50 protein-coding genes (1 of these 50 running past the window's edge) are annotated in these 57,671 nt (G+C 61.9%); 26 read left to right on the top strand and 24 right to left on the bottom strand.

The window, feature by feature from the left end; genetic code table 11:
- The 4 genes from tsaB to J2D73_RS01935 form a co-directional block, all read right to left on the bottom strand.
- Window positions 1-278, bottom strand: partial view of a tRNA (adenosine(37)-N6)-threonylcarbamoyltransferase complex dimerization subunit type 1 TsaB gene (tsaB, locus tag J2D73_RS01950; protein WP_207878888.1) — the 5' end (the start) only. It extends 439 nt beyond the left edge of the window; 278 of the gene's 717 nt are visible here — the first part of the coding sequence; it begins with the start codon at window positions 276-278; its stop codon lies beyond the left edge, outside the window.
- Window positions 275-856, bottom strand: coding sequence for a malonic semialdehyde reductase (locus tag J2D73_RS01945; protein WP_207878885.1), 582 nt, complete (start codon window positions 854-856; stop codon window positions 275-277). Before J2D73_RS01945 ends, tsaB begins: the two co-directional genes overlap by 4 nt.
- Before the next feature lie 113 nt (window positions 857-969).
- Window positions 970-1,533, bottom strand: a complete 564-nt coding sequence (locus J2D73_RS01940) for a NifU family protein (RefSeq protein ID WP_026397425.1) — start codon at window positions 1,531-1,533, stop codon at window positions 970-972.
- Between the two features lie 196 nt (window positions 1,534-1,729).
- Window positions 1,730-1,972 carry a hypothetical protein gene (locus J2D73_RS01935; protein ID WP_158093369.1) on the bottom strand — a complete coding sequence of 81 codons (243 nt, stop codon included), beginning with the start codon at window positions 1,970-1,972 and terminating at the stop codon, window positions 1,730-1,732.
- Between the two features lie 502 nt (window positions 1,973-2,474).
- Between J2D73_RS01935 and J2D73_RS01930 the strand changes: the two genes are divergently transcribed.
- The 3 genes from J2D73_RS01930 to J2D73_RS01920 all read left to right on the top strand — a co-directional run bounded on the left by J2D73_RS01930 (window position 2,475) and on the right by J2D73_RS01920 (window position 6,738).
- A complete protein-coding gene (locus tag J2D73_RS01930; protein ID WP_207878883.1) occupies window positions 2,475-3,920 on the top strand; it encodes a sodium:solute symporter in 1,446 nt (481 codons plus the stop codon).
- A gap of 110 nt (window positions 3,921-4,030) precedes the next feature.
- Window positions 4,031-4,297: a GNAT family N-acetyltransferase gene (locus J2D73_RS01925; protein ID WP_207878881.1), complete on the top strand. Its 267-nt coding sequence runs from the start codon at window positions 4,031-4,033 to the stop codon at window positions 4,295-4,297.
- A gap of 296 nt (window positions 4,298-4,593) precedes the next feature.
- Window positions 4,594-6,738, top strand: coding sequence for a phosphocholine-specific phospholipase C (locus tag J2D73_RS01920; protein ID WP_207878879.1), 2,145 nt, complete (start codon window positions 4,594-4,596; stop codon window positions 6,736-6,738).
- A 101-nt stretch (window positions 6,739-6,839) separates the two neighbouring features.
- On the opposite strand, the gene J2D73_RS01915 is transcribed toward J2D73_RS01920, so the two are convergent.
- The 4 genes from J2D73_RS01915 to J2D73_RS01900 all read right to left on the bottom strand — a co-directional run bounded on the left by J2D73_RS01915 (window position 6,840) and on the right by J2D73_RS01900 (window position 11,192).
- On the bottom strand, window positions 6,840-7,544 hold the full coding sequence (locus J2D73_RS01915) for a hypothetical protein (protein WP_207878877.1): 705 nt from the start codon (window positions 7,542-7,544) through the stop codon (window positions 6,840-6,842).
- 236 nt (window positions 7,545-7,780) lie between these two features.
- Window positions 7,781-9,673, bottom strand: coding sequence for an adenylyl-sulfate kinase (gene cysC, locus J2D73_RS01910; protein ID WP_207878875.1), 1,893 nt, complete (start codon window positions 9,671-9,673; stop codon window positions 7,781-7,783).
- A gap of 16 nt (window positions 9,674-9,689) precedes the next feature.
- Complete coding sequence (gene cysD / locus J2D73_RS01905) at window positions 9,690-10,484, bottom strand: sulfate adenylyltransferase subunit CysD (RefSeq protein ID WP_026397419.1); 795 nt, start codon at window positions 10,482-10,484, stop codon at window positions 9,690-9,692.
- An 18-nt stretch (window positions 10,485-10,502) separates the two neighbouring features.
- The gene (locus J2D73_RS01900; protein ID WP_207878873.1) at window positions 10,503-11,192 is read right to left on the bottom strand and encodes a phosphoadenylyl-sulfate reductase; all 690 of its coding nucleotides are present in this window, start codon (window positions 11,190-11,192) and stop codon (window positions 10,503-10,505) included.
- A 315-nt stretch (window positions 11,193-11,507) separates the two neighbouring features.
- Here J2D73_RS01900 and J2D73_RS01895 point away from each other — a divergent pair, with 315 nt between their 5' ends.
- On the top strand, window positions 11,508-11,768 hold the full coding sequence (locus J2D73_RS01895; protein ID WP_207878871.1) for a hypothetical protein: 261 nt from the start codon (window positions 11,508-11,510) through the stop codon (window positions 11,766-11,768).
- An 18-nt stretch (window positions 11,769-11,786) separates the two neighbouring features.
- Here the strand turns inward: J2D73_RS01895 and J2D73_RS01890 are convergent, their stop codons facing one another.
- Entirely contained in the window at window positions 11,787-13,073 is a 1,287-nt protein-coding gene (locus J2D73_RS01890) for an MFS transporter (protein WP_207878869.1), read from the bottom strand.
- 102 nt (window positions 13,074-13,175) lie between these two features.
- On the opposite strand from J2D73_RS01890, the gene J2D73_RS01885 reads away from it, so the two are divergent.
- A complete protein-coding gene (locus tag J2D73_RS01885; RefSeq protein WP_207878867.1) occupies window positions 13,176-13,874 on the top strand; it encodes an SDR family NAD(P)-dependent oxidoreductase in 699 nt (232 codons plus the stop codon).
- Here the strand turns inward: J2D73_RS01885 and J2D73_RS01880 are convergent.
- From J2D73_RS01880 to J2D73_RS01845, 8 genes are read right to left on the bottom strand one after another with little or no spacing between them, the layout of a single operon-like run.
- On the bottom strand, window positions 13,868-15,490 hold the full coding sequence (locus J2D73_RS01880; RefSeq protein WP_207878865.1) for a peptide ABC transporter substrate-binding protein: 1,623 nt from the start codon (window positions 15,488-15,490) through the stop codon (window positions 13,868-13,870). The genes J2D73_RS01885 and J2D73_RS01880 overlap by 7 nt on opposite strands.
- 4 nt (window positions 15,491-15,494) lie before the next feature.
- Complete coding sequence (locus J2D73_RS01875) at window positions 15,495-16,820, bottom strand: NAD(P)/FAD-dependent oxidoreductase (RefSeq protein ID WP_207878863.1); 1,326 nt, start codon at window positions 16,818-16,820, stop codon at window positions 15,495-15,497.
- A gap of 21 nt (window positions 16,821-16,841) precedes the next feature.
- Window positions 16,842-17,813, bottom strand: coding sequence for an oligopeptide/dipeptide ABC transporter ATP-binding protein (locus J2D73_RS01870; RefSeq protein WP_243429563.1), 972 nt, complete (start codon window positions 17,811-17,813; stop codon window positions 16,842-16,844).
- A complete protein-coding gene (locus J2D73_RS01865; RefSeq protein ID WP_207878859.1) occupies window positions 17,810-18,799 on the bottom strand; it encodes an ABC transporter ATP-binding protein in 990 nt (329 codons plus the stop codon). Before J2D73_RS01865 ends, J2D73_RS01870 begins: the two co-directional genes overlap by 4 nt.
- The gene (locus tag J2D73_RS01860; RefSeq protein ID WP_207878857.1) at window positions 18,796-19,665 is read right to left on the bottom strand and encodes an ABC transporter permease; all 870 of its coding nucleotides are present in this window, start codon (window positions 19,663-19,665) and stop codon (window positions 18,796-18,798) included. Before J2D73_RS01860 ends, J2D73_RS01865 begins: the two co-directional genes overlap by 4 nt.
- Entirely contained in the window at window positions 19,662-20,621 is a 960-nt protein-coding gene (locus J2D73_RS01855; RefSeq protein ID WP_243429562.1) for an ABC transporter permease, read from the bottom strand. Before J2D73_RS01855 ends, J2D73_RS01860 begins: the two co-directional genes overlap by 4 nt.
- Window positions 20,614-21,789 carry an NAD(P)/FAD-dependent oxidoreductase gene (locus J2D73_RS01850; protein WP_207878855.1) on the bottom strand — a complete coding sequence of 392 codons (1,176 nt, stop codon included), beginning with the start codon at window positions 21,787-21,789 and terminating at the stop codon, window positions 20,614-20,616. Before J2D73_RS01850 ends, J2D73_RS01855 begins: the two co-directional genes overlap by 8 nt.
- A 26-nt stretch (window positions 21,790-21,815) precedes the next feature.
- Window positions 21,816-24,341, bottom strand: a complete 2,526-nt coding sequence (locus J2D73_RS01845) for a TonB-dependent receptor plug domain-containing protein (protein ID WP_207878853.1) — start codon at window positions 24,339-24,341, stop codon at window positions 21,816-21,818.
- Between J2D73_RS01845 and J2D73_RS01840 the strand changes: the two genes are divergently transcribed.
- The gene (locus J2D73_RS01840) at window positions 24,318-25,241 is read left to right on the top strand and encodes an IclR family transcriptional regulator (protein WP_207878851.1); all 924 of its coding nucleotides are present in this window, start codon (window positions 24,318-24,320) and stop codon (window positions 25,239-25,241) included. The genes J2D73_RS01845 and J2D73_RS01840 overlap by 24 nt on opposite strands.
- Here J2D73_RS01840 and J2D73_RS01835 read toward each other — a convergent pair.
- The gene (locus tag J2D73_RS01835) at window positions 25,227-25,460 is read right to left on the bottom strand and encodes a hypothetical protein (protein ID WP_207878849.1); all 234 of its coding nucleotides are present in this window, start codon (window positions 25,458-25,460) and stop codon (window positions 25,227-25,229) included. The genes J2D73_RS01840 and J2D73_RS01835 overlap by 15 nt on opposite strands.
- 469 nt (window positions 25,461-25,929) lie before the next feature.
- Here J2D73_RS01835 and J2D73_RS01830 point away from each other — a divergent pair, with 469 nt between their 5' ends.
- The 17 genes from J2D73_RS01830 to J2D73_RS01750 all read left to right on the top strand — a co-directional run bounded on the left by J2D73_RS01830 (window position 25,930) and on the right by J2D73_RS01750 (window position 43,655).
- Window positions 25,930-26,556: a GNAT family N-acetyltransferase gene (locus tag J2D73_RS01830; RefSeq protein ID WP_207878847.1), complete on the top strand. Its 627-nt coding sequence runs from the start codon at window positions 25,930-25,932 to the stop codon at window positions 26,554-26,556.
- Between the two features lie 103 nt (window positions 26,557-26,659).
- Window positions 26,660-27,205 carry a crossover junction endodeoxyribonuclease RuvC gene (gene ruvC, locus J2D73_RS01825; protein ID WP_207878845.1) on the top strand — a complete coding sequence of 182 codons (546 nt, stop codon included), beginning with the start codon at window positions 26,660-26,662 and terminating at the stop codon, window positions 27,203-27,205.
- Complete coding sequence (ruvA, locus tag J2D73_RS01820) at window positions 27,202-27,819, top strand: Holliday junction branch migration protein RuvA (RefSeq protein WP_207878843.1); 618 nt, start codon at window positions 27,202-27,204, stop codon at window positions 27,817-27,819. Before ruvC ends, ruvA begins: the two co-directional genes overlap by 4 nt.
- Complete coding sequence (ruvB, locus tag J2D73_RS01815) at window positions 27,816-28,886, top strand: Holliday junction branch migration DNA helicase RuvB (protein ID WP_207878841.1); 1,071 nt, start codon at window positions 27,816-27,818, stop codon at window positions 28,884-28,886. Before ruvA ends, ruvB begins: the two co-directional genes overlap by 4 nt.
- A gap of 8 nt (window positions 28,887-28,894) precedes the next feature.
- On the top strand, window positions 28,895-29,311 hold the full coding sequence (locus J2D73_RS01810; RefSeq protein ID WP_243429561.1) for a YbgC/FadM family acyl-CoA thioesterase: 417 nt from the start codon (window positions 28,895-28,897) through the stop codon (window positions 29,309-29,311).
- A 138-nt stretch (window positions 29,312-29,449) separates the two neighbouring features.
- Window positions 29,450-30,169, top strand: a complete 720-nt coding sequence (tolQ, locus tag J2D73_RS01805; RefSeq protein ID WP_026397403.1) for a protein TolQ — start codon at window positions 29,450-29,452, stop codon at window positions 30,167-30,169.
- A 4-nt stretch (window positions 30,170-30,173) separates the two neighbouring features.
- On the top strand, window positions 30,174-30,611 hold the full coding sequence (gene tolR / locus J2D73_RS01800) for a protein TolR (protein ID WP_026397402.1): 438 nt from the start codon (window positions 30,174-30,176) through the stop codon (window positions 30,609-30,611).
- 131 nt (window positions 30,612-30,742) lie between these two features.
- Window positions 30,743-31,738 carry an energy transducer TonB gene (locus J2D73_RS01795; protein ID WP_207878839.1) on the top strand — a complete coding sequence of 332 codons (996 nt, stop codon included), beginning with the start codon at window positions 30,743-30,745 and terminating at the stop codon, window positions 31,736-31,738.
- A gap of 26 nt (window positions 31,739-31,764) precedes the next feature.
- Complete coding sequence (gene tolB, locus J2D73_RS01790; protein ID WP_207878837.1) at window positions 31,765-33,147, top strand: Tol-Pal system protein TolB; 1,383 nt, start codon at window positions 31,765-31,767, stop codon at window positions 33,145-33,147.
- A 247-nt stretch (window positions 33,148-33,394) separates the two neighbouring features.
- On the top strand, window positions 33,395-33,874 hold the full coding sequence (gene pal / locus J2D73_RS01785) for a peptidoglycan-associated lipoprotein Pal (RefSeq protein ID WP_026397399.1): 480 nt from the start codon (window positions 33,395-33,397) through the stop codon (window positions 33,872-33,874).
- A 285-nt stretch (window positions 33,875-34,159) separates the two neighbouring features.
- Window positions 34,160-35,071, top strand: coding sequence for a tol-pal system YbgF family protein (locus J2D73_RS01780; protein ID WP_243429560.1), 912 nt, complete (start codon window positions 34,160-34,162; stop codon window positions 35,069-35,071).
- Window positions 35,072-35,104: 33 nt separating this feature from the next.
- Window positions 35,105-36,406, top strand: a complete 1,302-nt coding sequence (gene tilS / locus J2D73_RS01775) for a tRNA lysidine(34) synthetase TilS (protein WP_341535002.1) — start codon at window positions 35,105-35,107, stop codon at window positions 36,404-36,406.
- Between the two features lie 431 nt (window positions 36,407-36,837).
- Window positions 36,838-38,775, top strand: coding sequence for an ATP-dependent zinc metalloprotease FtsH (gene ftsH, locus J2D73_RS01770; RefSeq protein WP_207879211.1), 1,938 nt, complete (start codon window positions 36,838-36,840; stop codon window positions 38,773-38,775).
- A 142-nt stretch (window positions 38,776-38,917) separates the two neighbouring features.
- Window positions 38,918-39,988, top strand: a complete 1,071-nt coding sequence (gene folP, locus J2D73_RS01765) for a dihydropteroate synthase (RefSeq protein ID WP_243429559.1) — start codon at window positions 38,918-38,920, stop codon at window positions 39,986-39,988.
- A 92-nt stretch (window positions 39,989-40,080) separates the two neighbouring features.
- Window positions 40,081-40,947 carry a LysR family transcriptional regulator gene (locus J2D73_RS01760; protein ID WP_207878835.1) on the top strand — a complete coding sequence of 289 codons (867 nt, stop codon included), beginning with the start codon at window positions 40,081-40,083 and terminating at the stop codon, window positions 40,945-40,947.
- Between the two features lie 304 nt (window positions 40,948-41,251).
- Complete coding sequence (gene aldA / locus J2D73_RS01755) at window positions 41,252-42,700, top strand: aldehyde dehydrogenase (RefSeq protein ID WP_207878833.1); 1,449 nt, start codon at window positions 41,252-41,254, stop codon at window positions 42,698-42,700.
- Between the two features lies 1 nt (window position 42,701).
- Complete coding sequence (locus J2D73_RS01750; protein WP_207878831.1) at window positions 42,702-43,655, top strand: AEC family transporter; 954 nt, start codon at window positions 42,702-42,704, stop codon at window positions 43,653-43,655.
- A gap of 109 nt (window positions 43,656-43,764) precedes the next feature.
- Here the strand turns inward: J2D73_RS01750 and J2D73_RS01745 are convergent, their stop codons facing one another.
- Genes J2D73_RS01745 through J2D73_RS01735 form a run of 3 tightly spaced genes read right to left on the bottom strand, consistent with a single transcriptional unit; the run spans window position 43,765 to window position 49,652 of the window.
- A complete protein-coding gene (locus tag J2D73_RS01745; RefSeq protein ID WP_408736816.1) occupies window positions 43,765-45,348 on the bottom strand; it encodes an efflux transporter outer membrane subunit in 1,584 nt (527 codons plus the stop codon).
- Complete coding sequence (locus J2D73_RS01740; RefSeq protein ID WP_207878829.1) at window positions 45,345-48,497, bottom strand: efflux RND transporter permease subunit; 3,153 nt, start codon at window positions 48,495-48,497, stop codon at window positions 45,345-45,347. The genes J2D73_RS01745 and J2D73_RS01740 overlap by 4 nt, the downstream gene beginning before the upstream one ends.
- A gap of 6 nt (window positions 48,498-48,503) precedes the next feature.
- Window positions 48,504-49,652: an efflux RND transporter periplasmic adaptor subunit gene (locus J2D73_RS01735; protein ID WP_207878827.1), complete on the bottom strand. Its 1,149-nt coding sequence runs from the start codon at window positions 49,650-49,652 to the stop codon at window positions 48,504-48,506.
- A 409-nt stretch (window positions 49,653-50,061) separates the two neighbouring features.
- On the opposite strand from J2D73_RS01735, the gene J2D73_RS01730 reads away from it, so the two are divergent.
- Entirely contained in the window at window positions 50,062-50,685 is a 624-nt protein-coding gene (locus J2D73_RS01730) for a TetR/AcrR family transcriptional regulator (protein ID WP_233140559.1), read from the top strand.
- Between the two features lie 18 nt (window positions 50,686-50,703).
- Here J2D73_RS01730 and cysE read toward each other — a convergent pair whose 3' ends face one another.
- Window positions 50,704-51,465: a serine O-acetyltransferase gene (cysE, locus tag J2D73_RS01725; protein ID WP_233140558.1), complete on the bottom strand. Its 762-nt coding sequence runs from the start codon at window positions 51,463-51,465 to the stop codon at window positions 50,704-50,706.
- Between the two features lie 353 nt (window positions 51,466-51,818).
- Here cysE and J2D73_RS01720 point away from each other — a divergent pair, with 353 nt between their 5' ends.
- Window positions 51,819-54,221 carry a glucose/quinate/shikimate family membrane-bound PQQ-dependent dehydrogenase gene (locus tag J2D73_RS01720; RefSeq protein WP_207878823.1) on the top strand — a complete coding sequence of 801 codons (2,403 nt, stop codon included), beginning with the start codon at window positions 51,819-51,821 and terminating at the stop codon, window positions 54,219-54,221.
- A 107-nt stretch (window positions 54,222-54,328) separates the two neighbouring features.
- Here J2D73_RS01720 and J2D73_RS01715 read toward each other — a convergent pair whose 3' ends face one another.
- Together J2D73_RS01715 and J2D73_RS01710 are read right to left on the bottom strand one after the other, a co-directional pair.
- The gene (locus J2D73_RS01715) at window positions 54,329-54,706 is read right to left on the bottom strand and encodes a hypothetical protein (protein WP_207878821.1); all 378 of its coding nucleotides are present in this window, start codon (window positions 54,704-54,706) and stop codon (window positions 54,329-54,331) included.
- Between the two features lie 249 nt (window positions 54,707-54,955).
- Window positions 54,956-55,666 (bottom strand): TetR/AcrR family transcriptional regulator, encoded by a 711-nt coding sequence (locus J2D73_RS01710; protein WP_207878819.1) that lies wholly within the window; start codon window positions 55,664-55,666, stop codon window positions 54,956-54,958.
- A 242-nt stretch (window positions 55,667-55,908) separates the two neighbouring features.
- Between J2D73_RS01710 and J2D73_RS01705 the strand changes: the two genes are divergently transcribed.
- The gene (locus tag J2D73_RS01705) at window positions 55,909-57,471 is read left to right on the top strand and encodes an efflux transporter outer membrane subunit (RefSeq protein WP_341535001.1); all 1,563 of its coding nucleotides are present in this window, start codon (window positions 55,909-55,911) and stop codon (window positions 57,469-57,471) included.
- Window positions 57,472-57,671 lie beyond the last annotated feature (200 nt).

Genomic DNA, 57,671 nt, shown 5'->3' with positions numbered 1-57,671 from the left:
CCCGACGCCAATGCGCAGGATGTCCGCAAGCCAGTGAAGGAGCCGGGACCGACACACACGGCGATCAGGTCGGGAGCGTGCGGCTCCACTGCGCGAAGACATGTCCGTAGCATGTCGGCCATGGCGGCAATTCCGTCGTGACCGGCTCGGGCCTCGTCGTGAAGGGGCGTCGCCTCACGGTTATCGGCGATTCGCACTGCGGCCACGCGTGCGCCGACCAGCGCGCCCGCTGGAGAGGCGTCTAGGACAATGACGGTTAGAGCGGCAGGGGCGGTCACAGCAGGCGACAGGCCTCGTCGAACTGCAGGCGCGCCGCGCGGGACGTGTCCAGCGGTTCGCCGTGACCGAGGCAGATAAGGAAATTGGCGCGCCAACCGTCACTTGCAAGAAATGTGTCTTCGACCAGCGCCCCGTCAAAGCCCGACATGGGCAGTGCGTCGAGGCCGAGCGCGCGCGCAGCGAGGATGAGATAGGCGCCCTGCAGCGATCCGTTGCGGAAGGCGGTTTCTTCAGAAAGGCCGACATCGGCTGCGAACCAGCTCCGCAGGTCCGGCTCCGGGTTCAGGTAGGATAACTGATCGAAGAATAACGGGTCGTGCGCGACGATGACGACCACGGGCGCCGCGAGGGCTTTCTCGACATTGCCTTCGGAAAGTGCCGGACGCAGGCGCTCTTTCGCGTCTTGAGTCGTAAGGAAGACGAAGCGCCCCGGCGAGCAGTTGCCCGAGGTCGGGGCCATCTTCAGCAGGTCGTAAAGCGTCCGTAGCGTCTCTTCGCTGACGGGTTCTCCGGTCCAGCGCGCAGGCGTTCTGGCGTCCCGGAAGAGGAGATCGAGAGCGCTGTCATCCACTGGCATAAGGCTGTCCCTGGCGATCGGGGCCGCGCCGGATGAGGCGGCCTGCGGAACGCTCAATACCCCCGCAGGAAAGCGCGTGCCAGAGGGCGCTTTCCAGGGCGAGGCGTGATAGGTCAGCCCATGACCTGTTCGACGGAGACGATTTCCGGGACGTAATGGCGCAGCATGTTTTCCACGCCGTGCTTCAGGGTCGCGCCCGAGGACGGGCAGCCCGAACAGGCGCCCTGCATGCTGAGCCGCACGACGCCATCACGATAGCCGCGGAACACGATGTCGCCGCCGTCGCTGGCGACCGCCGGCCGGACGCGCGTGTCGAGCAGTTCCTTGATCTGCTGCACGATCTCCTCGTCGCCGGGCGCGATCGGGTCCTCAATCGTCGCGGCGTCGTTTTCGACGGCCGGGCGCCCGGACACGAAATGATCGACCAGCGCGGTCAGGACCAGCGGCTTCAGTGTGCTCCAGTCTTCATCGTCGCTCTTCGTGACCGATACGAAATCCGAACCCATGAACACGCGGGAGACGCCGGGAAGCGCGAACAGGGCTTCGGCGAGGGGCGAGCGGCCCGAAACAGCATCAGCGTCAATGAAATCGACGGTTCCCGCGTCGCCGGTGACGTCGCGTCCCGGGAGGAATTTCAGGGTGGCGGGATTGGGCGTGCCTTCGGTCTCGATGAACATTGATGGCTCCTGTGTCGACCCGTGCGCCTCGGTCAGAACGGCTGGAACGTCAGGGTCGGTAAAGTCCGGGTCGTTTAATTGAGGACGGAAACAGTCCTGTATGGCTTTCCAGATGTGGCGCCCGGTCGCCGAAGGCAAGGCCCAGCGTCGGAATATCAGCGTCGCGGCGCCGTGATGCGGGTCGTGGACGGGGGGCTCAGCGGCCCCGAATGACGAGCCGGGGCGGCGGGATGACGACCGGCGTCGGCTCGACCAAAGTCACGGCGATTGGCGGGGGCGGCGGGAAGGTTTTGTGTGTCTTCACGACATCGACGGGAATGTCGACGATCGACATGACGGTCTTCCGCGCCGGCCGGTGGCTGAGCGCCCAGATGCCGACGACGTAGACAACGGCGAGCACTGCCATCACAGCAAGCTTCATTCCCTTGGGCTTGCGCATTTTTGGCAGGTCGGGAGGTGGTTGAAAACGCCGGATGGGTGGCATGGTCTCGCAGACTGTGTTTGGCGGCGGCGTGGGCCGTCGGCGCCATGTTCGATTTCGGCAGAGCGCACGAGATGACTGGCTCGCGATTTCGCAGCTGCCTCACCCGGCGCGCCTGATCACGCACGCGTGGCCGCTTCCGTGCGATTTCTAAGATGAATCGTATTGAGCCGCAAACTTGATGGGCTGACCGCAGCGAGAGCTTGTGCCGATTCGCTATCGCAAGGATTTGCCTTTGGCCCCCGACCGAGGCCAAGTATGCGCCGCGTAACCGGTTTCGCGCTCATTGCGCCGGACGGTGAAGTCTAAAATCACAACAACCGGACAGAGCGGATTCATTGAACGGACAAGAGGCGGCGCCACCGCGCGCGGCGAAAATACGCCGGATTGACGGAGAGCCGTCGGCCGGTCACCCCAGAAAAGAGTGCGACTGCTTTTTGGTAGCGCTTGGGCGGCGCGCATGACGGGACTGCTCGATCCCGTGGTGATCCTCGCCTGGCTTGCCGCCCTGACTGCAGGCTCGCTGTGGATGTCGCGCGCTTCACGGACCGGGGCGGATCTCGTCGAGGCGCATCACGATCTTCCCGCCTGGGCGATCTGTCTGTCGATTGTCGCCACCGAAACTTCGACGCTGACGGTGATCAGCATCCCCGGCATCGCCTATGGGCACGGTTTCGTCTTCGTCGGGCTGGGTGCGGGATACCTGCTCGGTCGTTTCGCTGTCGCGCGCGTGATGCTGCCGCTTTATATGCGCGGAGATCTGGCGAGCGCGTATGATTACCTGGGGCTGCGTTTTGGTCCCGCCATGCAGCGTCTGGCCTCGGTCACGTTTCTTCTCACCCGGCTTCTCGCCGAAGGCGTCCGGCTTTTCGCCGCCACTCTGCCGGTTTGCGCGCTTCTTGCTGCACGCGGGCTCCCCCTTTCGCCACTTACGGTGCTGGTCGGTATGACGGCGTTAACGGCCGTGTACACCGCCATCGGCGGGTTGCGCGCGGTGGTCTGGTCGGACACGGCGCAGTTCACGCTCTATGCGTTCGGCGCAGCGATATCGGCGTGGCTGTTGTGGAGCAGGCTGGATGCAACGCAGCAGGGAGCGATCTGGACGTCAGGGCGACTCGCGGTTTTCGGGTTTCATGACGCCGTGCTGACCAGCCCTTACGCACCGGTCACGGCCATCGTTGGCGGAGCGCTGCTGGCTATGGCCTCGCACGGAGCGGATCAACTTATGGTGCAACGCGCGATGGCGGCGCGGTCGCTGCGCGACGCACAGCGGGCGATGGTCGCCAGTGCGGTCGTCGTGACCGTGCTGTTCGCGCTGCTGTCGCTCTGCGGCGTGTTGTTGTGGGCGCGTGAGGGTGGGCGCGCCTTGGCCGATATGGGCTTCCGGTCGCCGGACGAACTGTTTCCGCGCTTCATCGTGCAGGATTTGCCGCCGGGACTGTCGGGTCTGCTGGTCGCGGGCGTCATCAGCGCGACGATGGGGTCGCTGTCGTCGGCGCTCAACGCCATGACAGGCTCTACTCTGTCGGACCTGCTGGGGCGTCGCGACGAAAGTCGGCTTCTTGCGCGCGCCGTGACGGCGTTCTGGGCGGTGGCGCTGATCGCGGCGGCTCTGGCGTTCGCCGGATCGTCGCATTCGGCGCTGGTGTTCGGATTGCAGATCGCCGGGTATTCTTACGGGGCGTTGCTGGGCGCGTTTCTTCTGGGGCTGGTCGTGCGCGGCGCGCAGGAGCGAGCGGCGATGGCGGCGTTTCTTGCGACGATCGTCGCGATGGCGATGATCATCGGGTTTGTGCGCCCCGGGGGCGCGACCATAGCGTTCCCGTGGTTGGTTCCGCTCGGCGTTTGTGTCACCTTTCTCGTAGGCGTTCCATTGACGATGTTGAATCGGCGTGGGCGCGCCTAGGGCGTCCTCTTGTCGGTAGATGTCGACTGATTGGACAGGCCCTTTACTTGAGCGCGGACGCGAGCGGATCAGGTTCGTGTCGCAGGGCCCGGCTGGGAAGGTGAGCTTCGATGACGATCGTCGATAATGTAAGCCAGAATCGTTTCGAAACGATCATGGAAGGCCATCTGGCCACGCTGATTTATGAGCGTAGCGGCGACGCGCTGGTCATCCAGCATACGTTGGTGCCCGACGCGCTTGGCGGCCGAGGCGTGGGCTCCGCTTTGGTGAGCGCCGCCGTGGACGCTGCTCGTGCGGAAAAACGTTCGATCGTTTCACATTGTTCTTTTGCGACGGTGTGGCTGAAGCGTCACGGAATCGAAACCCGCCCGGGGTGAGGCGGTGCGATAGTTTCTGGTTGGAAGTTTTTCCTGAAATATAGGGCGTTTTTTTGCGAGCGTAGTTGGGCCTGTAATGGCGTTGCCCCTGTTGGGCATAGAGAAATCTCTCAGATCATGTCAGGAGACGCTATTCGTCTCGAAATTCACGTGTTGTGTTTTTTAGGGGCGTCCAAGTTTAGAGTCTTTGGATTGCCTCCCGACATTTCATAGGATATTCACAAATCTGTCACCAATGGTAATAATCCCGTTGATATGTTGCGCGCGTTTTTAACGAGAAGTGAAAATACGCCCCAATGAACCAGACGGATCGTCGAAATTTCCTGAAACTTCTCGGTTCCGGCGCCATGGCCGGGTCCATGCAGGCGAGCATTGGCAAGGCGATGGCTTTGCCGGCCAACAACCGCACGCGTTCTATTGACGATGTCGAGCATGTCATTTTCCTGATGCAGGAAAACAGATCTTTCGATCACTATTTTGGAATGCTTCAGGGCGTACGTGGTTATAACGATCCACGCGCCGTGCGTCTGCCCTCAGGAGACAGCGTCTGGAAGCAGCCCCACGGCAGTTCCGTGGTGATGCCTTTCCATCCGGACGCGCCCGATATGGGTATGCAGTTCCTCGCCGACCTGCCGCATGACTGGAAAACGACGCACGAGGCGTGGAACGACGGAAAATGGGACGGCTGGATCGCGGCGAAGTCCACGACATGCATGGCCCATATGACGCGTGACGACGTTCCGTTTCACTATGCTCTGGCCGACGCATTTACGATTTGCGACGCGTATCATTGCTCCATCATGGGAGCCACCGATCCTAACCGCTATTACATGTGGTCGGGCTGGGTAGGAAATGACGGCAGCGGCGGTGGCCCAGTCGTCGATAACGCTGAAGCCGGGTACGGCTGGTCCACATATCCGGAACGACTGGAAAAAGCAGGTGTGTCCTGGAAAGTGTATCAGGACATTGGCACGGGGCTGACGGCCGCCGGATCCTGGGGATGGACCAGTAATCCCTATATCGGAAACTACGGCGATTCTTCTCTGCTGTATTTCAACCAGTACCGAAACGCGCCTTCATCGTCTCCGTTGGCGCTTAAGGCGCGGACCGGCACGAACGTTGCTGAGTCGGGCGGATTTTTTGACATCCTGCGCGCCGACGTGAAGTCAGGAAATCTCCCCCAAGTTTCATGGGTCGTAGCTCCGGAGGCTTATTCCGAGCACCCGAATTGGCCTGCGAATTACGGAGCATGGTATGTTTCGCAGGTTCTCGACATTCTGACGGAAGATCCTGAGGTCTGGAGCAAAACTGCCCTGTTCGTCATGTTCGACGAAAATGACGGCTTCTTTGACCATATTGTGCCCCCTTCTCCGCCGACCGACGACCGTCATGGAAAGTCCACGGTTTCCATTGAGAACGAATTGTTTCCCGGGAGTGGCAGCTACGCAGCTGGCCCGTATGGATTTGGCCCGCGTGTCCCGATGGTCGTGGTTTCGCCATGGAGCCGGGGAGGGTGGGTCAATTCCGAGGTTTTTGACCACACCTCCTTGATACGTTTCCTCGAAACGCGTTTTGCGCCGCATTACCCGGGTCTGATCGAAAGCAACATCACTCCGTGGCGCCGCGCGGTTTCCGGCGATCTGACATCCGCCTTTGATTTCAGCAATCCGAACGGAAGGCTGGAAGCGCTTCCAGCGACCAGCAGCTACGCGCCAAAGGATTCCAAACGACACAGCAGCTATGTGCCGGCGGTTCCTTCTGAGCAGGCGACGCCTGTTCAGGAAACGGGAATCCGTCGTGCCCGTGCTCTGCCGTATAATCTGCACGTCCATATGACGCCGCATCATGAGTCAGGAAAGCTCGTCCTCGGTTTCCGTAACTCGGGCGACGCGGGCGCAGTGCTCCATGTGCGTGACGCGACCGCGACGTCGGAGATGCGTTATTACACGGTTGAGGCGCGCAAGCGGTTGAGCGACGTGTGGGACGCCTCCACGGCGGGTGCGTATGACCTGAGCGTTTATGGACCGAACGGATTTTTCCGCTCCTGCAAGGGGAATTTTGAATCGGCGAACGCCACGCGATTGGGGATGGACACGCGGGTCGACCATGGAGAGCAGATTCTTCATGTTGATCTGATCAATCACGGTTTCAATAGCGTGAGACTGTTGCTCACGGACGCCTATACCGGGCAGAAGCTGTCGGGGCACTGGTTACGCCCGATGGAATCTCACATGTTGCGTCTGGAGGCTGGCGCCTGTGGCGGCTGGTATGATCTGACCGTGGAAATTGAGGGCGACAGCAACTTCCGCATGCAGTTGGCCGGACACATTGAGAATGGGCGCGACAGCATTACTGACCCGCTGATGGGCGGCGTGGCTGACCATCTGCCTGAGCCTGGTCATCCTCACGGCCATCATCATAATTCAGATTATCCAGCCTGAATTTTAAGTGCCGCGAGCCTGCGGTAAAAGGCCGCAGGCTCGCGGTCGTCGTTTTATCGCCGCGTGCGTCCTTCAGCAGGGACACGCCGCGATGCGGTCTGTTATCGTTGTATCTCAGGATGCGGCGCAGCGTGGTCGGTGCGCGCCCAAAGTACCGGCGTCGCATCAAGATCCAGTTCATGCCACCGCGCCAGAGTCGTGAGCGCCGCTCCTCCGATAAAGCTTTGAGGGCGGGCGTCGCGGGCGGCGGTCGTGTCTTCTCCCTTTTTTTCGGCCATGGCGCGACGCGTTTCAAGGCGTATGACGCGTGCGGATATGGTGGACTCCGTATCTGCCTGCTGCGCGACGACGGTTTCGGAAGGAAGCCCCGTGCGTGCAGAGCGGGGCAGCCAATGTCCGGCTCCGGCCATGCAGGCCCCAAGAAGTGTAATGGCCGTGACGATTGGTCCCAGCACTGCATGATGGGGGAACAGGGGGCGCAGAATGTCCCGCGCGCGCGTCCGTTCGCCATTCTGCGCGGCGGAGGTCGCCGCGAGGAAGCGCGCTTCGGTTTGCGTCACGCCTTCCGCCGCCGGCAATCCGATATCGCCGAGGCGCATGTTACGTCGGGCAAGACGAGAGGCGGCGCGGCGGAAAGCTGCGGATACGGCTTCGAAGTCCTGACGGAAACAGGGCATCGCCAGCGTTGTGCGGTGTCGGAGAGATGGCTGGAGCGGCCTGTTAAGTCGGCGCACAGTCCATATCGTCAGGCGCTCGCTGGTGGAGAGGTCGTTCAGGGCGAGGGAGCAGGTCATGGTCGCATTCATGGGCAAATCCGACGCCGCCGCGCCGGCCTCCAATGTGGTGCGCTCACTCTAATTGCGATCCAGTCGCATTTGCAATATCTATCTGCGAATGAAATGCAAATGGAATTGCCGCCGCTGACGGGCGCCAGCCGGAGCGGGCACGCGCTGCCCATAGCCGCCCATCATTCGCGCAGGCCAGAACAAACAAAAAACGCGGACCGAAGCCCGCGTTTTTCTGAAAGATCGAAAGACCGGCGTTAGCCGCGCCCGATTTTCCCGAGAACGAACTCAGTCAGTTCGCGCGCATGTGTTTCGGCGGACCCTGCGTCGGCGGCGATGCGCAATTCCGGCTTCTCCGGCGCCTCGTATGGCGCGCTGACGCCAGTAAAGTTCGCGATCTTGCCTTCGCGCGCCGCTGCGTAGAGCCCTTTGGAGTCCCGGCCTTCGCAAACGCTCAGGCTGGTGTCGACGAACACCTCATCAAAGCTGTCGCCAATGATGCGGCGCGCAAGGGCGCGGTCTGCGGCCAGAGGAGAGATAAGCGCGACGACGACGACCTGTCCGGTCTCGGCGAGGATACGCGCCACTTCGGCTGCGCGGCGGACGTTCTCATGGCGGTCGGCCTCGCTGAAGCCAAGATCGCTGCACAAGCCCATCCGCAATGTGTCGCCGTCCAGAACTGACACGTCGACGCCCTGCGAGAACAGAAGCTGCTCCGCATGACGCGCGATGGTGCTCTTGCCCGCGCCAGACAGGCCGGTGAGCCAGACCACGCGCGCGCCGTGACCCTTGACGCGTCGACGCTGCGCCGCGTCGACGGCGCCGCCGGACGGGTGGATCGCGTTGTGCTCGGCGCTGACCTCAGCGGGTCCCAGAAGAGGCGCGCCGCCGACGATGCGCTGGTTGCGATCGACGAGCACGCCGCGACCGTCGGCCGTGCCCGGCGTGAACGGATCGAACTGGATCGCCTCGGCGGCGGCCAGGGTGATTTCGGCGAATCCTTCCGGTGGGACTTCGCTTGCGGCCTGTTCGGTCAGATCGTCGAGACGCACGACCGAATCAATCGACGCCACCGTCACCTGATGTTCGGCGGTGGCGAGGCGCAGGCGGAAACTTTCGCCAACACGCAGAGGCTCCTGTCGCAGCCAGAACAGGCGTGCGCGGATGCGCGCCGCCTTCAGGGGCTTTGCGGAAGGGGGGAACAGCAGGTCGCCGCGATCGGGAATGACGTCCGGTTCAAGCGTGATGGCGACGGATTCGCCCGCCAGCGCGAAATCGCGCTGCGGAGCCTGCCAGCGCTCGATGGAGGCGACGCGCGCGACGCTGCCTTGGGCGCCGATCGTCAGGGAGTCGCCGACGCGGATTTCGCCGCGCTCGATACGACCCGCCACGTAGCGCTTGTCGTCAAAGCGGTAGACGTCCTGCACCGGCAGGCGCAGGGGCAGCCCGGCGCGGGAGTCGGCGCCGGGGACGGCGGCCAGCGCCTCGGTCAGGATCGGCCCCGTGTACCAGGGGGACCGGTCGGAACGGCTGGCGATGTTGTCGCCGTCGCGTGCCGAGGCAGGGACAAAGAGAGCAGGCTCAAGCCCGAGCTGACCGAGCAGGTCGGTGACCGAGCGGCGGACGGCGGCCACGCGCTGCTCGTCGAAGTCAAGCAGGTCGACCTTGTTCAGCAGCACGATGATGTGGCGGATGCCGATCAGGCGCAGCAGCATCGCGTGGCGGCGGGTCTGCTCCTGCGCACCCTCGTTGGCGTCCACGACCAGCACGGCGGCGTCGGCATCAGCGGCGCCGGTGATCATGTTGCGCAGGAATTGCCGGTGGCCGGGGGCGTCGACGATGACGAACTGCCGGTCGCCCAGACGGAAGGGCAGGCGAGTGGAATCGACCGTAACGCCCTGATCGCGTTCGATCTGCAGGCTGTCGAGCAGGAAGCTCCACTCGATGGCCAGACCGCGCTTCTTCGAGGATTCGATGATCTGCGCGACCTTGCCGTCTTCAAGGTTGTCGGTGTCGTAGAGCAGACGCCCGATGAGGGTGGACTTGCCGTGATCGACATGGCCGACGATGACGATCGGCGTTGCGGCTTCGAGGGCGACGTCGCGATCGATCGGGTCGATGACGGTCGTGGCGGTCAGTGTCTCGCTCATGTTTATGCTCCGCCGCTCACAGATAGCCCGCGACGCGCAGTCGCTCGAACGCATCTTCCGACTCATGATCCATGGCGCGTCCTGCGCGCTCGGAGGTCCGGGTCGTCTCAAGCTCGGCGATGACTTCGGCGAGCGTCGAGGCGTTGCTCTCGATGGGGTTGGTGATGTCCTTGTCGCCCAGCGAGCGATAACGCTTGCCGTTCTTGGCGAAATAGAGGTCCACGAGCGGAATGCCTTCACGCTCGATGTAGCGCCAGATGTCGATTTCCCGCCACGCGAGCAGCGGGTGGACGCGGATATGCATCCCTTCCTCGTGCGGCGTCGCGTACTGGTCCCAGAACTCCGGCGGCTGGTTGCGGATGTCCCATTTGTGCGAGGCGCCGCGTGGGCTGAACACACGCTCCTTGGCGCGGGTGCCCTGTTCGTCGCGACGGATGCCCGCGATGACGCCCTGCAGCTTGTGCGTCTCGATCATGTTGGCGAGGCCAGCCGTCTTGCGCGCTGCAGAACGGGCGGCAGGCGGCAGCGTGGGGTCCATTTCCTCGACCGGCGGGCAGTAGCCCAGCAGGAGGTCCAGATTCCACTTCTTCGTGTATTCGTCTCGGAACTGGTACATCTCCGGAAATTTCTTTTCCGTGTCGACATGCATCACCGGGAACGGCACGCGGCCGAGGAAAGCCTTGCGCGCCAGCCAGACCATGACGTTCGAGTCCTTGCCCAGCGACCAGAGCATCGCCAGCGGCTTCAGCTTCCGGTACGCCTCGCGCAGAATGAAGACGCTCTGGGCTTCCAGTTGGTCGAGGTGATCCATGATCGGGGTAACCTTCTCTTATAAAGCCGGGCGATGAATGCCGCATTCGGTCTTGTCGAGCCCCGCCCAACGTCCGGCGCGCGGGTCTTCGTCCTCGCCCACCGCTCGCGTGCAGGGCGCGCAACCGATGGAGGGGTAGCCGTGGAGGCTCAGCGGATGGCGGGGTAGCGAACGCCGATCGATCTCTTCGTCGAGGTCGGCGGCGGACCACGTCGCCAGCGGGTTGATCTTGATACGGCCTTCGCCGTTGGGTTCGACGATTTCCATGCGTTGCCGCGTGCTCGCCTGCGACCGTTTGCGCCCGGTGATCAGCGCGTGAAATGGCAATGTCGCCAGATCGAGGGGCTCGACCTTGCGTAGCTGGCAGCAGGCGTCCGGATCGAACGCCCAGAGCTGTCCTTCCGGGTCGCGGTTTCTCAGTGCGTCCGGGTTCGGTCGGATGTCGCGTACGTCGGTCAGACCCAACTGCGTCGCCAATGCCCGGCGATAGGCCAGGGTCTCCGGGAAGTGCTGTCCCGTCTCCAGAAACAGGATCGGCGTCGCGGGCGCGATGTCTGCGACCAGAGACAGCAACGCCGCCGATTCCGCACCAAAGGACGAAAGCACGGCGACGTCGCCGTGCAGCGTTTCCAGCGCGCTGCGCAAGACCGCTCTGGCGTCGTCGCCGGCCCGTTCGATGGTCGATATCTTGTCGGAAGTCAGGGACATTATCGCGGTAAGTCCGTGTTGCACGAATTGTGGTCGTAATTTGTGGCTTCCATTTAGTGGGGGGGACGCTTGATATCAAGTGATAAACCCCGGTCGCTCTTGATGGAGGAAATCACTATTTTTAATGGTGTAAATTGAACGTCGGCGACAACACACCGCTATCCACGAGATCAACGGTCCGGCCCGGCGCAACTGTAGCCTGTTACTTTTCGCTACACGTTCGCCGTATTCGCTACAGGCAATGCAGCTATTGGTTGGGCGTGACGCTGCGCCGAAGGGCGTGGTGCGGTGGTGGTGAGCGCTTGAGGAGACGGCATGAAAACCATTGTTCTGACGCTTCTTGCGCTTTCGGCTCTCGCTGTCGCAGGGCTGGATGCACGCGCGCAACTGACGAGCTGGCGTCCGTGGGACGAGGCCCGATCACCTGTAATGGAGCGGGCGCTTCCGGCGGTCGGCCCGACGCTCTCGCCTCGTGCTGCGGCGCAGCGGCCAACCGGCAAAGCGATTGGCGTGGCGTTTTCGCCGAGGGCTTCTGCGGTTGTCCCGCCTTCAAAGTTGTTACAGGTTCACCGCTGACGCATCACAGGGGCGCTCTTATGTAATATGGGCGTCGCGCGTTTCCTGCAGGGTCGCTGCGCAAATCGCGGCTCCGACAGCAAGGACGAGTCCGAGTCCAGCGATCACCCGCTGCATGCCATAGGTTGTCACCAACTGCGGGAAGATAAACGTCGCGACTGTCGCCAGCGCCCGGCTGGCTGCGACCGTCAGGCCGATGCCCAGAGCGCGTAATGCGGTGGGGAAACATTCTGGCGGATAGGCGTAGGTAAGACTGTCTGCGGACGCCAGCACCGCGCCGAACAGGGCGAGCAGGATCAGCGTAATCTGGGGCGACGTGGAGCAGGCGATCACGCCGAAAAGCAGGGCAGCCTGAATGCAGAGGCTGCCAATCGCGAGCGTTCTGCGCCCCACAACGTCAATCAGTTTCAGGCCGACCAATGCGCCCGCCAGGATCAGGGCGTCGTAGAGAATGCCCGCAGTGAACGGATTCCGCACGCCGACTCCCGCCAGAACGCCGGGCAGGAAGGTGTTCAGTACGAGATAAGGAACGTTGTGCAACGAATAGAACGCAACAACGCCAAAGGTGACGCGATGTTGCGGAGGTCTGACGAGGGCTTTCCAGCCGGACGAATGTGGAACCGGGGAAGCTGCGGCGGTAGTTGGCGTCCAGTGCGCCCCGAAGCAGCGTCTGCCGACAGCCAGCGCCGCTTTTATTCGTCCGTGATGGGCGAGCCATGGCGCGGTTTCGGGGAGATTTCTACGAAAGGCGATGGCGACGAGTACAGGGACGCTGGCGCTGGCGAAAATCAGTCGCCAGTCGTTGGCGCCAAAAATTTGTCGGAGCCCGGAGCCTGCGACGAACGCAGTGGTGTATCCGGCGATCCACGAAACGCTGAGCCAGCTCATCATCACGCCACGACGTTCGTTCGCGACGCATTCCGAAACATAAACCTTGCCTGCGACGTAATCGACGCCGAGCAGCAGTCCGGTCAGAAAGCGAAGGGCGACGAGATCCGCCAGTCCATGGACGAAAACATGTCCGATGGCGAAGAGAAGGAACAGCCACATGTCCCACACGAACGGAATGCGTCGACCGTAGCGGTCGATCACGGGGCCTCCGAACAGGCTGCCCAGCAGGAGCCCGAGAAATGGCGCAGCAGCGACGGCTCCTGCGCCAGTCGATCCCAGCCCGAGCGTGGCGATGGCGCCCGGCAACGCCGGGCTGATCGAGCCGAGCATATAGCCGTCCGTAAAAAGACCGCTTGCGCCGGCGAAAAGAACACGACGTTGAAACTTCTTTACAGATATGGACGAAATCGTCATGGAGCGGTCGTCATGAGAAATTCCATTTCGTGACATCGTGGTTTATGGTGCGCAAATCGCCTCGGGCGATTTCTTTTCTGTAACGTATTGAAGGAAGCGGCCATGAACAACCTGCATACGCGTCGCGTCGCCATGATTTCTGGAGCAAACAGAGGAATCGGCCGCACGATTTCGGAGCATCTGCAGTCTTCAGGGTGGTCCATTAGTGCGGGTGTGCGCGATCCCGCAACTTTGGAGGCGTCCCCCACGCTGCATACGCACGCGTTCGACGCCAGTGCAGGAGGGGAAGAGGACTGGGTGTCGTCGACGGTCACTGCGTTCGGACGTATCGATGCGGTTATCGCCAATGCCGGGATCATGATTCCGAAATCGATCCTCACGATTGAAAACGACGAGATGGACGCAATGCTGGACGTCAATCTCAAATCACCGATTCGTCTTGTTCGCGCGGCGTGGCCGCATCTAAGGGAATGTGGAAAGGGGCGCGTGATCATCGTCGCTTCGCTTTCAGGAAAGCGCGTCAAATCTGCCGATTCCGGTCCCTATGCAATCACGAAGCATGCAGCCGTTGCTCTTACGCACAGCATCAAGCGTACGGGCTGGAACGACGGAATTCGCGCCACCGCCATATGTCCCGGGTTCGTTGCGACCGACATGGCGCGCAGCATCACCTCGCGTGAAGATGCGGAGATGACGCAACCTGCTGACCTGGCGCGTATGGTTGGCATGGTGCTTGACCTGCCGAACACGGCGAACGTCGCCGAGCTGGCGGTGAGTTGCTCGGAAGAAGACCTTTACTGAGCCGAAGAAGTCCAACGCCAGCGTGCGAGATTCCATAGGTTGGAACGCACGTTGACGTTGCTTTCAAATCCGGTGAGGCCCGTGCGTACGCCTTCGACATTGCTTTGTTGATATAACGGCAGAAACGGCAAATCGGCGCGCACAAGGCTCTGGATCGTCCGATAATAAGACAGACGCGTTTCGTGATCGAAGCTGGCGTTCGCTTTCAAAAACAGGGAGTCTATCCGGCTGTCAGCAAGCTGAAACACGTTCTGCCCTGCGCCGCCCCGTGCAGGCGATGCGTCGGATGTGAAATAGCTTGAGGCGTCGGGGTCCGATCCTGTCATGAAGTCGACGGACACCAGCGCCGTGTCGAAGCGCGATTGTGACCAGTATCCCCCCCACATCACGGCGGCAGGCCGGTTCTCAATGCGCATGATGATGCCGATATCGGCAAGGTTTTGCTGAATGACTTCCTGCACCTGCTGGCGTAATGCGTTGCCGGAAGTCGTGGCGTTTACGAATTCCAGCTTGACGCCGTCGCGGGCGCGCACGCCGCCAAGCCTGCGGCGCCACCCGGCCCGATCGAGGCTTTCGGCGGCGGCTTGCGGATCGAATTTCTGCTTTGGTAGATCCGGGTTGTAGTAGGACGATTGCGATGGCAGGAAGGATTCCGTATCGGATTCTATATTTTCAAAAAGAGTCTCCAGTATGCCTTGCTTGTCAATCGCTGTGTAGATTGCTTGCCTTACCACAATGTCGTGGAATTGAGGCCGGGCCAGATTGATGGCTATGCTTTCGACAAATGGCTGCGGGGCTCGAAAGACCTGCCGTCCTGGCAACGTCAGCGCCTGACGATATCTGTTGGGCGGAATGCCCGGCATGCCGAGGTAGTCGATTTCTCCCGTTTCGAACTGTGTGAACATGACTGTCACGTCGGGAATGTAGCGAATTATTGCGTAATCGACGCCGGCTCGCCCCAAATGCCAATGTGGGTTGGCGCGCAGGCGTATGTGGTCGGAAGGAACGCGCTCGTCCCACATAAAGGGACCGCTTCCCACAGGTTTGGATGTAAAAGCCGTTGTGTCAGAAACGCCTTTGAGAAGATGCGCCGGGACGATCATGGCGCTGGCCAGAATGGCGTGAAACGGCGCATACGGCTTGCGCATGCGCCAGGTCAGTTCAAGAGGACCGGTCTGTTCGACATTCTCGATAAACTCGAAACCTTTCCTGCTGTAAGCGGGGAAGGATGGATCGAGAAGCGTTTGAAATGTGAAGACAACGTCTGCGGCTGTGACCGGGCGTCCGTCGTGCCAGAACGCATTGCCCCGTAACTTCACGCGCCATGTCAGCCCGTCTGCGCTCACACCGCCATTGTCCTGGTCGGGCACATTTTCAGCCAGATCTGGTACGAACGCACCCTTGGCGTCGATGGACCAGAGGGGGCTGAACAGGTTCATATGAACGCCGTCATCGACCTCGATATGCGGCAACAGCGGATGAAAAACGGTCGGCTCCTGCGCCAGGCCGACGATGATCTGGCTTGGCGCGTCAGCGGAGGCGGGCCATCGGGGTGCGGCGACTGCGACACAGCCAGCCGCCCCGATGAAATTTCGCCGTGACAGGGGGGGCGTCAAAGCCTCAAAATCCGCCGATCAGTCGCATAGGCGTGCCGTCAGTGAAGCGCGACAGACGGAAGGGCGAGGGATCGACGCAGGGCGTCTTGCCGGTCGCAAGGTCGGCGGTCAGGACGCCCGCGCCCGGACCGATGCCAAATCCATGACCGGAATAGCCGGTGGAAATGGTCAGGCCGGGTATCTTCGCCACAGTGTCGATGACCGGCACGGCGTCCGGCATGACGTCGATAAGACCACCCCAGTGCTGAAGAATGTGGATTGGTCCTGCCGCAGGAAACAGTTTTTGCAGATCAGCGACTTTGCTGCGCGTCAGCGCGATGTTGGGCTTGGGATCGAGAACGCGCGTCTTTTCGAAAACGGTCGGCATATCGAGATCCCAACTGCGCGGGGTAAGCAGTTCCGTCAGGAAGCGGCTATCGAGGCGTGGTTTTACAGATTTTCGCTCCGCCATGAACGCCGGCAGATACATGCGCGCAAGCCGGAGCATATCCGGGACGATGGGCACGTTCAGGCCAACGCTCGGCGCGATGTTATAGCCACCGTCATCGCGCTTGCGGTAAGCAACGCCGCCGAAATATGCGGATGTTTCGGGAAGCCCGCTCAGCGGCGCGGTGCGGCAGACGGAAGACAGCACTTTCATTTGCGGCAGGTCGACGCCAAGGTTGCCGCAAAAGAGGCGCGACCAGGCGCCGCCTGCAACCACGACCTGACTCGTACGGATATAGCCCAGTTCAGTCACGACGCCGCAGATACGACCGCCCTGCAACTCCACGCCACGCACGGCGCAGTGCTGCACGATTTCCGCGCCCAGGTCCCTGGCGGCGAGAGCTACGGCCGGTGCTGCGCGTTGCGGTTCCGCGCGGGCGTCGGTCGGGTTATAGAGAGCGGAGCGCCCGTCTCCTGCGTATCCGGGCAGTATTTCCCTGATCTCGTTCGATGTGATGACACGGCTGCCGATCTGGAAAGCACGTGCATCCTCAACAAACTGTTCGTGTCGGGCGCGGTCGGCGTCGGTTTTCGCGATCGAGACGACGCCGCAGACGGTAAATCCGGTGTCGAGCTTCTTCGAAGCAAAATCGTTCCACGCCCTGAAGCTCTCCATCATGAGCGGGAGTTCGCGCGGATCGCGGCCGTTGCGTCTCACCCAGCCCCAGTTTCGGCTCGATTGTTCGCCTGCGATATGGCCCTTCTCGCACAGAATGACCGATACGCCCCGCTGCGCCAGCGTGTACGCCGTGCTTACCCCGACGATGCCGCCGCCGATGACAACGACGTCGGCGCTTGCGGACGGCTTGGCGTCGGTTTGTATCGCTTTGACCTCAGGACCCATGATGTCTTCCTCTGCTTCTTTTCAACAGTGCGTCGGGCGAAGGTCGAGATCGGCGCGCCGACAGGCCGTCCAGTGATCCGGCGCGGTTTCGCGCATGACGGGTCTGGTCGTTCTGCATTCGGTGATTGCGTGTGAACAAAGCGCCGCGAAGGCGCAACCCTCGGTCGACGTGGGAAAAAGGCGCCCCGCATCGACTTCGGCGTGCGGCGTAAGTTTGCCGCCCTGACGCGGGGCGGCGGCAAGCAGGCGCGCGGTGTAGGGGTGGCGGGGGCGCTCGAACAGTTCGCGGGAGGGGGCGATTTCGACCAGGCTTCCGCGAAACATGACGCCGACACGGTCGGATATCAGCCCGACGACGCCGAGATCATGGCCGATGAACAGGATCGACAGGCCGAACTGATCGCGCAGATCCAGAAGAAGATTGACCACCTGCGCCTGAACGCAGACGTCGAGAGCCGACACGGCTTCGTCTGCGACGATGATGTCCGGGTTCATCAGAAGCGCCCGCGCGATGCTCAGGCGCTGTCGTTGCCCACCGGAAAACATGGCGGGCGTACGGTCCAGCGCTTCTGCGCCCATGCCGATAATCGCCAGCATACGCACAATTTCCGCATCGTCCGTAATTCCGCGCAGTCGAAGCGGCGTTCTGAGGATTTGCCGAATGGTCTGGCGCGGGTTGAGCGACGCCGAGGGATCCTGAAAGATCAGTTGTATCCGCCGGCGCATCGGCCGTAATGCCGCGCCGGACAATGCGGTGACGTCCTGCCCGGCCAGATGAATTTCGCCCTCGCTCGGTTCGACAAGACGCATGGCGATACGCCCCACCGTGGTCTTTCCGGAGCCGGACTCGCCCACTAATCCCAGGATTTCGCCTGCGCGCAGGTCGAACGAGACATCTCGCAGGGCGTAGGTTCGGGACGCTCGGCCGAATAGCCCTGCGCGTTGCGTGTAGGTCTTGGACACGCCCTGCACACTCAGAACCGGCGCGGTCATCGGGCGAGTTCCTCCCATCGACCGCAACGTACGGCGTGAACTTCGTTTTCGCCATCGGCGATGGTCAGAAGATCAGGCATCTGTGTCTGGCAAGGCGTCGGACGCATGGCGTCGCAGCGCGGGGCGAAGCGGCACCCAACGCCGCGTTCGCCGGGCGCGGGAACCTGCCCGCGAAGTGTGGGCAGGCGCCGCGCGCCAAACACGCTGTCGATCCCCGGCGCGGCCCCGAGAAGGGCTTTGCTGTATGGCATGGCGGGCGCGGCGAAGAACGCGTCGGCTGGAGCGTCCTCCACGACCTGTCCGGCGTAGAGGACGATCACTCGATCTGCGATGGAGGAGGCGACGGCGAGGTTATGCGTGATGAATATCATCCCCATGCCGGAACGGGCGCGGAGTGAGAGCAGCAGGCGCAATACCTGCGCCTGCACTGTTACGTCCAGCGCCGTGGTAGGCTCGTCGGCCAACAGCAATTCGGGCTCGCCGGCGATCGCCATGGCTATCAGCACGCGCTGCCGCATTCCACCGGACAGACGCTGCGGGATCAGCTTCAGGCAGGCCTGTGGATCGACGATCCCGACTTCATGCAATAATTCGATTGCGCGTGCCTGGGCTTTTCCGCCTCGCAGACCGCAATGCAGCGACAGAACTTCGCGCATCTGTGCGCCGATTGTCTGGATCGGATCGAGGCTGCTCAACGGGTCCTGAAAAATCATGGAGACATGCCGACCAAGCACGCCGCGTCGCTCGCGCGGACCTATCCGCACGAGGTCGGTCTCACGTCCGTCATTCAGGCGCAGCATGGCGGAGCCAGTAATGTTTCCCCGTCCCAAAAGTCCCATCAGGGCGAGCGAGGCGACGCTCTTGCCCGAACCGCTTTCTCCGACAAGCGCTACGATTTCTCCTTTTTTCATCGAGAAAGAAACACCGTCAACGATCAGCGGACCGCCAAAATCGACGCCTAGATCGCGAACGGACAGCAGCGTCATGACCTGCGCCCCTTCGCCTGGATGGAGGGATCGATGGCGTCTTGCAAGGATTCACCCAGCAGGTTGAACATCGTCACGGTCAGCGCAATGGCGACGCCGGGAATGATGGCGAGCCAAGGATCGGATTCAAGATATTCCTGCGCATTGTTGAGAAGATTTCCCCAGCTGGCGTCCGGCGGCTGCACGCCGTAACCAAGATAGCTCACATACGATTCCAGAAGGATCGCCCGGGCGATGGTAAGCGTTGCGCTGACGATCACCGCGGGCGCGACGTTGGGCAGAACTTCGCGCATCAGCACATAACGGTCAGTCGCCCCCATGGCGACAACTGCAGTCACATAGTCCATCTTTCGGATCACGCGCGTTTGCGCCTGCACGACGCGGGCGGCCTCCATCCAGCTGACCAGCGTCACGATGCCGATGATCGTCCCTACGCCGGGGCTGAGCACGGCGGCGAGCGTCAGCATCAGGAATACGACCGGAAAACATAATGTGGCGTCGATGATTGTTGTAATAAGGAATCTGGCGGCCCCACTGTTGTAACCAGCAACGAGGCCGAGCGTCGTGCCGATCACGGTGCTCAGAATGGTGGACGCCAGTCCTACCAGCAGAGAGACGCGCCCGCCCATCAGCACGCGCGTCAGCAGATCGCGTCCGATTTCGTCAGTGCCGAGTGGATGCCCGGCGCTGATCGGAGAGAGAAAGCGATGATGCAGATCGATATGCGCGTGGCCGTATGGCAGAACCCACGGACCTGCGACGCATGCGATGACGACGAAAACGATGTAGTAAGCAGCAACCCGGCCGCGCGGACGCAGACTGCGCAGATGCGCCCAGATTGACAGGATGATCTCGGCGCTCTTCATGTGCGCAGTCTCGGGTCCGCGGCGTGGTGCAACAATTCCGCTGCAAGGCTGCACATCAGCACGAGCACTGCGCTGAACATCAGAACGCCGAGAGCCACCGGGTAGTCGCGGTACTGCAGACTGTCGAGAAACAGGCGTCCGACGCCGGGCCAGGTGAAGACAGTCTCCGTAACGAGCGCTCCACTCAGCAAGGTCGGGAGATAGACGCCAGCTATCGGAATCAGGGGAAGCAGGGCGGCAGGCAGGACGCGTCGAAGAACGATCCGCCAGCCGGGAACGCCCAGCGCCCGTGCTGTGCGGATGTGGTCCTGGTTCAGCGTGTCTCCCGCGAAAGAACGTATGTATGCTCCCCAGACCGGTATGGACACCAGACCAAGAGTCATTGCTGGAAGCGCAAGGTGACGCAGGCGATCGGTCGCTGAAGCGTGGCCCGGCGACATCAGCCCGCCCGCCGGAAACCATCCCGTGCGAACAGACAGGAAGTAGATGAAGACAAGGCCAAGCCAAAAAGTGGGAAGCGAAAGCAGGATGACGCCGACAAGGGAACAAAGCGCGTCGATAGCCTCCCCAGCCCGCAACGCGCCGATCAACCCCATCGCCAGTCCGCCGAGGAAGGAAATCACCAGCGAAGCAAGGCCAAGTTCGACCGTAGCGCCAAGATGGGAAATGATGATCGAAAGCACCGGGGCATGATCACGATAGGAATGACCCCAATCGCCTTTCAGCAAGCCCCCGAGCCACTTCACATATTGCAGCCATAAGGGCTGATCCAGCCCCATGGAGTGGGCGATCTGGTTCAGGCGTTCACTGGTCATGCCCGGCGACAGGGAAAATTGGGCGAGCGGGCCGCCGGGCGTCGCATGAAGAAGCATAAAGCCAGTCAGCGAGACTAGCAGCAACAGCAACGCGTTGACGCCAGCCCGGCGCGCCGCGAAGGCCAGCATGCCTTCAGCCATGCAGTGTGACCGGCTCAAAAGCGCTCGCACCTGTTTTTGCAAAACGGGACAATGAAAAAGCGGAAATATCGACAGGCGGCTTCTCATCCCTCACGAGGGCCGCCATAATTTTTCCGGTGATGGGACCAAGACAGAAACCGTGTCCCGAAAAACCGCGAGCGACAAAAAGCCCTTTGGCGGCTTCGACACGATCGAGCACGGGAAGGGAGTCCGGCGTCTGGTCGATCAGACCACACCAGTAGGCGTCGATCTCGGCGTCCAACGCTGCGGGCACGACGGCGCCGAAACTTTCGATTGTTTCCGCCAGCGCGCGAATAGGCGGCGCGATCGTAGGGCGCCCGTTTTGTTCGAGCATGGCGCCGCTCCAAGGCTCGATGCCGCTGGTGAAGCGAAAAGCTCCGTCCAGTTGTTGCCGCCCTGCACAGGCGGCTTCTGCGTTGCTGACGTCGGCGACGGAGATAACCTGTTTGAGAGTAGAAGCTATCGGCTTCGTACGCACGACGGTGACGTATTTGACGTCAAGCGGCACTTCGGCGCCGAACGGTGCGAGTAGGTCGTCACCCATGACGCCGCTGGCCAGCACGACAGCGCCCGTCGCGATGCGATGTGACGCAGTTCGCACAGCCATGACTTTACCGGAAGAGGTTTCGATAGCGATGACGGGCTCGCCAAACAGGGTCGTCGCCCCGGCCCGGCGCGCGGCGGCGATGTAGGCGTTGACGGTGGCGTCAGGGTCGGCATGCCCGTCTGTCGAACAGAAGGTCGCACCCGCGATAATGGGCGCGATCGCGGGTGCGATGTCCCGGACGGAGGCCGCACCGTCCAGAAAGGAAATGGGCAACCCGTAGGCGGCGCCTGTTTCGGCGATGCCTTTCAGCGCGGGAAGATCGCCCGCGCCCATGCCAATTCGAAGATTTCCGTCCTGTGTGTAGCCGGTTGGCGCGTCCAACGTTTCAGCGAGGTTTTCCCACAGTTTCACAGCGGCGATCGCCAGAGGAATTTCGGCAGGATCGCGGCCGGACTGGCGAACCCCGGCAAGTGTCCAGCCGCTGGCCATAGCCGCAGGGCCGTAGCGGTCGACAATGGTGACCGACAGGCCCGAACGAGCCAGTTCCCAGGCAGTTGCGGCCCCGCTGACGCCACATCCGATGACGACGACATCCGTCATGGTTTTTCTCCGTTCCGGCTCAGGCGCTACCTGCGGTAATTGATCTGGAAGTAGTAGTATCCTCCGTTGAAGCCGATCTGCTGCACGTCGAAGTTATAGCGCTGCACGCCAAGGTAGTTCGTGCTGTATGGCACCCTGCGCTGTTTGGAGTTGAACAGGTTGTTTGCTCCCAGCCCGACCCGCCACGATGGCGTTATCTGATACGACACCAGAATGTTTGTAGCCTCTTTCGGACGGTTGTTGAAGGGCAGATAGACCGTATTCGAATAGGCGTAGGGTCCGGTGACATATTGTTGTTGCGACGTCACTTTCCCGTAGCGAATTTCATGCACGCCGACAGACCAGGCGCCCTTGCTCCATGTGAAGCCGACAATCTCCTTGTTTTTTGGCGTGTAAGTCGTGAGGAAGCCGCGATACAGGGCGTTGAGCAGCGGTTGTCCGTTCTGGTCATCATCGACGTGAGTGATGGTGGTCTTGTTGAGATTGATAGCCAGATCCCAGGCGACGTCGCCGAACTTTCCGAAATGGGTCAGATAGTTCGCGGTGATGTCCATGCCGCGTGTGCGGGTGTTGGATGTGTTGGCGAAATATTGCGCGGTCACATCTTCGGCGATCAGGCCGCTTGGCAGCCCAAACCCGCCTGCCTGCAACGCGTCGATCGCCTGGTCGCCATTATAAATGCCGCCCAGAGTGATGCGGTGTTTCAGGGAAATTTGATAAACATCTATGGAAATATGTAGCGGGTCGATAGGGTTGAGGACGATGCCTGCAGAGTAGTTCATCGAGCGCTCAGGGCGCAGAGGTTTTGAACCGAGCAGAACAGCCGACTTCGAATCTACGGGAAGAATTCCGGAAGCCCCGGTCGGAGACACGCTGAGGTTGGAATAATGTTCTTCCGCAAGGGTAGGCGCGCGAAAACCATTGCTGATGGTGCCGCGAACGCCGACACGTTTGTTGAAGTCGTAGCGCATCGAGGCTTTGCCGGTCTCGGTGTTGCCTGCGTCAGTGTAATGTTCGAAGCGGCCAGCCAGATCGATCTGCCAGTTTTTGAGAAGATGAGTCGAGACGTCGAGGTATCCCGCTGTTACGTCGCGGTAGTTTTTCGACGCCGACATTGGCGAAAGTCCGTCGTCTGCGGATGGTCCGCCCCCGTAATAGGATGCGGGTTCGCCGGCGCCGACCTGATATGTGTCATACCGATATTGCGCGCCCAGCGCAAAATTGAGCGGTCCTGCCAGAACAGGCACGTCGAAACTGCGCCTTACTCCCGCGTCGGTCGTCCATTGCGTATCATTGAACGTCATCATTGGAGAAAAACGTGTGGGCGTGTGTCCTGTCGCCGCGTAAAGGTCGGGGTTCACGGTATCGAACATGCCCACGTCTGCGACGTTGCCGCCATAAGTCGTGCTGAGATCCCAGTCCCATCCGAATTTCTTGCCCCTGAATCCCGCTGTGAAACTGTAGTCATTTTGTGAAACGGAGATTTGTGGCGAAAATCCCTGAGGATAAACTTGGGGAAGGACCGAAGGCAGGCGGTAGTTCTGGTAGCTTTCGCCATTCACGTGGCCGTAGGATGCGAAGGAGTAGAACTCGATCGCGTCCGTAATCCGGTAACCCATATTGTAGGAAATCGTCTCCCGCTGGATGCGCGGATTTCCCATGATATGGTTGTCATATTGCCCGGTGCGGTTATCAATGCCGCCCCGGTCGGTGTGGTCCATGTATTTGTATTCTGCGCTCAGATCGAAGAAGCCACGCCCGCCGAGATCGGTCCCCCAGTTTACAGACTCGCCCGACGTGAAGCCGTCTCCGGCGTAGTAGCCGCCGTTGACCGCCTGCATCGTCAATTCGTTGGCTGAATGTTTGAGAATGATGTTGATGACGCCAGCAATCGCGTCGGACCCGTACTGAGCAGCCGCGCCGTCCTGCAGAATTTCCACGTGATCCACGGCGGACACCGGGATCATGTCGATGTCGACGGGAATGGAGCCTTGTTGCGGGCCGGTATAGTCGGTCATGACGGAGGTAGTATGACGACGTTTTCCGTTGACCAGAACAAGGGTCTGGTTCGGCGTCAGACCGCGCAGCTGCAACGCGTCGGTCATGTTGGAATTGCCGATGTTCATCGTCGATCGCGTCAATGACGGCGCAAGCTGGGTCAGCGCGTCGCGCAGGTCGGCCTGCCCGGTTTGTTGCAACTGGCGTGACGAGACGACGAGAACGGGGCTGGTGCTCTTGCGCGCGGTCTGGTGGGGGTCGCGCGTGCCGGTGACGATCACCTGCTCGTCGTCCTGCTGCAACGCCTGAGCGGTCTGTCGCTTGCTGGGCGTTGCGGCAATCGCAGGAGCGACTGTCGTTCGCGTCGCCGGACGAGACGCGTGCGCGCCCGCTGTGGCGACCTGTTTGCTGTCTTGTTGCAAGGTGGAACTGCTTCCGGTCGCTGGCGCGGCGAGTGCGACCGTCGACTGCAGCAGGGGAAGCAACAGGGCGGCATGACCGACCTTGACGCCACGATGGCGTCTGGATGCATGTCTGCGCGCATAAAGCTCCATACGTCGCTCCTGGGAATGGCTCTGGACGGCGGCGTGGCCGCTGTTGCGCCGGGAATTTGTGGCGGTATCGTTACGAACCGTGTTAGAGCGGGAGCGTCAGGTCAATACGGGATCGAACTGGTATCCGGAGAATTCCATATGGTGGAACGCGGGGCGGAGGGGGGCGGGACGGCGAATGCGGTGCGCAAGGCTGCGCGGCTTCTCGCGGCGCTGTCAGACGCCGGACCGCAGGGTATGGAGTTGAAAGATATAGGGCAGGCTTGCGGGTTGCCGAAATCCACCACTCACCGACTGTTGGGCGCGCTGTGTGACGAAGGGCTGGCGGCGCGCGTGCCGAGAACGCGACGGTACAGCCATGTCTGGCGCGCGCCGCGTCACGAGACGATAGGCGCCTTTCATCCGGCGGAACGTCTGGCTCAAAGCCGATGGTGGCGTTCGGCGGTCGCGTCGCTTCCGGTTCGCGAACACGACGCGTTTTTCCTGCTTGTTCATGCGGACGATCGTGCGCTTTGCGTCGACGCATGCTTCGGCCGTAGGGTGATTCCGTCGCTGACCCGCGGCATTGGAGGCCATGTGCCTTTAGGCGTCGGGTCCGGCGCCACGATATTGCTGTCGTTGTGCGAGGATCAGGCGGTGGAGGCCATCGTGTCGCGCAATTTCAATGCGCCGGCTCGGGGAGCCGTCAGGCGCGAGGTCGAGACGGCGCGTCGCGACGGTTACGTGATGGACATGGGAACCTGGATCGCGGGGGTCGGCGGCGTCGCCGTCTCGGTGCCGACCGGAACGCCGGGTTTTGGTCTTGCTCTGGGGGCGGCGTTTTACACCAACGAACACAGCATCGGTTCGGTCGAGGCGCTCGGCGTCAGGATGCGGGAGGTTGCGTCCTCAGTCGTTTTCTGACGGAGGGGGCTTCGGCTTTTCTCGCCCGTTTGATACGACTTTCAGCGCTCGCGTATCCTGACAAAGAATGCGCAGTGTGGCGACCCAGAGTTCCGCCGCAGGGACGTTGCTGACATGCAGTTCATGACGCGCCTGCCGTTCCGCGATATCGGGGGCGGAAAGGCCGTGTTTGCGTAACAGTGTTTCGGCCAGAGTATTGGCGTCAGGGCTGTCTTTCAAGGCTGCTCCCGTCAACAGAGATGTTCTTGTGGATTGAGGAAGACACGGGCCGGAGCGCGCGCTTTCGGCGCTGCGGAGGCGCTCGGCGGGGCAAGATCGATACACTTCATTATATGAAAATTCCGTTGTCGATATTTCTCCGCGAATGCGGAGTGCTACAGCATGAAAAGCCATGCCCCCACAGCAGTGGTCGAGTTTCTGACTGCCGATCCAGTGGGCGTGCCCATTCTCGCCAAAGCGCGATCCTGCCGACTCCTCTGGTCGAATACGCTTGAACGGCGCAGTAACTAAGGTTGCCGACAGGTTATGGAGCCCTTGCCGCTGGGTGCAAGGGCTGCGGTATAGTGGCTCCCTGACTTGGAGGGGGCGCACTGCGGGGAAGGTGATGCGTGTTCGGGATTGGTCTCACATCACGGGTCGTGTCGGTCGGGATTTTTGTCGGGGCGTCGCTTTGGGGAGGCGGCGCGGCGTGACAATCTCCAGCCAGTCGTCGCTCGCCGCCATCGACCAACCCATCGCGGCATCGTCTTCCGCAATCTATGCGATCTCCGACGTGCGACTTGAGGGATTGGGACCGGAGCATGCGGAGATCATGTTCGAAGGGCTCTCCGACCCGGCGGCTTACCGCTACATCAGGGAAGACCCTCCCGTTTCGGTCGAGGCGTTGCGGGCGCATTACATTCGCCAGATCGAGGAAGCGCCCGTCGGCGAGGGCGAGGCGTGGATCAACTGGATCGTCCGGCGCGCGTCAGACGGCGCCCCGCTCGGTTACGCGCAGGCGACGGTGGGCGGGGGCGAGGCGTTGTTGGGCTACCACGTCTTTCCTCGATACTGGCGGAGGGGCGTGGGGAAGGCGGCGCTCACTCTGGCGCTCGCCCGCTCTTTCGAAGACTCCGCCATTCACTGCGCGCGTGTGGCTATCTGCACGCGCAATATTGCGTCTCTGGAACTGGCCAGAAGCGTAGGTTTCGTTTTCGACCGGCTCGTCGAACATGCCGACTTCTTCAAGGGGGAGTGGAGCGACGAATACGAACTGGTTTTTCCACGTCCCGCTTCTGCGGCATCCCGTTTCGAGGGAGCGGATTCTACCGTCTGACCGGGGCTGCCCGACCAGAGCGGGCATGCGCCGCTCTGGCGGCAGGCTGAGCTGAGTGGTGCACGCTCTGGCATCCATGGCCCGCGCCAGCTAAGAACGAAACATGATCACGCGCACCCGACTCATTGGCATAGATCCCGGCCTGCGCTTCACCGGCTGGGGCGTTATCGACGTGGAGGGCAATCGTCTGATGCACGTTGCCGACGGCGTTATCGCCACTGACGGGGACGAGGCCGTGCCGGACCGTCTGCGCGCTCTGTACGACGCGCTGACCGCGTTGATCCAGACGCACAAGCCGCAGGAGGCGGCGGTCGAGGAGACTTACGTGAACCGCAACGGCTCATCGACCCTGAAGCTCGGTTATGCGCGCGGCGTCGCCCTGCTTGCTCCGGCGCTGGAGGGACTCAGCGTGTCGGAATACGGCGCGATGACAGTCAAGCGAGCCGTCGTGGGGACGGGGGCCGCCAGCAAGGATCAGGTCGAGATGATGGTGCGTCGCCTGTTGCCCACCGCGAAAATCAGCCGGGCCGACGCGTCTGACGCTCTGGCTGTCGCCATTTGCCACGCGCATCTGCGCGCGAGCGCCCAGCGGGTGGCGGTGGGGCGGGCGTCGGCTGAGAAGCGCGCGGCGTCGGGCGTCGGGCGATGATCGCTTCACTCGCGGGTCTGCTCGCGCAGGTCGATGCGGATCGCTGCGTGATCGACGTCAACGGCGTCGGCTATCTGGTCTTCGCCTCGACGCGCACGCTCTCCGCCCTGCCGCAGCCGCCGGAGCGGGCCCGCGTGCTGGTGGAGACCGTGGTGCGCGAAGACGCGATCCTGCTTTACGGATTCGCCGACGCCTCCGAGCGCGACTGGTTTCGCGTGCTGACCGCCATCCAGGGCGTCGGCGCCAAAGTCGCGCTCGGGCTGCTGTCCACCATGTCGCCGTCCGAGCTGATCGCCGCGATCAGCAGCGCGGACAAGGCGAGCCTGACACGCGCGCCGGGCGTCGGCGGCAAGCTCGCGGAGCGGTTGTTGACGGAATTGCGCGACAAGACGCCGAAAATGCCCGGCGGCGGCTCCGGCACGGCGACAGCCTCGATCGTCGCGCAGCGGGGGGCTGAAAACACGATCGAGAGCGATGCGCTGCTTGCGCTGGCGGGGCTAGGGTTCCGCCGGGCGGAGGCATGGCCTGTCGTCGGCAAGCTGATCGCGGAAGCAGGCGACAGCGCAGCTCTGGACGCTATCATTCGTGACGCGCTGAAGGAGCTGGCGCGATGAAGGGACGCCCTGAAACCGAGCGTGCGGTCGATCCTGCGCGCGGCGAGGAGGATCTGGGCGAAGGGTCGCTGCGCCCGCAGACGCTGGCGGATTTCACGGGGCAGAAGGCCAGTCGCGAGAACCTCGCTATCTTCATCGAGGCCGCCCGCGCCCGAGACGAAGCTCTGGACCATGTGCTGCTCCACGGCCCCCCGGGCCTTGGCAAGACCACACTGGCGCAGATCGTGTCGCGGGAGCTTGGCGTCGGTTTTCGCGCGACGTCAGGGCCGGTCATCCAGCGGGCGGGCGATCTGGCGGCGATCCTGACAAACCTGCAGCCGCGCGACGTGCTGTTCATCGACGAAATTCATCGTCTGCAGCCGGCGATCGAGGAAATTCTCTACCCCGCGATGGAGGATTTTCAGCTCGATCTGATCATCGGCGAAGGTCCGGCGGCGCGTTCCGTGCGAATTGATCTGGCGCCGTTCACGCTGGTCGCCGCGACGACCCGCGCCGGGTTGCTGGCGACGCCGCTGCGTGACCGGTTCGGAATTCCGCTGCGTCTGGTGTTCTACACCCCTGAAGAATTGCAACTTATTGTAAGCCGAGGCGCCAGAAAGCTGGGTTTCGCGCTGACGCGTGAAGGCGCTGCGGAAATCGCCCGTCGGTCGCGCGGCACGCCGCGAATCGCCGGGCGTCTGTTGCGCCGTGTGCGTGATTTTGCGTCTGTCGGAGCGGCGTCCGGCGTCGAGGCGGGGGAGTCGGTCGGCGCGGAGGTCGCGGATGCGGCGCTGACCCGGCTGGAGGTGGACAGTCTCGGCCTGGACGGCATGGACCGGCGGTATCTGCGGCGCATCGCCGAGCACCATCACGGCGGCCCGGTCGGCGTCGAGACGCTGGCAGCGGCTCTGGCCGAAGCGCGCGATACGTTGGAAGATGTGGTGGAGCCCTACCTGATTCAGGAAGGGCTCGTGCTGCGCACCAGCCGAGGCCGGGTTCTCGGAGAGCGCGGCTGGCGGCATCTCGGGCTGACGCCGCCGGCGTCGGCAGGGCAGTTCGACCTGCTGGCGGATGACGGGATCGGATAGGAGGCGTCATGACGACCCACAGCATCGATTTCCGGATTTACTACGAAGACACGGATGCGGGCGGAGTGGTCTATCACGCCCGCTACCTTGCGTTCGCCGAGCGCGCGCGGACGGAGGCGATTCGCGCCCAGGGCATGGCCGCGATCGATTTGCTGCGGGATTACGGTCTGGCTTTCGTGATTCGTTCGGCGTCCCTCGACTATCTCATGCCGCTTCGGCTTGACGACGTCACGACAGTCAGGACGCGCCTGCTTGAGCAAGGGGCTGCGAGCTGTCGGCTGGAGCAGATTTTTTTTCGTGGCGCGGACGTTTGCGCGCAACTCGATGTGCGGCTGGCCTGCATTCGCGTCGCCGACGCTCGGGCTGCCCGATTTCCGCCGTCTTGGCGTGCTTTGTTGCTGAAACTGGCCGACACTGGTCAGTGAGGCGCCTTCTGCTTTGCGCGGGAAGTCAGTAAGGATCGCGGCGAGGTTCGGCGTTCCGCCGAGTCGCTGCGGGTTCGGCGCGCGTCATGACGGCGCGCCCGCCCGGGTCACCTAGAGCCGAAAGGGCAGGAGGCGTTTTTGGATCATGCGGTAGACGCGGCAAATCTCGGCGTGGCTGCGGCCGGGGATCTGTCGCTTTGGGGCCTGTTCATGCAGGCCTCGCTCGTCGTCAAACTGGTGATGATCGGGTTGATCGTCTGCAGTGTCTGGGTCTGGGCCATCGTGTTCGACAAGATCGTGACGCTTCGTCGGATCAACCAGCAGGCGACGACGTTCGAAGACAAGTTCTGGTCTGGCGGCAGTCTCGACGATCTTTACGAGGCGGAGGGCGCGAAGCCTGCTCATCCTCTGGCCGCCGTTTTCGGCGCCGCGATGGGGGAATGGCGGCGTTCGGCGCGCATTCCCGGGGTCGATCTGCTTCGTGGCGGTGTGCAGGAGCGCGTCGATAGGGCGATGTCGATCACCATTACGCGCGAGATGGAACGTCTTGAGCGCTGGATGATCTTCCTCGCCACCATTGGTCCGGTGGCGCCGTTCATCGGTCTGTTCGGCACGGTGTGGGGCATCATGCACTCGTTCAGCTCGATCGCGGCGATGCACAACACCAATCTGAGCGTTGTCGCGCCGGGCATCTCCGAAGCCTTGTTCGCCACGGCTATCGGCCTCGTGACGGCCATCCCGGCGGTGATCGCCTATAACGTGATCAGCAATTCGCTGTCCCATTTCCAGGACCGCATGGAAGGATTCGGCACGGAGTTCGCCGCAATTCTCTCACGCCAGTCCGAAGAGAGGGCCTGACCTCATGGGCATGTCGGTCGGAGGTAGCGGGCGCGGTCCACGCAGGAAGCGGCGCCCGATGTCGGACATCAACGTCACGCCGCTGGTCGACGTGATGCTGGTGCTGCTCATCATCTTCATGGTGACGTCGCCGATGATGACCAGCGGCGTGAACGTCGATCTGCCCAAGACCGACGCCAAACCGGTGAACAGCGACACGAAGCCGATCACCGTCTCTATCAAGTCCGATGGAACGATCTATCTGGGCGATAACCCGGTCTCCAGCGATCAGTTGATCGATCAGCTGAAAGCGGCGTCTGAAAATGACCCCACGCATCGTATTTTCGTGCGTGGCGACGCCCATATCGACTACGGCAAGGTCATGCAGGTGATGGGACAGATCACGGCTGGCGGCTTTACGCATGTGGCGCTGCTAGCGCAGCAGCCCGCAGGCGGACACTGAGGGGCCCGCGCCGTGGATAGCCACTCACCCGCCTCGCTTCTGTCGTTCGGCCTCGCATGCGCGGGCGAGGGCGTTTCACGCGCTTTCGTGTCCCGCCCTGCGTTCGCCTGAAGAGGGGAGCTGAAACCCTCATGGTTCGGCCTCGCCGTTCCGAAACGGTCCTGATGCGACGCTCGGCCGTCATGTCGGGCTTGCTGCATCTGGCCATCCTGCTCGCGGCTGTGCTGTCTCTGCCGACGCCCAAGCCGCCGGAGCCTGAAGAGCCTCCGCCAGTCGAGATGCAGTTCGAAGGCGCTTCCGGCGGCGGCGCCCCTGCGCGCGCCGCGAAACCGGCGCCGCAGCCCGCACCGGCCCCTGCGCCCATACCGTCGCCGGAGCCTCCGACCCCGACGCCGCCCAAGCCGCAGCCGACGGAGGAAACGCCTCCGCCGCCTCCGCCCCCGCCGCCGGTTCCTCCGCCGCCACAGCAGGAGACGCCGCCGCTGCCGGATACGCCGCTGCCGCCGAAGGCGGAGGAGCCGACGCCGGACGCCGTGAAAACGCCGCCGTCGCCGCCCGCGCCGCCGCAGCCGACGCACGCGGTCGCCCCGCCGTCTCCGCAGACGCAGCCGACGGATGCTCTGCCGGATACTGCGATTCCGTCGCATATCACGCAGCCGAACAAGGCGAAAAAGGCGGAAGCCGACACGCATTCCCTGCTTGAGACGCTGGATTCATTCAGATCCGACACGAAGCAGACGCATGCGCCGAAGGCGAAACCGAATCCCGCGCAGGGCGGCGCGCCAAATGGCGGCGGCACGCCCGATGGCGATATCACTGGCGCGATGAGCGCGGGCGATCAGCGTGCGATCGGCGGGGAAGTGCGGCGCTGCTACGCCGAGGATACGGCTGCGAAGGATTACGCGAGCTTCGTCGCGCATCTGATCGTCACGGTCGACGCTACCGGTGAAGCGCGGCTTGTCGCATTTGCGCCAGAAACGCAGGCGAAAATGAACGCTGACCCGTCGTACCGCGCTTTAGCGGAGCGCGCTCGGGCGGCGGTGCTCAGTCCGACCTGTTCGAAGCTGCCGATACCGAAAAACCTGCTGGGTCAAACCCGGCAACTGAAGTTCGTCTTCCGGCCCTGACCCGGAAGAGCAAGGAGACACTGACCATGGGTTCGACTGAACGCGGCTATCTGTCCGACCGGGAGGCGGAAGCCTTCGCCGAACTGTTTTCGGCGCAGCGCGCCGGGTTCGGCGGCGAGGGACTGGGACGTCGCGCCCTGCTGGGCGGGGGCGCCCTTCTCGGCGCAGGCCTGATGGCGACGCCGCTCGCCGCGCGGGCGGCTGAACAGCCTGCGGCGGAGATCACCGTCGATCAGGCGCGGACGGCGCCGATCCCCATCGTTATCCCTTCTTTTGGCGCTGGCGTCGGCGACCAGATCACCGGCGTCCTGACAGAGGACCTGTCGAACACAGGGCTTTTCAAGGTCATCTCGGGCTCCACCGGAACGGGTACGCCGGATTTCGGCCCTTACAAGGCCATGGGCGCGCGCGCGGCTGTGACTGGCGCCGTGACGGGCGCGGGCTCGTTGCGCGTTGAGTTCCGCCTGTGGGACGTTCTGACCGGCCAGCAGATCCAGGGTACGGCCTACACGACCAGCGCCGCCAACTGGCGCCGCATCGCGCACATCATCGGCGACGTGATCTACCAGCGGATGCTGGGCGAGAAGGGCTATTTCGATACGCGCATTGGTTTCGTGTCCCGCTCAGGCGGCAGTCGCAACCCGCGCATGCGCCTGGCGATCATGGATCAGGACGGCGCCAACTACCGCGTGTTGAGCAGCGGTCAGACCAAACTGCCGGCCTTCAACCCTGTTCGCGATCAGATCGCCTTCCTGTCGTATGCGACGGCGACGCCCCGCGTCTACGTGTTCGACCTGTCGACGGGGCGCCAGCGCATTCTGACAGAGTTCAATGGCGTGCCGCTGGGGCCGCATTTCTCCCCCGACGGCGGCACCGTGATTGTGCCGGTCGCCCGCGGCAGCGGTTCGGAACTTGTGGCGGTCGAACTGGGGTCGGGCGCCAAGCGCCAGCTCACCAACTCCGGCGGGGCGATCAACGTCAGCCCGAGCTTCAGCCCGGATGGCTCGCAGATCGTGTTCAACTCTGATCGTGGAGGCTCTCCGGCGCTCTACGTGATGAGCGCCTCGGGCGGCGCGGCGCGGCGCATCTCCTATGGCAACGGCAGCTACGGAGACTCGGTGTGGTCGCCGCGCGGAGATCTGATCGCCTTCACCCGTATTTCAGGGGGGCAGTTTTCTCTCGGCGTCATGAACCCTGACGGCACGGGCGAGCGGATCATGACGCAGGGCTATACGGTGGAAAGCCCGACTTTCTGTCCGAACGGCCGCGTTCTCGCTTTCTGCCGCCGCACGGGCGGAGCCAGCAGTCGCGACACAATCGGCACGATCGACATCACGGGGTTCCACGAGCGCGTGATCCCGACCCCGGAGGGCGGGTCCTCGCCGACCTGGTCGCCGCTGAACGTTTGACGGCGCCGCCGGTCGTTTCATTTATGCAACTCTGTCCCGAGGAAACGGCGGCGCCACGCTATTATCAGGCTTGACCGGGGCGAAAACCTGTGGCTATGGCCTGTGTAGTTCGAAAGCCAACTGCTTTCTGCGGCGAACGCTGTTCGCGCGGTTTCGGTTGGCTTCGGCTTACGGAGAAATCCGGCGTCATTTCCTTTACTTAATCTCTACATGTTCCCGCTGTGGAACTGATCTCAGGATCGAGACAATGAGACTGAAGTTTATCGGTGCGCTCGGCGTGGCCGCCCTTTTGGCCGCCTGCTCGAACGATCAAGCCAACACGGGCGCCGCCACGGGCGCGGGGGCGGCGGTTCAGCCGAGCGGCCCCGTTCCGGGAAGCGAAGCCGATCTGGTGGCCAATGTTGGCGACCGCGTGTTCTTCGACCTGAACCAGAACAGCCTGAGCGCTGATGCGAAGGCCACTCTGGACAAGCAGGCTGACTGGCTTGCGAAATATCCGCAGGTTTCCGTGCAGATCGCCGGTAACTGCGACGATCGTGGCACCGAGGAATACAACCTCGCCCTGGGCCAGCGCCGCGCCAACGCCGCGCGCGACTATCTGACGGCGAAGGGCACGGCTGGCGCACGTCTGTCCACCATCTCCTACGGCAAGGATCGCCCGACGGCGACCGGCGACGGTGAGGACGCATGGGCGCAGAACCGCAACGCCATCACGGCTGTGCAGTAATAAACAGCTCGATTCGTTTCTAAACGCGTCGAATTGTTGAATAGAGCCGGTCGGACCATTGGTGTCCGACCGGCTTTTTCATATTCAGAACCGGATTGCTCCAGAGGCGAGTTATGGCGGAGATGTCCGGACCCGGACGTCTTTGCGTGCTTCAGGGAGGATGCTGCGAGTCCTTCCCGCCTCTCGATGTTCTGGACCATCATGGTATTGACGTCGTCGCCACGCGTTATTCCCGAAGCAGGGAGTGGGGCGACGCATGAACGCTAACGGCAGGGAGCCGCGAGAATGACGCGCATCGTGAAGCGCATCGCTGGGCAGTCATCGAAGTCTGGCGGAATCGGGATGGCGAGAACGCTGGTTCTGGCGTTGTGCGCAGGCGCTCCCGTCGTGATCGGCTCCGCGCCCGCGTTGGCGCAGGTCAACAGCCGCGAAGGCATCGAACTACAGAACCAGATCATGGAACTGCGCCAGCAATTGAGCCAGATGCAGTCTGCGGGCGGAGCTTCAGGCGCTTCCTCTGGTTCGCTACCGCCGCCGACGCCTTTGGGCGCAGCCCCGGCGGGAAATAGCGGAGACCTTGTCGCGCAACTGGTTGACCGCGTGAATACGCTAGAGGACCAACAGCGGGATATGCGCGGTCAGATCGAGCAATTGACCAACCAGTTAAAAGAACAGAACGACGCGCTGACCAAGCAGATCGGCGATATGAGCTTCGCGATGCAGAACGGGAAGGGTGGCGGCGTTCCGGCGCCTGCAAGCGCCCCTGCCGTCGAGGCGAGCTCGGGCGGTGGAGCTTCCGACGCGCCGCACGCGCAGACGCCGGACGCCTACCTCAAGACAGGGAACTCGGCGTTGCTCAAGCGCGACTACTCGGGCGCGCAGCAAAACGCCGAATCGGCGCTGAAGACTGCAAAGGGCGGGGCGAAGGTCGACGCGCAGTTTCTTCTTGGGCAGTCGCTCGCAGGACAGAAGCAGTATCGTGACTCCGCCGTGTCGTATTACGACGCCTACAAGCTGTCGCCGAAAGGCGCGCGTGCGCCGGACGCTCTTCTGGGGGTGAGCGCGTCGCTGATCGCGCTCGGCGACAAAAAAGCCGCGTGTCAGGCGCTGGGTAAGCTGAAGGCGGAATTCCCGTCTCCGGCGGCTCGGGTGTCGCATGCGTCCCAGATCTTCACGCAGCGCGCCGGGTGCTCCTGAGCGCAGCCTGGTGATGACGTCGGGAGGCGGATTGTGACGCCTCCCGGCGACGCGCCTTCGGAGCATCCGTTCGACGAGGCTGGCGCGAGGCCGGTGACGCCATCGTATTTCGCCGCGGTTATGGCGCGCCTCGGTCCGTGGCTGCCGGATGTTTCCGACGTTCCTCCTGCCGCGCTGGCGGTTTCAGGCGGCGGGGACTCGCTCGCTCTTGCATGGCTGGCGTCACGATGGCGTCGTGGTCTTCAGGCGTTCATCGTCGACCACGGCCTGCGCCCGGATTCTGCGCAGGAGGCCGTCGAAGCTGCGGAGCGGCTTGAAGCCATGGGGATCAGCACGCGAATCCTGACCCTGCACACGTTACGGGCAGGACCCGGGGTGGCCGACCGCGCACGGGATGCGCGCTACGCCGCACTGTTCGCCGCATGTCGCGAAAGCGGATGCGTCGATCTTCTGCTCGGCCATCAGGCGGACGACCAGATCGAGACGATTGCGATGCGTCGTGCGCGAGGCGAGGGTTTTGGCCTCTCAGGTATGGCGTGGATAACAGAAACGCCGGACGTGCGTCTGGTGCGTCCGCTTCTGGGCGTCTCCCGTGCGGCGCTTCGCGAGACGCTGCGCCATGCGGGCGTGGCGTGGGTGGATGATCCCTCGAACGATGATCTCCGGGCGGAGCGCGTACGTGTTCGCCGCACCCTGTTGGAGGGAGGCGAGACGTTGAAGGCGGAACTGTTCGCGCTTGGGCGTATTAGCGGGATCGCCCGTGCGGCGCATGAGGATGCGTGCGCCACGGAGCTGGCGTCGATGGTTTCGCTGAGCGCGGGTGGTTGGGCGACGCTTGGTCATGACCTTCCGGGCGATGCCGCGCTTGCGGCGCTGATCCGTTGTGTGGGCGCAGGCGCTTACCCGCCGTCAGCCGATGCAGTGGCGGCGTTACGGCGGCGCGGTCGCGCAGGGACGCTCGCCGGGGCGCGGCTGCTGCGGGCGCGAACCGCCGCTGCCGCTGGGCAGAGCTGGGTTCTGGCGCGCGAGCCGGCGGCGATGGATGGACGGATCGAAGCGCGAGATGGCGTCGTGTGGGACCGGCGCTTCGTGCTGCATTGCGATGCGGACATGGTTGGTCTGCGTGTAGGCGCGGCCAGCATGGGGATCGACCGGCGCGCCAGAGGCGGCGTGGCGGCGGCGTTGTGCGAGACGCTGCCCGCGTTATGGCGTGGGGAGCAGCGCGTGTGCGTCCCCTATCTAGGGATATGTGAGGAGGAGGCTCTCGTTGGGGCTGAGTTTTCGTTCGCGCCGAACGTCGCCGCTGCGTCAGGCGGCGTATGGGGCGTATCATGAGGTCGGACGTGCGCTGAGCGGGGCGTATGCAATCACGGTGTTTGACGGATGCAAGCCTATGCGCATCGGGGTGTTTGCCTGGGGCTATATGTTGTTTTTATGGATGTTTTATTCGGGTGATCTCGCCGGAACGGGCAAAGCTGCGATCAGGGCTCGCCCCTTCTGGTGAACGGGAGCCATATCCTGAAATCAGTCAGGCCGTAGCCGTCGGCGATGAGACCTCAGGTTCGGCGGCAGGGTATAACGCCAACCCGCCGATAACGTATGCTCTCGACACATCCCGTCCTAAATTTGGCGTGGCGCACTTTGAAAGCGCTGTCTGACCACCATGTAACCCAAGCAGGATTGCAATCGGCGGCCGAAACCTTTCTGATTAGGGTTTAGGCGGACGAGCGAGCCGCCTGCGGGAACAGCATGGAACGGATGCCGTGATCAATAACTTTGGACGCAACTTGGCGCTGTGGGTCGGCATCATCGTCCTGCTATTACTTCTTTTTAATATATTCCAGCCCGGATCGGTCCAACATTCGGCGCAGCAACTCGCCTATTCGGACTTCGTGGCTGACGTGGACAATGGTCGCGTGCGGTCGGTGGTGATCCAGGAGCACAATATCTCGGGCACGCTGACCGACGGCACCTCCTTCGACACCTACTCTCCGCAGGACCCGGGTCTGGTCTCGCGCCTGACCGGGAAGGGCGTCGAGGTTGTGGCGAAGCCGCTTGAGACCGAGGGCAATCCGCTCCTGCGCTATCTGCTGAACTGGGCGCCTGTGCTGCTGATCATCGGCGCGTGGATTTTCATGATGCGCCAGATGCAGTCCGGCGGTGGCCGCGCCATGGGTTTCGGCAAATCCCGCGCGCGGATGCTGACCGAGAAGCACGGTCGCGTAACCTTCGAGGACGTGGCGGGCATCGATGAAGCCAAGGGCGAGTTGCAGGAAATTGTCGAATTCCTGAAGGATCCGCAGAAATTCACCCGTCTTGGCGGCAAGATCCCGAAGGGCGTTCTGCTGGTCGGACCTCCGGGCACCGGTAAGACGCTGTTGGCGCGAGCCATTGCGGGTGAAGCGAACGTGCCGTTCTTCACCATCTCGGGCTCCGATTTCGTTGAAATGTTCGTCGGCGTGGGCGCCTCGCGCGTCCGCGACATGTTCGAGCAGGGCAAGAAGTCTGCCCCCTGCATCATCTTTATCGACGAAATCGACGCTGTCGGTCGTCATCGCGGCGCCGGTCTCGGCGGCGGCAATGACGAGCGTGAGCAGACGCTGAACCAGATGCTCGTCGAGATGGACGGGTTTGAGAGCAACGAGGGCGTGATCCTGATCGCGGCGACCAACCGTCCGGACGTGCTCGATCCCGCGCTGCTGCGTCCCGGCCGCTTCGACCGTCAGGTCGTTGTGCCCAATCCGGACGTGAACGGCCGCGAGAAGATCCTGCGCGTTCACATGCGCAAGGTGCCTCTGGCGTCCGACGTCGATCCGAAGGTGATCGCGCGCGGCACCCCGGGTTTCTCGGGCGCCGATCTGGCGAACCTGGTGAACGAGGCTGCGCTGCTTGCGGCGCGTCAGGGCAAGCGCACGGTCGCCATGCGCGAGTTCGAGGATGCGAAAGACAAAGTGCTGATGGGCACCGAGCGCCGCTCGCTCGTCATGAGCGAGGAAGAGAAGCGAATGACCGCCTATCACGAAGGCGGCCATGCTCTCGTGTCCGTTCTGACGCCAGGCACAGACCCGGTACACAAGGCGACGATCATCCCGCGCGGCCGCGCGCTGGGCATGGTGATGAGCCTGCCGGAGGGTGATCGTTACTCCAAGAGTAAGGCCAAGTGTCTGGCGGAGCTGGACCTTGCGATGGGCGGTCGTGCGGCTGAGGAAATCGTCTTCGGGCCGGATAACGTGTGCAGCGGCGCTTCGGGGGACATCAAGATGGCGACCGATCAGGCGCGTCGGATGATCACCGAATGGGGCATGAGCGAGAAGCTCGGCATGATCGCCTATGGCGACAACGGGCAGGAAGTGTTCCTCGGTCACTCGGTGACGCAGAGCAAGAACGTGTCGGAGGACACTGCGCGGGAGATCGACGCCGAGATCAAGCAACTGATCGACACGGCCTACAATCGCGCGCGCACGCTGCTGATCGAACATATCGACGAGCTGCATCGGCTTGCCGAGGCCCTGCTTGAGTATGAGACGCTGAGCGGTGAGGAAATCCGACAGGTTCTGCGTGGCGAGAAGATCGAGCGCGTGGTGATCGACGACGCGATGCCGGAAAACAGGCGCTCATCGGTGCCGCCGGTGCTCGGTCGGAAGGATGATAGCGGCGTTTCCGTGCCGCCGACGCTGGGAGGCGCGACGCCTCTGCCGGGTTGAGCCGGTCAGCATAATATGCGTTCGGGAAACGCGCCGTCCTTGTGGGCGGCGCGTTTTTTCGTGCGGAGCTTCCGGGTGTGTGGCGAAGGCCTTGTTGATGAGGGATATCCGCAACGTTCGACACGGTGACGGCAGGGGAGCAATGAGGAATAGCCCGGCAGGGGTGTTCAGGAAGGGGCTGATGGACGCGGTGAAACTGGTTGAGCCCACGGGGCTCTTGTATGGGAATGAGGCTGTCGCAGCGGTAAAGGCCGGCGTCGCGTTGCCTTTTGCTGGCGGGCCTGTTGCTTTCGCATTGGCGTTTCTTTGGGATGGCGCTCAACGTACGGGGCCAGTCCCGGTGGAGCGTATCCCGGCCGGGTGGCGAGAGGCGATGAGGATGGTTACGACCGCGCCGCCATCATGCGGTCTGCCCGTCGGGGCAACTGTCATGGGGATTTTGAACGTCACCCCAGACAGTTTCAGCGATGGCGGCGACTACGAAAGTCCAGAAGCCGCAACACGTCAGATCGGTGTTCTGCAGAACGGGGGCGCCAGAATCATCGACGTAGGGGCGGAAAGCACGCGTCCAGGCGCAGCAGCCGTTTCTCTTGAAGACGAATGGCGAAGGCTAAAACCCGCCGTGGAACGTCTGCGACAGGCGGGCGCCGTGATCTCTGTCGACACACGTAACGCACGGACGATGGAGGCGGCTGTGGATGCGGGCGCGGCTCTCGTCAACGACGTTTCTGCGCTTCGTCATGATCCCGATGCGGCGCCGATGCTGGCGACCAAAGAGTGCGCGGTGGCGCTGATGCATATGCGCGGGGAGCCCGCGACGATGGATATGCTGACGGACTACCACGATATCGGCGTGGAGGTCGTAAGGGAGCTTGCTGCGGCTGTTCGTGATGCGGAGAATGCAGGAATCGACCGGTCGCGTATTCTGGTGGACCCGGGCTTTGGCTTCGCGAAAACGAGGGCTCAAAATTACGAATTACTCCGCCGGCTGCCGATTTTGGCGAATCTGGGTTGCAGGGTCCTCGTGGGCCTGTCGCGTAAAAGAATGATCGGTGACGTAACTGACGTTGCTGAAGCGCGTCTGCGCGATCCCGGGACTGTGGCTGCGAATATTCCGGGTCTTGTGTTCAGCGATGCGATACTCCGTGTTCACGATGCGCAGGCCATGACGCAGGCGGTGAAGGTTTGGGAAGCTCTTTGTGCGACGGCCTGACAGCGAAACAGGGCGCGACCGCAACGCTTTATGGGGAAGGAAAGTCTTCTTTCTTTGACGTTTATTTTCTCGATGCCTGAAATGGGGACGACATGGACGCCCTGAAGCTTTCCCAGTTGCAATTTTTTTGTGCGATCATGGAGGAGGGCTCGATCGTCGCGGCGTCGCGCCGGATGCACTGCGTCGCCTCCAACATCACGGCGCGTCTCAAGGAACTCGAACAAATTCTCGGGCAGGAATTGTTTCTGCGAGAAAAGGGACGCCTGATCGTTACCCCGGCGGCGCGGCTTTTATACCGCGAGGTCACGCCGCTGGTTGCGGGGCTTGGACGCCTTCCTCATTTGTTCGATGCGGACAGGCCGAGGGGGATTCTGAAGGTAGGGGCTCTGGATGTGGCGTTGCGTCATTTTCTTCCCGAGCGTTTGCCTGCGTTCGCCGCCGCATATCCAGGCGTCGAACTGACGCTTTTAACCAGGCCGTCGTACACCCTCGAGCGGATGCTGTCAGATGGCGAACTGGATCTTGTTCTGACCGACGGGCCTATCCAGCATCCGCTGCTGGACAGTCGTTTTGCCTTCAGCGAAAGCCTTTCGCTCCTCACACCGCAATCCATAAAGGCTGTGGATGATATAGATTGGCTCACGACCACCGTCTTTCTGTTCAATACGGATTGCTTTTATCGCAACCGTTTTGAGGGATGGCTTAATGCGCGCGGACTGGAGACGCCGGCGATTCAAACCATAGAGTCTTACGATGTGTTGCGGGCATGCGTGGCGGCGGGCCTCGGTGTTTCGTGCTTTCCGGATAGCATGTTGCACGAGAGATCCGGGCATGGTGGTGGAAATGTCCGTGTGTTCAGACCAGAAGATCTCGACCCGGGTCCGGTGTATTTTGTCTGGCGCCGTGAAGCCCTGAGCATTCCGGGGGCTCGTTTTGTAGAGCATTGTCTCGGTTCCTAGGGCCATATCCGCTTGCATGTCTATCACGGACAGGTGTCGTCGTTCATTGGGAGGCGCGCATTTCCACATGGGCGCGCCGACGAATAATGCGCTGAAGCATGCTCAATTCGGCCGAAAGTGCTTGAGGGTCTGAAGGTGCTCCGTGAGATAATCATTGAATTATGGTTCTTTAAATGCCGGGCAAAGCGGATGACGCGTTTGGTTTAATCGTTCACTTTTTGTGAGTTACTTGATCATATATCATTGCTTTTAATGATGTGACGGTTTTCCGATACTCCCCTCATCCAACGAATGGGAGTTTCTGATGACAAATGCGCCCCGATACAATCTGTTCATCGACGGAGCCTGGACGGCTCCGGGTTCGAACGAATGGATCGCAGTTGAAAACCCGGCGACCGGCGAAACGGTTGCTCATGTCGCCAAGGGCGACGCGGGGGACGTGGAAAAGGCTGTCTCCGCCGCGCAAAAGGCTTTTCCAGCCTGGAGCAGAAAAACGGCTCTTGAGCGCGCAGACTATCTGCTCGCGTTGAACACCCTGATCGAACGCGACAAGGAGCGTCTGGCCGCGACGATCACCTCTGAAATGGGAAAGCCTCTGAAGGAGGCTCGCGGCGAAATCGACTTCGCCATTGGCCTCATTCGCTTCGCGGCAGAAAACACCCGCCGCCTGGAAGGAGAAATCGTGCCGGGCAGCACGCCGGACGAGAAGATTCTGATCGATCGCGTGCCGCATGGCGTTATCGGAGGGATTGCCGCATGGAATTTCCCTTTTGCGCTGTGCGCCCGCAAGATTGGCCCTGCTATCGCCGCAGGCAATACGGTCGTCGTCAAGCCGCATGAACTGACGCCTTTTGCAGGGCTGGAGATGGCGCGTCTTGTCGAGGAAGCGAAAATTCCAAACGGCGTCGTCAATATTGTGACGGGCGACGGTCCCGATGTGGGCGTTCCGCTGGTCGCGCATCCGCTCACGAAGCTGATCACCATGACGGGCTCGACGCCTGCGGGCAAGAAAATCATGGCGGCGGCTGCGGAGCACCTGAAAGAGGTTCGTCTCGAACTTGGGGGGAAGGCGCCCTTCATCGTTATGGAGGACGCAGATATCGAAAAGGCGGCGCAGGCGGCGATAGAGTCCAGATTTACGAACGCCGGACAGGTCTGCACCTGCAACGAGCGCACCTATGTTCATGAGGCGGTCTATGATGCGTTCACCTCGAAGATTCGGGAGAAGATCAGCGGTCTGAAAGTTGGCTCTCCGACGGACCCTGATACCGATATGGGTCCCAAGGTCAGCCTCGCTGAACTGGAGAAAGTTCATGCCATGGTCGAAGGGGCTGTGCGGCAGGGCGGCAAGCTCGAAGTTGGTGGTCATCGTCTGACCGGGCCGGAATACGACAAGGGCTTTTACTACGCGCCCACGCTGCTGACTGACGTTCGACAGGATATGGACATCGCCCATAACGAAGTATTCGGGCCAGTCTTGTCCGTCATCCGGGTTGCGGATTTTGATCAGGCGCTGGCCTTCGCTAACGATTGCCGTTACGGCCTGTCGGCTTATCTGTTCACGCGCGATCTCGGTCGTATTCTGCGAATGACGCGGGAGCTGGAGTTCGGTGAAATTTACGTCAATCGTGGCGGCGGCGAGGCCCCTCAGGGGTACCATCATGGCTACGGTGAAAGCGGCCTGGGGGGAGAAGATGGCAAGCATGGTCTGGAAGCTTACGTGCAGACCAAAACCATCTATCTGAACGCCTGATATGACAATATTCGGCGTCATTTCGGTGCTGGCGCCGATCTTTGGTCTGATCGTCTTCGGGGCGATCACGGCAAAACAAAACTGGCTGGGCGCGGACGCAACGAACGTGCTCAACCGTTTTGTCATTCGTCTGGCGCTTCCGGCGGAATTATTCAAAATAACCTGCGATGTGCCGCTGGCGGAACTGAATCATGTTGGGTTCGCCGGGGCATTTGGGCTGGGAATGGTTCTGACTTTTGGGCTGAACTGGCTCGTGTGCTGGCGACGCGACGCGGGACGCCCGCATCGTCTTTCCAATGCGGCTATAGAAGGGTTGTCGGCGGGTTACGCCAACACGTCGTTTATTGGCATTCCGGTTTGTCTCGACGTTTTTGGCGCGCAATCTATGGCGGCCATCACGATATCCACGCTTCTCACGGCTTGCAGCTTGTTCGCCATTGCAATTTTCATGATCGAGGTCGACGAGCGGGCTGGCGGACGAACTGGCTCGGTCATTATCTCCGTCTCGCGCGCTCTGGCGCTGAATCCCCTGATTTTTATGCCGTTTCTTGGTCTCGTTGTGAATATCACGGGGGTGTCGATTCCGTCCGCAGGGACGACGTTCGTGACGTTGCTCGCCGGCGCCGCAAGCCCGTGCGCGCTGCTCACGATTGGGATGTTTCTCGTTGAATCGAGAAAAGCTTCGACTGCGCCATTGTTCGGGACGTTACGGTTGGCGGGAATGAAGTTGCTTGTGCAACCTGCGTTGACGTTTCTTCTTGCTGTCACAGTGTTTTCTGAGCAACCAGTGTGGTCGCGTGAGGCGCTTGTGTTGAGCGCGTTACCCACCGGAACAGGGCCTTTCATGCTGGCTAAGCTTTACGGGCGGGAGGCTGGCGTCGCCAGTCAGGTGACCTTGCTGACGACGATTGCCTCCGTCATTACCTTGTCCACAATTCTTGTCTGGGTGTCATAGCTGTCGCCTATTTCTTGGTGTGTGGCAGACAGCCAATAAAAAATCCGGTCAGCGTGGCTGACCGGATGAAGAGACGAAGCTGAACTTCCGAAGACTGGTGGTTGCGGCCTTACGGCGTTAGCAACCCTTTCGACGACATAGAGGCGCCGGGCCCAGGCAACCCAGTGTCTTTCGGTGTCACGGGCTTGCCGTTGTTCTGATCAGGAACGCTGCGCTGGCTCCATCCGCCGCCCAATGCACGGTAGACAGTCACCAGATTCTGGTATTTCAGAACATCAACCTGAATACGGCTTTGCTGAGCCTGAAGGTAGTCGCGTTGCGACTGCAGCGTAGTCAAATATGAATCGGAGCCGGTTGAAAAACGCAGTTTCGCAAGATGGAACGCCTCGTTTGAAGCCTCTACCAGCTGCTTTGCCTGCTTCGCTTCATCAAGGTAGGTTCCGCGCGCAACGAGAGCGTCGGACACTTCCCTGAATGCGCTCTGCACGGTCTTCTGATAGGCGGCAAGATCGACGGCGCGTTCGCCTTTCGCGGTGTGCAAATTGCCGGAGGCCTGACCCCACGTGAAAAGCGGTATCGAAATCTGCGGCGTGAAACCCCAGGTTGTCGCTGCTGACGTGAATAGGCTGTGGAACTGCAGGCTGGAGAGCCCGTCAGTGGCCGTCAGCGAAATTTTCGGGAAAAACGCAGCGCGAGCGGCGCCGATATCTGCGTTCGCCGACAGCAGCGTATGCTCGGCCTGCTCGATGTCAGGGCGCCGGTCAAGTAGGTCCGACGGCAGGCCTGCAGGGATGTCGGCGAGCAGTGTCTGCTCGCCCAACTTGCCCGGCGGCGGCAGGTTGGCCGGGATGGGCGCGCCGATCAGCAGGACAAGGGCGTTTTCGTCCTGCGCCTCCTGTCGGAGCGCGTCATCACGCAACGATGCGGACTGCGCGACCTGCTCTTCGGTCTGACGTAATGTCAGCATATCCGCTTCGCCACGGTCGAAGCGCAGTTTGGTCAGCCGATACGTCTCGGCCTGCGACTGCCACGTATTCTGAGCAACTTCGGCGAGTTCTCTGGCGCCCAACCAGGCGATGTATGCGTTGGCGACCTGCGACACAGTTGAGATCAGAACCGAGCGCTGGTTGGCGACCTGAGCCAATGCTTTTTCACCGGCGCTGCGCGACAGGCTCCGAATGCGTCCGAAGAAGTCGATTTCGTACGATGAGAAACCAATGCCAGCTGAGTAGTAACGGAACATGGACAGGGTTCGTCCTTGTCCCGGCGCGAAGCTCAAACCAGCAGTCCGCGACGGCGACAGATACATGCCTTCGCCTGTCGCCCCGATAGGCGGCAATAGAGTGGCGTGCTGAACATCGTATTCACCAGACGCCTGTTCAATCGAACCGGCGGCCTGACGCAAGTCGCGGTTTTCCCGAATAGCAATGGCGATCAGGGCGCGCAGACGCGGGTCTGTGAAGAATTCTTCCCAACCGATTCGCCAGGCTTCACGGTTGATCGCGCCGGGCGACGTCGTGACGCCGACTGCCTTCATGGGGTCGGCGGGGTAGGTCGTCGCCATTGGCGGCGCGGTTCTGTGATAGTCGGGGATCATCGTGCACGCCGACAACAGGGCGGCGCTGAATCCGATGACGCCCGCTTTCCGGGCGCCGCGACGGCGCATGGAAAGCTTGCTCGGAGAGTCGATCATGAATGGGCGCCCTGGTTGGTGTTCCCGATTGTCTTTGGCTCATCGCCGATCTTCTTGGGCTGGACGCGGAAGAGCTTGAGCACGACCACGAAGAACAGCGGCACGAAGAACACGGCGAGCAGCGTTGCGGTCAACATGCCGCCGACGACCGCCGTGCCGATGGCCGTCCGTGCGCCGGACCCGGCTCCCGTGGCGATCGCCAGCGGAAACACGCCGAGAACGAAGGCGATGGAGGTCATCATGATCGGGCGCAGGCGTTCACGTCCGGCGTTAAGCACGGCCTCGGTGAGCGACTGACCCGCTTCGAAATTCGCCTTGGCGAACTCGACGATCAGGATCGCGTTCTTCACGGCCAGACCGACGGTCGTCAGCAATCCGACCTGAAAGTAGACATCGTTGGCGTATCCACGCCAGAGCGTGCTGACGATGGCGCCCAGCACGCCGAGCGGTATGACCAGGATCACGGCGATGGGAATCGCCCAGCTTTCATACAGTGCGGCGAGGCAGAGCAGGATCACGATGCTGGCCAGAGCGTAGAGAGGGCCAGTCGAGCCGCCGGACGCTTCCTGTTCGAACGACAGGCCGGTCCATTCGTAACCGATGCCCGGCGGAAGTTTGGCGAGCGCGGCGCGGATGGCGTCCATGGATTCACCCGAACTGTGTCCGGCGGAAGGCTGACCCAGAATCTCATAGGAGTTCAGGCCGTTGTAGTTTTCAACCTTCTGCGGTCCCATGATCCAGTTGCCTGATGCGATCGCATTGAATGGCACCAGTGTTCCGCCGGAGTTGCGGAGATACCATTTCGCAAGATCCACCGGCAGCATACGGGATTCCGGAATGCCCTGAATGTAGACCTGCTTCACGCGGTCGTCGCGCAGGAACTGGTTCACATAGATCGAGCCCAGCGCGCCTTCGATGGTCGTGTTGATGTCGGCGTTGGTCAGGCCAAGCGCGTTGGCTTTCTCTCGGTCGATATTGAGGTGATACTGTGGCGCATCTTCCATGCCGTTCGGACGAACAGCCATCAGGCGGGGATCTTTCGACGCCATGCCGAGGACCATGTTTCGGGCGGCGAGAAGCTTTGCGTGACCAAGATGCGCGCGGTCTTCCAGTTCGAGATCGAAGCCGGTCGCGTTGCCCAGTTCCAGCACGGCGGGCGGATTGATCGCGAAAATCTGCGCCTCAGGGTCGCCCCAGAAATGCATCATGATTCGCATGGCGATGGCAGAAGACGTCTGGTCCGCGTCGGGACGGACATCCCAGTCCTTGAGGCGTACGAAGAATGCGCCTGCGGACTGCCCGCGTCCGGCGAAGTTGAAGCCGTTCGCCACGAAGACGGACACGACGTTCTTCGCTTCGGTTTTCATGATGTAGTCGGACACACGCTGCGTGACAGCAGAGGTCTGTTCCATCGTCGCGCCCGGCGGCATCGTCACCTGCCCGAAGATCAGGCCCTGATCTTCGTCGGGCAGGAACCCGCCCGGCAGCCTGGTGAACAGGTAGCCCGTGGCGCCGGTGATCACCACAAACAGCACCAGAGAAACGGCGACGCGTGAGACCATCCAGTTCACGCCGCCGAGGTAACCCTTGGTGAGACGCGTGAAAGAACGGTTGAACCAGCCGGAAAGACCCTTGGTCTTTTCGCCGCTGCTCGGTTTCAACATGGTCGCGCACAGGGCGGGCGTCATGATGACGGCGACGAGCACAGACAGCCACATGGCCGAGCAGATGGTGATGGAGAACTGGCGGTAGATCACGCCGGTCGAACCGCCGAACGCCGCCATGGGCAGGAACACGGCGGTAAGAACCAGCACGATGCCGACCAGCGCGCCGGTAATCTCGTCCATGGAGACGCGGGCAGCTTCCTTCGGAGAAAGATTCTGCTCATGCATGACACGTTCGACGTTTTCGACGACGACGATGGCGTCGTCGACGAGCAGGCCGACGGCCAGCACCATGGCGAGCATGGTCAGGGTGTTGACGGAGAAGCCGAACGCCGACAGCAGGCCGAACGTGCCGAGAAGCACGACCGGAACGGCGATCGTCGGGATCAGCGTGGCGCGGAAATTCTGCAGGAAGACGAGCATGACCAGGAACACGAGGCCGATGGCTTCGAGCAGGGTGATGATCACCTCCTTGATCGACAGGACGATGAAGGGAGCCGTATCCAGTGGGTAGACGGTCTTCAGGCCTGGCGGGTAGAATTTCTCGAGTTGGTGAATCTCTTTGTAGACGGCGTCTTCCGTCGACAACTGATTGGCGCCGACAGCGAGTTTCAGCGCGAGGCCTGCCGCCGGATGTCCGTTGTAGACGGAGTTCATGTTGTAGCTCTGCGCGCCCAGCTCGACCGAGCCGACGTCGCCGATATGAACCTGCGAGCCGTCAGGCTGCACTTTCAGCAGAATCTTCTTGAACTCGTCAGGAGAGGTCAGACGGGTCGGACCGATGACGGAGGCGTCAAGACGAATGCCCGGCTTGGCGGTCAGGCCGCCGAGCTCACCCGACGAAACCTGAATATTCTGGGCCTGGATGGCGGATTCAACGTCGCCGATCGTCAACGCGTATTTGTAGAGCTTTGACGGGTCGACCCAGATGCGCATCGCATATTCGGAGCCGAACAGCGTGTGATCGCCGACGCCGGAGACGCGGGAGATTGGATCGGACACGTTGGAGGCCACGTAGTCCGCAATGTCGACGCCGCTCATCGACCCGTCGGTCGAGATGAAGGCGACGAACATCATGAAGTTCTTCACAGCCTTCGTGACGCTAAGGCCCTGCGTGGTGACTTCGGTCGGGAGCAGCGGCTGTGCGAGCTGCAGCTTATTCTGGACCTGCACCTGCGCGATGTCGGGGTTTGTCCCCTGTTCGAACGTCAGGTCGATTTCCATCTGGCCCGACGCGTAAGATTGCGACGAGATGTATTCCAGATGATCCAGACCGTACATCTGCTGCAGGATCGGCCGGACAGTGGTGTTGTTCACCGTTTCGGCCGACGCGCCCGGATAGGTCACGGTAATCGCGATCTGCGGCGGGGCTATGCTCGGGTACTGGGCGATCGGCATCTGGAATATCGAGACGCCGCCGACCAGCATGATGACGAGACCGATGACCCACGCAAAGATGGGGCGGTCAATGAAGAAACGTGACATGGCGGATTAATTTCCCGACTTCGTGGTCTCGTCGTCGACGAATGGCACGGGGGTCGTCTTGTCGCCGGGATGGATCTTCTGCAGCCCCGTGACGATGACGCGATCGCCAGCGGCGACGCCGCCGGTGACGATCCAGTCCGTTCCAAGCGCCTGCTGCGTTGTGATCGTACGAACGGCGACTTTGTTATCGGGCGTCAGCACCATGACTTGCGGCGCGTCGTGAGCGTCGCGGGAGACAGCCTGCTGCGGCACGAGAAGAGCGTTCGGGTCCATACCCTCGTCGAGTGTCGCGTGGACATACATGCCGGGGAGCAGGAGCTTGTCGGGATTGGAGAACTTCGCGCGTACGACGATCGTGGACGTTGCTGTGTCCACGTTGACTTCACTGAATTCCAATGTGCCGGGGAGGCTGTAAGACGAACCGTCTTCAAGCGTCAGCTTGACCGTGGCGGCGTTGTCGCCAGCGCGTTCGATCTGACCGGACGCCAGTTCGCGTCTGAAACGAAGCAACTCGACGGCGGGAAGGTTGACGTCGACAAAAATCGGGTCAAGGCGGGTGACCGTCGTCAGCAGATTTGTCTGCCCGGCCGTCGCCAGAGCGCCGACAGTGATGACGGAGCGGCCGATGCGCCCCGAGATCGGTGCGTTGACCTTTGTGTAGCGAAGATTGACGGCAGCGTTCTCTACCTGCCCCTGCGCAACCTGAACCTGCGCCTGATCCGCCAGATAAGTCGCCTTGGCGTCGTCCAGATCCTGCTGGCTGATCGCGTGTTCGCGGATCAGGGACTGATAGCGCTGATACTTGGCCTGGGCGGTCACAAGGTTGGCTTTGGCGGCCGCCAATTGTCCCAGGTAGCTGTCGTAGGTGGACTGATAGAACGAAGGATCGATCTGGTACAGCTGCTGTCCGGCCGTAACGTCGGAGCCTTCGACGAAGAGGCGTTTTTGGATGACGCCGTTCACCTGCGGGCGAACCTGAGCAATCTCATATGCTTCGGTTCGGCCCGGCAGTTGCGTATGCAACTGGACGGCCTGCGTCTTCAGGGTCACAAAGCCGACTTGCTGGGGAGGTGGGGCAGGCGGAGCGTGCTTGCGCTCACACCCAGCCAGCACAAGAAGTCCCGCTGTGGGGATCAGGGCGGCCCGAACGGCCACCGGGAGACGAGAGCGCCTGGTCACGGACGTGATGTACCTATTTTGCTGCGAACGGATTCTGACGCGGCCCAGCGATGCAAGATTTCGCGAGGACAGCTAACCACACTCGACATTATGAAACTATTTGGTTTCTTATCGATTGGAAACTATATGGTATCCTAAACCCGGTCAAGCTGCCCCTGCGGACATCGCGCGGGTATTGCAATCACAAACAGGAATCGGAGCAGAGGTGAAGCAGACGGAATCCCATCCAAAGCGCGTCGGGCGGCGAAAATCTTCGCCTTCGGAGGGCTTGCGTGAATTTTCTGCGCACTCGGATTCAGTTCGTGACAAAGAATGTCACGAACTTCGCGAGGCGGAGGTAGCCGAGGCGTGCTGTGGCGCGCGCTCGCCTGGCCGTCCCGTGACGATGCAGGAGGACGAGCGGCGGGAACGGATTCTCGATGCGGCGTGTGTCGTTTTGCGCGGACATGGTTACGTCGGCGCATCGATGGACAAGGTCGCCAACGCGTGCGGCATGTCGAAGCGTACGCTGTATCACATCTTCCCGTCGAAGCATGAACTGATACACGAGGTTATTGCGACCCGATTCTTCTTTGTGCAGGCGCCTCTGGATCCAAATACGGGGACTGCGAAGGAGCGCTTGACCGCGCTGCTCGTCTGTCTGGCGAACCACCTGCTGAGGCCGGATCGTGTAAGTCTTGCTCGGGCAATTATTGCGGACGCCCAGGAATCCGAAGAAATTCAGGATATTATCGCTCAGTTGAAATTCGAGGGCGAACGCGACCCGGTCGATGACGAACTGCGCGCCTGCGTCGCTGAGCTGGGGCTTGTTTGCGATATATCGAGAGCGCGACGTATTCTGTTTGGCGTGACGATAGGCGAGTTGCTCCTGCACCAGTTCTGTATGCCCGGTCATCCTGACGAGTGGAGCGAGGTCAAGCTTCGCGTCGAGACCGGCGTGGAAATCTTCCTCGCCGGGCTGAAGGCGGTCGACTGGGAGGCGTTGCCCCCAAGCGCCTGCGCAGCATGAGATTGAAAAAGTAGCGCTTCAGATAATGTAGTCGATCGGAGGCAGCGTCTGGTCCATCGTCAACGAGGGCAGGCCCAGATGGCGGGTGCCGACCTTGCGCGCAGGATTGCCGACGACGGTGGTATAAGGCGGCACGCTTTCCAGAACGATCGATCCCGCGCCAATCTTGGCGCCTTCGCCGAGCTCGATATTTCCCAGTATTTTGGCGCCCGCGCCGATCAGAACGCCGCGCCGGATCTTGGGGTGACGGTCGCCCGCGTGCTTGCCTGTGCCGCCAAGGGTCACGTTCTGCAGGATGGAGACGTCATCCTCGACGATCGACGTCTCGCCGATGACGATGCCGGTTCCATGGTCGAGGAGTATGCGTCTGCCGAGGCGGGCCGCCGGATGGATGTCGACTCCGAACAGCTCGGACGCTCTGCTCTGCAGGTGAAGCGAGAGATGTCTGCGGCCAGCGAGCCACAGCCAGTTCGCGACGCGATAGGACTGTACCGCGTGGAACCCTTTGAAGAACAGGAAGGGCGTCACGTAATCGGGGCAGGCGGGGTCGCGCTCGCGAATGGCGTGGATGTCCGCAGCTGCAGCGCGAAGCGTCTCGGGCGTCGCGGCGTAGCATTCGTGCACAAGCTCAGTCAGGGCGTCGGCGGCGACGGCGCGGTCTCCAAGCTTGCGTCCGATCAGTGCGGCCATTGCCTCGGCGAAGCAGCCGTGGCTCTTCACGCCCGTCCAGAGCAGCCCTTTCACCAACGGGTCGGCGCAAATCATTGATTCACTGAGCATTTGCGTCCAGAGCGCGGTCAGATCGATCTGACGATCGAGATCCTTGAACTGGACGCCGCTGCGTTCTGCGTCGGTGTCTGCAAGTGAGAGCGCTGAAGCGTTCAGTGTGTTCGAGCGGGCGGACATGCGAGGCTCTCCTCGGCTGATCGTATCGGTAGCAGATCGCATCACTTGGAGTTGTCTGACGCGGAAACAAGGGGCGCCTCGTCACGTTCACTCGTTGTTGCGGCTTTCGTGTCACGCGGCGGCAGCGAAACAATCTGAGTCTTGGCGAGATAAATCGAATGGAGGCGGCGCTTTCTGGTCGACGTTTCGACGCGCCTTATCGTAAGTAACCGGATTATCTATTCGATATGCACATAAGGGGAGTGGAACCCATTCAAGAAAAGTCGAACGTGCCGCTGGCTATCGGAGTGCTGCTTTGCGCGGTCGCCGGGCTGGGTCTGACGGTCGGGGGAGCATGGCTCGCGCTGCTGGGCGGCTCCCCTTATTACGCCATTACCGGCGTCGGGCTCCTTCTCACCGCTGTTTTGCTGTGGCGACGACATGAGGCGGCCCTTTGGGTCTACGCCGTCATCGTCGCCTATACGCTGGTCTGGAGTGTGGTCGAGGCGGGGTTCGACTTCTGGGAACTTGCGCCGCGCGGCGATTTCCTTTTGCCGCTTGGGATTTGGCTGCTGTTGCCGTGGGTCACAGGCAAGCTTGGCCCGGCAATGAACCTTTCCAAACTGCCGCTTGCGGCGGGCATTGGCGCGGGCGTCGTCATCTACGGATACGCGCTGACGCAGGACCCGCAGGATATCGCAGGCTCCCTGCCGCAGGCGTCAGCATCCGCGCGCATTACCCCTGCTGATCAGGGCGAAGCTGTCGCCGCAGACTGGCCGGCCTGGGGCCGGACGCAGTTTGGCGATCGCTACTCGCCGCTGACCCAGATCACGCCTGCGAACGTTGGCAAGCTCAAGGTCGCGTGGACGTTTCGAACGGGTGACACACGCGGGCCGAACGATCCGATCGAGACGACGGACGAGGTCACGCCGATAAAGATTCGCGACACACTTTATCTTTGCTCCCCGCACCAGATTCTCTTTGCTCTGGACGCCGCCACCGGCAAGCAGAAGTGGAAGTTCGATCCGCAGATCAAGGCCAAGCCGACGTTTCAACATCTGACCTGCCGTGGCGTTTCGTACCATGAGACGCATGAAGGAGATCAGACGATCGATGGAGCGGCGGTCCCCAACGACTGCGTGCATCGTATTTTCCTGCCAGTGAACGACGGTCGGCTGTTCGCTATCGATGCGGACACGGGGCAACGTTGCTACCGTTTCGGCAATGACGGCGAGATCGATCTGACGAACGGTATGCCGATGAAGGAGGCGGGTTTCTACGAGCCAACGTCGCCGCCGGTCGTGACCGATAAGGTGGTGATCGTTTCGGGCGCCGTGATGGACAATTACTCCACGCATGAGCCTTCGGGCGTCACGCGCGGATTCGACGTCTATACCGGCAATCTGGTCTGGGCGTTCGATCCGGGCAATCCGGATCCGAACCAGTTGCCAGAGAATGGCCACGCCTATGTGGCGAATTCGCCGAATTCGTGGATTACGTCAGCGTACGATGCGAAGCTGAATCTGGTCTACATTCCGACTGGCGTCGCCACGCCCGATATCTGGGGTGGAAACCGCACGCCAGATCAGGAACGTTATGCCTCCGGGATTCTCGCTCTCAATGCCGACACTGGAAAGCTCGCCTGGTTCTATCAGACCGTGCATCACGATCTGTGGGATATGGACGTGCCGTCGCAGCCGACTCTCGTCGATATCCATAAGGACGACGGAACCGTCATCCCGGCTATCTATGCTCCGGCCAAGACAGGCAACATCTTCGTGCTTGATCGTCGGAACGGACAGTTGGTGGTGCCTGCGCCCGAGACGAAAGTTCCCCAGGGCGTGGCGCCAGGCGACAGGCTTTCGCCCACACAGCCATACTCGGAACTCAGCTTCCGGCCTCGTCGCAATTTGACGGACGCGGACATGTGGGGGTCGACGATGTTCGACCAACTCGCCTGCCGCATCATCTTCAAGAAGCTACGGTACGACGGGCCCTTCACGCCTCCGTCGCTGCAGGGCACGCTGGTGTTCCCTGGCAATCTCGGCATGTTCGAGTGGGGCGGCATAGCGGTTGATCCTGTGAGGCAGGTCGCGATCGCGAACCCGATGGGGCTGCCCTTTGTTTCGACGCTTATTCCGCGTGGGCCGAAGAATCCGGCGACGCCGGACCACTCACAGCCTGCAGGGACCGAAACGGGCGTTCAGCCGCAGTTCGGCGTGCCTTATGGTGTGGATCTGCACCCGCTGCTTTCGCCGCTCGGCATTCCATGCAAGGCGCCGAGCTGGGGTTACATGGCCGGGATCGATCTCAAGACGAACAAGGTGGTCTGGAAGCACCGGAACGGCACGATCCGCGATAGTTCTCCGGTTCCTCTTCCGTTCAAGCTCGGCGTTCCCACCCTCGGCGGACCGCTCACCACTGCTGGCGGCGTGGCGTTCCTGACTGCGACGCTTGACGACTACATCCGCGCGTATGACGTGACGACCGGAGCGCAACTCTGGCAGGACCGTCTTCCCGCCGGGGGACAGTCCAACCCGATGACATATGAAGTCGGGGGAAAGCAGTATGTCGTGACGGCCGACGGCGGACATGGCTCGTTCGGCACGAAGATGGGCGATTACGTCGTGGCGTATTCGCTGGATCAGTAAATGTTTCCTCCCGTCCGGCTTATCGCCGGGCGGGAGTCTCTTGAGGAAGCGGCAAATCCGATGACGTCCTTCGGGTGATATCCCGGTCTCGGTTTCGTCGACGTCGGCTATGTTGTCCGACGCTCGCGCTCCGCATTGCGGTAGACTACGCGCGGAATCACGGTCAGAAGTCCGCGTATCGTCGCTTCGCGGGATAGCCCCGTCTCCCTCGAAAATTCCGTGATTTTCTCATCAGGAATCAAGGCTCTTACCAAATCGACTTCTGCCGCCTCAGTGAGAGGGCGGTCGCGCCAGTGCTGAAGCAGGCCGTCCAACCCGGCTTCTTTCGCGCGTTGTCGCACGACGGGAATACCTTCCGCCCCTTCCCTGCCCATGTAATCGCTGACGGCGGATGTCAGGCCTGAGTGATCGCCGTGCGCGCGGGTCAGGAAGTCTGCGACGTTGTTGGCCCTTCCGGGCAGGTTGTCACGTGTTGCTGTTGCCATGGGAGTGTCTTTCATAAGGAAGGACGACGATGGCGACGTGCGAGCGAGGATCGGAGTAACTGCGCCGCGCTCGCGTGACGCCTGTTCCATGCAACGTTGAGGCAGGAGCGCGGTTCAGGGCGCCCTGGCGACTTCCTCTCGCACACGACTGACCCCTTCGGACTCGTCGGGGATCAGGTAGGAGACATGTGCGTCTTGCAGGTGGAACCGTCGAGCCGTGCTCTCGGTGTGCTTGCTAAGCTTGGGAGTTCAGGCCCGGGGCGTATGAACGGCCAGGAACATATCGACGGAGCGTGTGGCGATCCGCTCTATTTCCTCTGGTGATGTGTCGACCGTCATTCGCAGGCGGCACCGCATGGCGACCCGAGTCTGACATAGGGCGAAGAACTGCTCGGCGGCGAATTCGGGTTCGGGGACGACGAGGTGTCCGTTCGCTGTCTGCGTCTGTAGCCAGCGCGAGAGAGTTCGGATGCCGATGGCGGGACCGTTGTCCCAGAATGTCTGAGCGAGGTGCGGGAAGCGCGGCGCCTCGGAGATGACGATGCGGTAAAGCATCAGGGTGGTCGGCGCGACCACCAGACCGATCATGCCTTTTGCGATTCCAAGGAGCACGCCTCGCGGAGGCAGATCCTGACGGATGGACTGAAAGGCGTTGGGCAGCCCGTTGCGGGACGTCTGCCTTACGAAGGCGGTGAACAGCGCGGCTTTGTTGTCGAAATAGTTATAGAGAGTGCCTTTGGACACCCCGGCGCGGCGGGCGATGTGCGACATGCTGGCGCCTTCGTACCCGAGTTCCGCGAATATCTCTCCGGCGCCGACGAGAATTTGCTGATATTTCGCGCCGCCTTCTTCGGGGTCGCACGCCGGGCACGTCAAAACGTCCGCGGCTGGCGCGCTGGTCGGAGAATCTGTCTCTATACCCGTCGGGGTCGCGCCCGTTCCGGGGTCAGTCTCTGCCATAATATCCTCTGCGATGGGGCGCTCACGATTGACGCCCGAGGGAAAGCCGATAGGTTTGCATGCTGACCGAACGGGTCGGTCAGCGTCAAGGCGGGTGTGATATGGGCGGGGCGGGAAGCTCGGGGGTTCGTAATCACGCGTGGGGCGCGAGTGATCGACCAGTATCGCCCCATCGTCCGGAAGTGCTGCGACGTGCGGCGAAGATTACATGGCAGCGGAAACTTGTTGGTGAGGAATTCAGCGTGAGAGCAGCAAATTCGAGGCGGCTTGTAACAGGCCTCGCGGTCCTGCTTGCCGGATGCGCCGTCGGCCCGAATTATCAGAAACCTCAGACCTGGACGCCGCCAAAATGGCGGCCTTCTCAGGTCGCGGACGGAGTGAAGGGCGGTAGCGTGACCGTTCCGGACGCGCCGGACGTCGCATGGTGGGATATTTTCCACGACGCTGAACTCTCTTCTCTTGAGCGGCGCCTCGCCAGCGAAAACCTCGACGTGCAGCGCGCCGCGGCACAGCTTTCGCAAAGTCGTGCGCAACTCGTCATCGCTGGAGCCGAGCGGTATCCGGGGCTTAGCGCGACCGGATCGTATTCCAGAGCGCAATACAGCACCAAGATGCTGCAGAGGATTGTCTCGGACGTCGGCAAGAGCGCAGTGGGTGGCCCGGACGGGACGTTGATCGATCAATCGACCGGCTACGCCACGATCCCGTTACTGGATCAGTGGCGGGATAGCGTCGACGCGACATGGGAGGTCGATCTCTGGGGACGCGTTCGTCGGCAATATGAAGCCGCCAAAGCTTATCTTGATGAGAGCGCAGAGCAGCGCCGGAGCATGCTGATCGCGCGTGAGGGCGATCTCGCTCGGGATTACGTCGCGTTGAGGGCTGCCCAGGAGCAGCTTCGCATTCTCAAGGCCAATCGCGACGACGCGCAGAAGCTGCTCGATCTGAGTTCGGCGCGCTTCAAGGCGGGCCTTGTCAGTGAACTCGACCAGCAGACCGCCAAGTCGCAGCTTGAAGCGACGTCGTCGCAGATTCCGCAGTTCGATCAGCGGATCGCACAGCAGATCAATGCGATCTCGCTGCTGATGGGGTCGCCGCCGGGTGCGTTGTATGATGAGCTATCCCGTCCTTCGGCGGTTCCGCCCGTGCCGGGACATGTTCCCGTCGGCGTTCCGTCCGAACTGGCTGAGCGTCGCCCGGACATTCGGGCGGCGGCGGCGCAATTGCATGGCGCAACGGCCGAGATAGGCGAGGCTGAGGCAGATTTTTACCCGAAGGTGACGATCGACGCCGGGTTCGGTTTCCAGTCTCTGTCATTCCGGGATCTTGGTTTCTGGAACGCGCGTGCGTGGAATGTCGGTCCATCGATCACTCTGCCGATCTTTCAGGGCGGCCGCCTGCGTGGTCAGCTTGCGTTGAAGAAAGCCGCACAGAAAGAGGCGGCGCTCAATTATCGCAGCACCGTCCTCAGTGCGTGGAAAGACGTTGACGACGCTCTGACGGCGTATTCGACCGAGCAGGCGCGGCGCGACCAGTTGCAGGCGGAGACGGCAACCAATCGTCGGGCCTACGATCTGGCGCGTGAACAGTATCGTCACGGCATGACCAGTTCGCTGCAGGTGTTGGATGCTGAACGCCGCGTTCTTCAGTCGGAAATGGATCTGGCTGACAGTGCTGCGACCGTCTCGACGAATCTCGTTCGCCTCTACAATGCGCTTGGCGGCGGGTGGGAATCGGCTTTCCCGAGCGTTGGGGTGGCTACGACTGGCTTGAAATCGCGGTTGGCTGCTGGTTCTGCGGGTTGAGGTGAAAAATCTGCGTTTTTTTTGTGGGTTGGTGTTGACGGTGTGGTGTGAGGGGGCTTATACCCCCGTTCACCGGCGGCGCTGGGGGGTTGATCTCCTCGGACGAAGCGGGTAGAGTTCTCGGCCCGCGGGTTGGCGGGTCTGATCTTTGACAAGAGAATATGGAATAGAGAGGGATATGCTGACGGCGTTTCTTCTTG

Source organism: Acetobacter sacchari (assembly GCF_017377715.1).
Lineage (GTDB): Bacteria > Pseudomonadota > Alphaproteobacteria > Acetobacterales > Acetobacteraceae > Acetobacter > Acetobacter sacchari.
Note: the sequence above shows the minus strand (reverse complement) of the source record. Positions and strands in the feature narration are given on the sequence as shown.

Bases quoted from the DNA above. Each gene is read 5' to 3' on its own strand.
- J2D73_RS01945 (WP_207878885.1), bottom strand. From the start codon at position 856: ATGCCAGTGGATGACAGCGCTCTCGATCTCCTCTTCCGGGACGCCAGA.
- J2D73_RS01860 (WP_207878857.1), bottom strand. From the start codon at position 19,665: ATGAAGAGCGCCGAGATCATCCTGTCAATCTGGGCGCATCTGCGCAGT.
- J2D73_RS01920 (WP_207878879.1), top strand. From the start codon at position 4,594: ATGAACCAGACGGATCGTCGAAATTTCCTGAAACTTCTCGGTTCCGGC.
- J2D73_RS01930 (WP_207878883.1), top strand. From the start codon at position 2,475: ATGACGGGACTGCTCGATCCCGTGGTGATCCTCGCCTGGCTTGCCGCC.
- J2D73_RS01865 (WP_207878859.1), bottom strand. From the start codon at position 18,799: ATGACGCTGCTGTCCGTTCGCGATCTAGGCGTCGATTTTGGCGGTCCG.
- J2D73_RS01760 (WP_207878835.1), top strand. From the start codon at position 40,081: ATGGACGCCCTGAAGCTTTCCCAGTTGCAATTTTTTTGTGCGATCATG.
- J2D73_RS01935 (WP_158093369.1), bottom strand. From the start codon at position 1,972: ATGCGCAAGCCCAAGGGAATGAAGCTTGCTGTGATGGCAGTGCTCGCC.
- J2D73_RS01730 (WP_233140559.1), top strand. From the start codon at position 50,062: ATGCAGGAGGACGAGCGGCGGGAACGGATTCTCGATGCGGCGTGTGTC.
- pal (WP_026397399.1), top strand. From the start codon at position 33,395: ATGAGACTGAAGTTTATCGGTGCGCTCGGCGTGGCCGCCCTTTTGGCC.
- J2D73_RS01900 (WP_207878873.1), bottom strand. From the start codon at position 11,192: ATGTCCCTGACTTCCGACAAGATATCGACCATCGAACGGGCCGGCGAC.
- tolB (WP_207878837.1), top strand. From the start codon at position 31,765: ATGGGTTCGACTGAACGCGGCTATCTGTCCGACCGGGAGGCGGAAGCC.
- J2D73_RS01940 (WP_026397425.1), bottom strand. From the start codon at position 1,533: ATGTTCATCGAGACCGAAGGCACGCCCAATCCCGCCACCCTGAAATTC.
- J2D73_RS01710 (WP_207878819.1), bottom strand. From the start codon at position 55,666: ATGGCAGAGACTGACCCCGGAACGGGCGCGACCCCGACGGGTATAGAG.
- J2D73_RS01745 (WP_408736816.1), bottom strand. From the start codon at position 45,348: ATGATCGACTCTCCGAGCAAGCTTTCCATGCGCCGTCGCGGCGCCCGG.
- J2D73_RS01895 (WP_207878871.1), top strand. From the start codon at position 11,508: ATGAAAACCATTGTTCTGACGCTTCTTGCGCTTTCGGCTCTCGCTGTC.
- J2D73_RS01720 (WP_207878823.1), top strand. From the start codon at position 51,819: ATGCACATAAGGGGAGTGGAACCCATTCAAGAAAAGTCGAACGTGCCG.
- cysD (WP_026397419.1), bottom strand. From the start codon at position 10,484: ATGGATCACCTCGACCAACTGGAAGCCCAGAGCGTCTTCATTCTGCGC.
- J2D73_RS01890 (WP_207878869.1), bottom strand. From the start codon at position 13,073: ATGACGATTTCGTCCATATCTGTAAAGAAGTTTCAACGTCGTGTTCTT.
- ruvA (WP_207878843.1), top strand. From the start codon at position 27,202: ATGATCGCTTCACTCGCGGGTCTGCTCGCGCAGGTCGATGCGGATCGC.
- cysC (WP_207878875.1), bottom strand. From the start codon at position 9,673: ATGAGCGAGACACTGACCGCCACGACCGTCATCGACCCGATCGATCGC.
- J2D73_RS01780 (WP_243429560.1), top strand. From the start codon at position 34,160: ATGACGCGCATCGTGAAGCGCATCGCTGGGCAGTCATCGAAGTCTGGC.
- J2D73_RS01855 (WP_243429562.1), bottom strand. From the start codon at position 20,621: ATGGCTGAAGGCATGCTGGCCTTCGCGGCGCGCCGGGCTGGCGTCAAC.
- J2D73_RS01870 (WP_243429563.1), bottom strand. From the start codon at position 17,813: ATGACCGCGCCGGTTCTGAGTGTGCAGGGCGTGTCCAAGACCTACACG.
- folP (WP_243429559.1), top strand. From the start codon at position 38,918: ATGAGGAATAGCCCGGCAGGGGTGTTCAGGAAGGGGCTGATGGACGCG.
- cysE (WP_233140558.1), bottom strand. From the start codon at position 51,465: ATGCTCAGTGAATCAATGATTTGCGCCGACCCGTTGGTGAAAGGGCTG.
- J2D73_RS01840 (WP_207878851.1), top strand. From the start codon at position 24,318: ATGTCTGCGCGCATAAAGCTCCATACGTCGCTCCTGGGAATGGCTCTG.
- J2D73_RS01925 (WP_207878881.1), top strand. From the start codon at position 4,031: ATGACGATCGTCGATAATGTAAGCCAGAATCGTTTCGAAACGATCATG.
- J2D73_RS01750 (WP_207878831.1), top strand. From the start codon at position 42,702: ATGACAATATTCGGCGTCATTTCGGTGCTGGCGCCGATCTTTGGTCTG.
- J2D73_RS01795 (WP_207878839.1), top strand. From the start codon at position 30,743: ATGGTTCGGCCTCGCCGTTCCGAAACGGTCCTGATGCGACGCTCGGCC.
- tolR (WP_026397402.1), top strand. From the start codon at position 30,174: ATGGGCATGTCGGTCGGAGGTAGCGGGCGCGGTCCACGCAGGAAGCGG.
- J2D73_RS01915 (WP_207878877.1), bottom strand. From the start codon at position 7,544: ATGAATGCGACCATGACCTGCTCCCTCGCCCTGAACGACCTCTCCACC.
- ruvB (WP_207878841.1), top strand. From the start codon at position 27,816: ATGAAGGGACGCCCTGAAACCGAGCGTGCGGTCGATCCTGCGCGCGGC.
- J2D73_RS01885 (WP_207878867.1), top strand. From the start codon at position 13,176: ATGAACAACCTGCATACGCGTCGCGTCGCCATGATTTCTGGAGCAAAC.
- J2D73_RS01845 (WP_207878853.1), bottom strand. From the start codon at position 24,341: ATGGAGCTTTATGCGCGCAGACATGCATCCAGACGCCATCGTGGCGTC.
- ruvC (WP_207878845.1), top strand. From the start codon at position 26,660: ATGATCACGCGCACCCGACTCATTGGCATAGATCCCGGCCTGCGCTTC.
- J2D73_RS01850 (WP_207878855.1), bottom strand. From the start codon at position 21,789: ATGACGGATGTCGTCGTCATCGGATGTGGCGTCAGCGGGGCCGCAACT.
- J2D73_RS01740 (WP_207878829.1), bottom strand. From the start codon at position 48,497: ATGTCACGTTTCTTCATTGACCGCCCCATCTTTGCGTGGGTCATCGGT.
- J2D73_RS01810 (WP_243429561.1), top strand. From the start codon at position 28,895: ATGACGACCCACAGCATCGATTTCCGGATTTACTACGAAGACACGGAT.
- J2D73_RS01875 (WP_207878863.1), bottom strand. From the start codon at position 16,820: ATGGGTCCTGAGGTCAAAGCGATACAAACCGACGCCAAGCCGTCCGCA.
- aldA (WP_207878833.1), top strand. From the start codon at position 41,252: ATGACAAATGCGCCCCGATACAATCTGTTCATCGACGGAGCCTGGACG.
- J2D73_RS01715 (WP_207878821.1), bottom strand. From the start codon at position 54,706: ATGGCAACAGCAACACGTGACAACCTGCCCGGAAGGGCCAACAACGTC.